The 56,462-nt window shown below is 61.7% G+C and carries 52 protein-coding genes and 1 other RNA gene (2 of these 53 cut by a window edge); 32 read left to right on the forward strand and 21 right to left on the reverse strand.

Going from position 1 to position 56,462, the window contains the following annotated elements; translation table 11 throughout:
- Positions 1 to 952, reverse strand: partial view of a COG3014 family protein gene (locus K5E37_RS16430; protein ID WP_085606055.1) — the 5' portion only. The gene continues 443 nt to the left of window position 1, outside the view; only the first 952 of its 1,395 coding nucleotides appear in the window; the start codon lies at positions 950 to 952; its stop codon lies beyond the left edge, outside the window.
- Positions 953 to 1,158: 206 nt separating this feature from the next.
- Positions 1,159 to 2,559 carry a COG3014 family protein gene (locus K5E37_RS16435; RefSeq protein ID WP_221534507.1) on the reverse strand — a complete coding sequence of 467 codons (1,401 nt, stop codon included), beginning with the start codon at positions 2,557 to 2,559 and terminating at the stop codon, positions 1,159 to 1,161.
- 198 nt (positions 2,560 to 2,757) lie between these two features.
- Between K5E37_RS16435 and K5E37_RS16440 the strand changes: the two genes are divergently transcribed.
- The 4 genes from K5E37_RS16440 to K5E37_RS16455 all read left to right on the forward strand — a co-directional run bounded on the left by K5E37_RS16440 (position 2,758) and on the right by K5E37_RS16455 (position 6,923).
- Positions 2,758 to 3,471: a cysteine hydrolase family protein gene (locus tag K5E37_RS16440; protein ID WP_256578427.1), complete on the forward strand. Its 714-nt coding sequence runs from the start codon at positions 2,758 to 2,760 to the stop codon at positions 3,469 to 3,471.
- 8 nt (positions 3,472 to 3,479) lie between these two features.
- Positions 3,480 to 4,379, forward strand: coding sequence for a LysR family transcriptional regulator (locus tag K5E37_RS16445; protein ID WP_085606051.1), 900 nt, complete (start codon positions 3,480 to 3,482; stop codon positions 4,377 to 4,379).
- 86 nt (positions 4,380 to 4,465) lie between these two features.
- Entirely contained in the window at positions 4,466 to 6,364 is a 1,899-nt protein-coding gene (locus K5E37_RS16450) for an FTR1 family protein (RefSeq protein WP_221534509.1), read from the forward strand.
- A 103-nt stretch (positions 6,365 to 6,467) separates the two neighbouring features.
- Positions 6,468 to 6,923, forward strand: a complete 456-nt coding sequence (locus tag K5E37_RS16455) for a YaiI/YqxD family protein (protein ID WP_064384054.1) — start codon at positions 6,468 to 6,470, stop codon at positions 6,921 to 6,923.
- 139 nt (positions 6,924 to 7,062) lie between these two features.
- Here K5E37_RS16455 and elbB read toward each other — a convergent pair whose 3' ends face one another.
- A complete protein-coding gene (gene elbB / locus K5E37_RS16460; protein ID WP_085606045.1) occupies positions 7,063 to 7,731 on the reverse strand; it encodes an isoprenoid biosynthesis glyoxalase ElbB in 669 nt (222 codons plus the stop codon).
- Between the two features lie 116 nt (positions 7,732 to 7,847).
- Here elbB and K5E37_RS16465 point away from each other — a divergent pair, with 116 nt between their 5' ends.
- Positions 7,848 to 9,083, forward strand: coding sequence for a sterol desaturase family protein (locus K5E37_RS16465; RefSeq protein WP_221534511.1), 1,236 nt, complete (start codon positions 7,848 to 7,850; stop codon positions 9,081 to 9,083).
- On the opposite strand, the gene K5E37_RS16470 is transcribed toward K5E37_RS16465, so the two are convergent.
- Positions 9,064 to 9,720, reverse strand: a complete 657-nt coding sequence (locus K5E37_RS16470; protein ID WP_085606041.1) for a DedA family protein — start codon at positions 9,718 to 9,720, stop codon at positions 9,064 to 9,066. The genes K5E37_RS16465 and K5E37_RS16470 overlap by 20 nt on opposite strands.
- A gap of 208 nt (positions 9,721 to 9,928) precedes the next feature.
- Here K5E37_RS16470 and hemB point away from each other — a divergent pair, with 208 nt between their 5' ends.
- Both hemB and ppk1 read left to right on the forward strand, forming a co-directional pair.
- Positions 9,929 to 10,942 carry a porphobilinogen synthase gene (gene hemB / locus K5E37_RS16475; protein WP_007951836.1) on the forward strand — a complete coding sequence of 338 codons (1,014 nt, stop codon included), beginning with the start codon at positions 9,929 to 9,931 and terminating at the stop codon, positions 10,940 to 10,942.
- 18 nt (positions 10,943 to 10,960) lie between these two features.
- Complete coding sequence (gene ppk1, locus K5E37_RS16480) at positions 10,961 to 13,186, forward strand: polyphosphate kinase 1 (protein WP_007951835.1); 2,226 nt, start codon at positions 10,961 to 10,963, stop codon at positions 13,184 to 13,186.
- Between the two features lie 66 nt (positions 13,187 to 13,252).
- On the opposite strand, the gene ppx is transcribed toward ppk1, so the two are convergent.
- The 5 genes from ppx to K5E37_RS16505 form a co-directional block, all read right to left on the reverse strand.
- Positions 13,253 to 14,755, reverse strand: coding sequence for an exopolyphosphatase (gene ppx / locus K5E37_RS16485; protein ID WP_085606039.1), 1,503 nt, complete (start codon positions 14,753 to 14,755; stop codon positions 13,253 to 13,255).
- Positions 14,756 to 14,963: 208 nt separating this feature from the next.
- Positions 14,964 to 15,701 carry an amino acid ABC transporter ATP-binding protein gene (locus K5E37_RS16490; RefSeq protein ID WP_221534513.1) on the reverse strand — a complete coding sequence of 246 codons (738 nt, stop codon included), beginning with the start codon at positions 15,699 to 15,701 and terminating at the stop codon, positions 14,964 to 14,966.
- Positions 15,688 to 16,338: an amino acid ABC transporter permease gene (locus K5E37_RS16495; protein WP_085606037.1), complete on the reverse strand. Its 651-nt coding sequence runs from the start codon at positions 16,336 to 16,338 to the stop codon at positions 15,688 to 15,690. The genes K5E37_RS16490 and K5E37_RS16495 overlap by 14 nt, the downstream gene beginning before the upstream one ends.
- On the reverse strand, positions 16,335 to 17,015 hold the full coding sequence (locus K5E37_RS16500; RefSeq protein ID WP_085606035.1) for an amino acid ABC transporter permease: 681 nt from the start codon (positions 17,013 to 17,015) through the stop codon (positions 16,335 to 16,337). The genes K5E37_RS16495 and K5E37_RS16500 overlap by 4 nt, the downstream gene beginning before the upstream one ends.
- A gap of 21 nt (positions 17,016 to 17,036) precedes the next feature.
- Positions 17,037 to 17,822, reverse strand: coding sequence for a transporter substrate-binding domain-containing protein (locus tag K5E37_RS16505; protein ID WP_085689913.1), 786 nt, complete (start codon positions 17,820 to 17,822; stop codon positions 17,037 to 17,039).
- Between the two features lie 256 nt (positions 17,823 to 18,078).
- Here K5E37_RS16505 and K5E37_RS16510 point away from each other — a divergent pair, with 256 nt between their 5' ends.
- From K5E37_RS16510 to K5E37_RS16540, 7 genes are all read left to right on the forward strand, one after another.
- On the forward strand, positions 18,079 to 18,786 hold the full coding sequence (locus tag K5E37_RS16510) for a FadR/GntR family transcriptional regulator (RefSeq protein WP_007951828.1): 708 nt from the start codon (positions 18,079 to 18,081) through the stop codon (positions 18,784 to 18,786).
- A gap of 120 nt (positions 18,787 to 18,906) precedes the next feature.
- A complete protein-coding gene (gene trxA / locus K5E37_RS16515; RefSeq protein WP_003206727.1) occupies positions 18,907 to 19,236 on the forward strand; it encodes a thioredoxin TrxA in 330 nt (109 codons plus the stop codon).
- A 249-nt stretch (positions 19,237 to 19,485) separates the two neighbouring features.
- Positions 19,486 to 20,745, forward strand: coding sequence for a transcription termination factor Rho (gene rho, locus K5E37_RS16520; RefSeq protein ID WP_007951825.1), 1,260 nt, complete (start codon positions 19,486 to 19,488; stop codon positions 20,743 to 20,745).
- Positions 20,746 to 20,918: 173 nt separating this feature from the next.
- Positions 20,919 to 22,916, forward strand: coding sequence for an acyltransferase family protein (locus K5E37_RS16525; RefSeq protein ID WP_221534516.1), 1,998 nt, complete (start codon positions 20,919 to 20,921; stop codon positions 22,914 to 22,916).
- Between the two features lie 69 nt (positions 22,917 to 22,985).
- Positions 22,986 to 24,452: a 4-hydroxy-3-polyprenylbenzoate decarboxylase gene (gene ubiD, locus K5E37_RS16530; protein WP_007951823.1), complete on the forward strand. Its 1,467-nt coding sequence runs from the start codon at positions 22,986 to 22,988 to the stop codon at positions 24,450 to 24,452.
- Positions 24,452 to 25,420 carry a CDP-6-deoxy-delta-3,4-glucoseen reductase gene (locus tag K5E37_RS16535; RefSeq protein WP_085606029.1) on the forward strand — a complete coding sequence of 323 codons (969 nt, stop codon included), beginning with the start codon at positions 24,452 to 24,454 and terminating at the stop codon, positions 25,418 to 25,420. Before ubiD ends, K5E37_RS16535 begins: the two co-directional genes overlap by 1 nt.
- A 197-nt stretch (positions 25,421 to 25,617) precedes the next feature.
- Entirely contained in the window at positions 25,618 to 26,286 is a 669-nt protein-coding gene (locus K5E37_RS16540) for a gamma-glutamylcyclotransferase (protein WP_085606027.1), read from the forward strand.
- On the opposite strand, the gene glpT is transcribed toward K5E37_RS16540, so the two are convergent.
- Entirely contained in the window at positions 26,262 to 27,611 is a 1,350-nt protein-coding gene (glpT, locus tag K5E37_RS16545) for a glycerol-3-phosphate transporter (protein WP_007951819.1), read from the reverse strand. The genes K5E37_RS16540 and glpT overlap by 25 nt on opposite strands.
- Positions 27,612 to 27,939: 328 nt before the next feature.
- On the opposite strand from glpT, the gene K5E37_RS16550 reads away from it, so the two are divergent.
- The gene (locus tag K5E37_RS16550) at positions 27,940 to 28,554 is read left to right on the forward strand and encodes an energy transducer TonB (RefSeq protein WP_221534518.1); all 615 of its coding nucleotides are present in this window, start codon (positions 27,940 to 27,942) and stop codon (positions 28,552 to 28,554) included.
- A 61-nt stretch (positions 28,555 to 28,615) separates the two neighbouring features.
- Here the strand turns inward: K5E37_RS16550 and K5E37_RS16555 are convergent, their stop codons facing one another.
- On the reverse strand, positions 28,616 to 29,593 hold the full coding sequence (locus K5E37_RS16555) for an NADPH:quinone oxidoreductase family protein (protein ID WP_221534520.1): 978 nt from the start codon (positions 29,591 to 29,593) through the stop codon (positions 28,616 to 28,618).
- Positions 29,594 to 29,743: 150 nt separating this feature from the next.
- On the opposite strand from K5E37_RS16555, the gene K5E37_RS16560 reads away from it, so the two are divergent.
- Positions 29,744 to 30,151, forward strand: a complete 408-nt coding sequence (locus K5E37_RS16560) for a flagellar basal body-associated protein FliL (protein WP_007951814.1) — start codon at positions 29,744 to 29,746, stop codon at positions 30,149 to 30,151.
- Between the two features lie 140 nt (positions 30,152 to 30,291).
- On the opposite strand, the gene K5E37_RS16565 is transcribed toward K5E37_RS16560, so the two are convergent.
- A complete protein-coding gene (locus tag K5E37_RS16565; RefSeq protein ID WP_103385895.1) occupies positions 30,292 to 30,744 on the reverse strand; it encodes an EVE domain-containing protein in 453 nt (150 codons plus the stop codon).
- A 197-nt stretch (positions 30,745 to 30,941) separates the two neighbouring features.
- Here K5E37_RS16565 and K5E37_RS16570 point away from each other — a divergent pair, with 197 nt between their 5' ends.
- Positions 30,942 to 31,097, forward strand: coding sequence for a hypothetical protein (locus K5E37_RS16570; RefSeq protein ID WP_007911192.1), 156 nt, complete (start codon positions 30,942 to 30,944; stop codon positions 31,095 to 31,097).
- Between the two features lie 35 nt (positions 31,098 to 31,132).
- Here K5E37_RS16570 and K5E37_RS16575 read toward each other — a convergent pair whose 3' ends face one another.
- From K5E37_RS16575 to K5E37_RS16590, 4 genes are all read right to left on the reverse strand, one after another.
- A complete protein-coding gene (locus tag K5E37_RS16575; protein WP_134022791.1) occupies positions 31,133 to 31,738 on the reverse strand; it encodes a 5-formyltetrahydrofolate cyclo-ligase in 606 nt (201 codons plus the stop codon).
- A gap of 80 nt (positions 31,739 to 31,818) precedes the next feature.
- Positions 31,819 to 31,997: non-coding RNA, 6S RNA (ssrS, locus tag K5E37_RS16580), on the reverse strand.
- A gap of 30 nt (positions 31,998 to 32,027) precedes the next feature.
- Positions 32,028 to 32,345, reverse strand: a complete 318-nt coding sequence (locus tag K5E37_RS16585) for a cell division protein ZapA (RefSeq protein ID WP_007951811.1) — start codon at positions 32,343 to 32,345, stop codon at positions 32,028 to 32,030.
- Entirely contained in the window at positions 32,342 to 32,551 is a 210-nt protein-coding gene (locus K5E37_RS16590; RefSeq protein WP_007940359.1) for a TIGR02449 family protein, read from the reverse strand. The genes K5E37_RS16585 and K5E37_RS16590 overlap by 4 nt, the downstream gene beginning before the upstream one ends.
- Positions 32,552 to 32,676: 125 nt before the next feature.
- Between K5E37_RS16590 and K5E37_RS16595 the strand changes: the two genes are divergently transcribed.
- From K5E37_RS16595 to gcvP, 10 genes are all read left to right on the forward strand, one after another.
- Positions 32,677 to 33,237 (forward strand): YecA family protein, encoded by a 561-nt coding sequence (locus K5E37_RS16595; protein ID WP_007951810.1) that lies wholly within the window; start codon positions 32,677 to 32,679, stop codon positions 33,235 to 33,237.
- 27 nt (positions 33,238 to 33,264) lie between these two features.
- Entirely contained in the window at positions 33,265 to 34,599 is a 1,335-nt protein-coding gene (gene pepP, locus K5E37_RS16600; RefSeq protein ID WP_007951809.1) for a Xaa-Pro aminopeptidase, read from the forward strand.
- The gene (gene ubiH, locus K5E37_RS16605) at positions 34,596 to 35,783 is read left to right on the forward strand and encodes a 2-octaprenyl-6-methoxyphenyl hydroxylase (RefSeq protein WP_221534522.1); all 1,188 of its coding nucleotides are present in this window, start codon (positions 34,596 to 34,598) and stop codon (positions 35,781 to 35,783) included. Before pepP ends, ubiH begins: the two co-directional genes overlap by 4 nt.
- Positions 35,776 to 36,261 carry a DUF4442 domain-containing protein gene (locus tag K5E37_RS16610; RefSeq protein ID WP_221534523.1) on the forward strand — a complete coding sequence of 162 codons (486 nt, stop codon included), beginning with the start codon at positions 35,776 to 35,778 and terminating at the stop codon, positions 36,259 to 36,261. Before ubiH ends, K5E37_RS16610 begins: the two co-directional genes overlap by 8 nt.
- Before the next feature lie 9 nt (positions 36,262 to 36,270).
- Positions 36,271 to 37,488, forward strand: coding sequence for a 2-octaprenyl-3-methyl-6-methoxy-1,4-benzoquinol hydroxylase (locus tag K5E37_RS16615; RefSeq protein ID WP_221534554.1), 1,218 nt, complete (start codon positions 36,271 to 36,273; stop codon positions 37,486 to 37,488).
- Between the two features lie 245 nt (positions 37,489 to 37,733).
- Entirely contained in the window at positions 37,734 to 38,738 is a 1,005-nt protein-coding gene (locus tag K5E37_RS16620; protein ID WP_221534524.1) for an extracellular solute-binding protein, read from the forward strand.
- Positions 38,739 to 38,985: 247 nt separating this feature from the next.
- Positions 38,986 to 40,602, forward strand: a complete 1,617-nt coding sequence (locus K5E37_RS16625; RefSeq protein ID WP_221534525.1) for an iron ABC transporter permease — start codon at positions 38,986 to 38,988, stop codon at positions 40,600 to 40,602.
- A gap of 157 nt (positions 40,603 to 40,759) precedes the next feature.
- Complete coding sequence (gene gcvT / locus K5E37_RS16630; RefSeq protein WP_221534526.1) at positions 40,760 to 41,842, forward strand: glycine cleavage system aminomethyltransferase GcvT; 1,083 nt, start codon at positions 40,760 to 40,762, stop codon at positions 41,840 to 41,842.
- A 49-nt stretch (positions 41,843 to 41,891) separates the two neighbouring features.
- Positions 41,892 to 42,275, forward strand: a complete 384-nt coding sequence (gcvH, locus tag K5E37_RS16635) for a glycine cleavage system protein GcvH (protein WP_085746742.1) — start codon at positions 41,892 to 41,894, stop codon at positions 42,273 to 42,275.
- Positions 42,276 to 42,409: 134 nt separating this feature from the next.
- Positions 42,410 to 45,283, forward strand: coding sequence for an aminomethyl-transferring glycine dehydrogenase (gene gcvP, locus K5E37_RS16640; protein WP_221534527.1), 2,874 nt, complete (start codon positions 42,410 to 42,412; stop codon positions 45,281 to 45,283).
- A 55-nt stretch (positions 45,284 to 45,338) separates the two neighbouring features.
- Here the strand turns inward: gcvP and K5E37_RS16645 are convergent, their stop codons facing one another.
- The 3 genes from K5E37_RS16645 to K5E37_RS16655 all read right to left on the reverse strand — a co-directional run bounded on the left by K5E37_RS16645 (position 45,339) and on the right by K5E37_RS16655 (position 47,939).
- Entirely contained in the window at positions 45,339 to 45,656 is a 318-nt protein-coding gene (locus K5E37_RS16645; RefSeq protein WP_007951791.1) for a DUF2388 domain-containing protein, read from the reverse strand.
- A 69-nt stretch (positions 45,657 to 45,725) separates the two neighbouring features.
- Complete coding sequence (locus K5E37_RS16650) at positions 45,726 to 47,510, reverse strand: GspE/PulE family protein (RefSeq protein WP_221534528.1); 1,785 nt, start codon at positions 47,508 to 47,510, stop codon at positions 45,726 to 45,728.
- A 90-nt stretch (positions 47,511 to 47,600) separates the two neighbouring features.
- Entirely contained in the window at positions 47,601 to 47,939 is a 339-nt protein-coding gene (locus K5E37_RS16655) for a hypothetical protein (RefSeq protein WP_221534529.1), read from the reverse strand.
- A 126-nt stretch (positions 47,940 to 48,065) separates the two neighbouring features.
- On the opposite strand from K5E37_RS16655, the gene K5E37_RS16660 reads away from it, so the two are divergent.
- The gene (locus K5E37_RS16660) at positions 48,066 to 48,536 is read left to right on the forward strand and encodes an Lrp/AsnC family transcriptional regulator (protein ID WP_007951785.1); all 471 of its coding nucleotides are present in this window, start codon (positions 48,066 to 48,068) and stop codon (positions 48,534 to 48,536) included.
- Between the two features lie 141 nt (positions 48,537 to 48,677).
- Here the strand turns inward: K5E37_RS16660 and K5E37_RS16665 are convergent, their stop codons facing one another.
- Positions 48,678 to 50,048 carry an inorganic triphosphatase gene (locus K5E37_RS16665; RefSeq protein ID WP_007951783.1) on the reverse strand — a complete coding sequence of 457 codons (1,371 nt, stop codon included), beginning with the start codon at positions 50,046 to 50,048 and terminating at the stop codon, positions 48,678 to 48,680.
- Positions 50,049 to 50,204: 156 nt separating this feature from the next.
- Here K5E37_RS16665 and argE point away from each other — a divergent pair, with 156 nt between their 5' ends.
- Together argE and argA are read left to right on the forward strand one after the other, a co-directional pair.
- Complete coding sequence (argE, locus tag K5E37_RS16670) at positions 50,205 to 51,353, forward strand: acetylornithine deacetylase (protein ID WP_221534530.1); 1,149 nt, start codon at positions 50,205 to 50,207, stop codon at positions 51,351 to 51,353.
- A 135-nt stretch (positions 51,354 to 51,488) separates the two neighbouring features.
- Positions 51,489 to 52,787 (forward strand): amino-acid N-acetyltransferase, encoded by a 1,299-nt coding sequence (argA, locus tag K5E37_RS16675; protein WP_007951778.1) that lies wholly within the window; start codon positions 51,489 to 51,491, stop codon positions 52,785 to 52,787.
- 82 nt (positions 52,788 to 52,869) lie between these two features.
- Here the strand turns inward: argA and tauA are convergent, their stop codons facing one another.
- Positions 52,870 to 53,859 carry a taurine ABC transporter substrate-binding protein gene (gene tauA / locus K5E37_RS16680; RefSeq protein ID WP_085605994.1) on the reverse strand — a complete coding sequence of 330 codons (990 nt, stop codon included), beginning with the start codon at positions 53,857 to 53,859 and terminating at the stop codon, positions 52,870 to 52,872.
- 365 nt (positions 53,860 to 54,224) lie between these two features.
- On the opposite strand from tauA, the gene K5E37_RS16685 reads away from it, so the two are divergent.
- Together K5E37_RS16685 and K5E37_RS16690 are read left to right on the forward strand one after the other, a co-directional pair.
- Entirely contained in the window at positions 54,225 to 55,568 is a 1,344-nt protein-coding gene (locus K5E37_RS16685) for an OprD family porin (RefSeq protein WP_221534532.1), read from the forward strand.
- Between the two features lie 307 nt (positions 55,569 to 55,875).
- Positions 55,876 to 56,462, forward strand: the 5' portion of a protein-coding gene (locus tag K5E37_RS16690; protein ID WP_007951774.1) for a peroxiredoxin. The gene runs 52 nt beyond the window's last position; 587 of the gene's 639 nt are visible here — the first part of the coding sequence; it begins with the start codon at positions 55,876 to 55,878; its stop codon lies beyond the right edge, outside the window.

Raw genomic sequence — 56,462 nt, forward strand, 5'->3', positions numbered from 1 at the left:
CATCGACACCGATCTGCGCGAATGTCGCGGTGGAGGTGTCAGGTTTGATGATCGGGAACGACAGCGGAGTGATTACTACGTTGTTGGAGATCGGCAGCGGCAGTGGCACGCGGATCGAATCGCGGGCCGGCGCCAGACCGCTTTGCACCACGATCAGGATGTCGCTGTCGTCGCTCTTGACCGGCTTGTCGAGGTTGACCAGCGCCTGCTCCAGCAGGGGAGTGTTCGGGCGCAGTTCGGCCGCCTTGCGATAGCCCGGCGCAGCGAGGTCTTTCTCGCCCAGGGCTTCATAGACGAAACCGGCCAGGTAATGGCTGAACGCACTCTGGTAGCTGTTTTTCAGGCCGACCACTTCCGGCGCGTCGAGGCTGGCGACCGGGTAGCCCTGCAAGTCCTTGTATTCGGTCTTGATGCCTTCTTTCTCGGCTTCCTCTTCGCTCTTGAGGTATTCCTTGTCGCGCAGGTCGGCGATCACGGCCTCACGTTCGTGAGTCTTCTTGATCGCGGTACGGGCGCCGTCAAAATCGTTGACCGCCAGCAGGTTCAGAGCCATCTGCGTGGTCAGCATGACTTTTTCATAGTCGTAGCCTTCGTAGCGGCGCACCTTGTCGTTGACCAGGAAACTGCCGAACTGGGCCAGGTACTTGTCGGTGTCGAGCTTGACCGAGTCTTCCCACTTGCCCACCACCTGGTCGGCGCTGGTCCAGGCATTCTGGCTGCCGGACAGATCGCCCTTGGCGCGCAGCAGCTCACCCTTCTCGAAGTAATAGAGCAGGTCCTTGTCCGGGCCGGTGTTGTTTTTTTCCAGCAGGGTCAGGGCGGCGTCGACGTTGCCGGTGGCCAGTTGCTGGTTGGTCTGGGCCAGTTCGGAATCGTAGTTGCGAAACGCCGAACAGCCGGACAGCAGGGTGACAGCGCTGAGCGCGATCAGAGTGGGAGCGCGGAATGCCATGGGGTACTTCTTCCATGAGTAGCGACAGCCTCGGGTGCGGGTCGGGCTGCTGGGACCGATCGGCAGTGGCGCTGGCCTCCTGCCAATTCCTCATAACAAGAGGAGCTTTAATGCCGCATCGCGATAGCGCGGGCGCGGCATTATAAGCGGGCGGTGCTGGCTATGTAATAGCTTTTTAATTGCACCGGTTAGTTAGGTGCCATTACTTATTTCAGGCCGGATACCACGCGGCTTTCCGGCGATGTGGAGGCCTGGAAAGCGCTGCCGTTGGCATAGATTCTGTCGCCCAGGGCGCGCAGGCCGATGATCTGACGATCCTGATCGATGCGGATTTTCAGCGGTGCGACACCGGGTGCGGTAGGCAGATTGATCATGTGCTCGCCTTTCTTCAGCCGCAGGCGCAGTACCTGGGTGAGGTTGGGCAGGGTGCGCCAGGTGCGGGTGTCTGCGTGCTCGAATCCATCGTAATGGGTCACATAGGACGCCTTGGCCGGGTTGCGCCGATTGTCGGTGCCCTGGACGTCTGCCGCCAGGAACGCGCGATACGTGGTGCGCTGGATGATCCCGGGCATGTCGTCCCGCAGAGTGCGCAAGGACATGTCGGTAATGTTGTTGACCGTGATCAGCTTCTTTTGACGACCGTCGAGGCTGATCTGATTGAAGGGTGGGGTGGACGTGTCGGGCACCATCACCGGAAACGACACATTGGCCACGATCACCTGACCGTCCTCAAGCTTCACCGGATACGGCACTCGCACCGAACTGCGAGCCGGCGCCAGCCCGCTTTGCACGATGATCAGCACATCGCTTTCGTCCGCCTTGAGCCCGGGGCTGTCGAGGTCATGCAATGCCTGTTGGAAGAACGGCATGTCAGGACGCAGTTCTATGGCCTGACGGTAACCGGGTGCGGCCAGATCCTTTTCACCCAGGGCTTCATAAGTGAAGCCGGCCAGATAGTGGCTGAACGCACTTTGATAGCCGTTCTTCAGCGCGATGACCGCCGGCGAGTCCAGCATGACCACCGGGTAACCTTGCAGATCCTTGTAATGAACGCGCGCGCCCTGGGCCTTGGCGGCATTTTCAATGCGCTCGTATTCCAGTTCTCGTTGCCGGGCGATCAGGGTTTCGCGCTCGTGGGTTTTCTTGATGTCCGCACGGGCACCGTCGAAATCATTCACGGCCAACTGGTTCAGGGCCATCTGCGTGGTCAGCATGACCTTTTCATAGTCGTAACCATCGTAGCGACGAATCTTGTCGTTGATGATGCTGCCCCATTGATTGCCCAGGGCGGACAGCAACTTGTCGCCGGTGGTTTCTATGGTGTCCTGACGCTGGATCACCATCTGTTCGGCGCTGCGCCAGGCGACCTGACTTTGCGGCAACTCCCCGGCAGCGCTGAGTACCGCGCCTTTCTCGAAGTAATACAGCAGGTCTTTTTCTTCATCCGGGTTATGCGCCTCGATCAGGGCCAGCGCACCGTTGGTGTCGCCCGCTTTCAACTGATCGGTGGTCTGTTGCAGTTCCAGATCGTAATTGCGGTAGGCCCCGCAACCGCTCAACTGCAAGACGATGCTGAACAACAGGGAAAACAGCAGGCAATGGCGCATGGCGAGGGGTTCTTCCTTGAACAGAAGGGCGACTGAAGTGGCGCATTATAGTGGGAGATGATGGCTAATTGCCGGGCAGATTTTTTCACATGGTCTGTGCAAAAGTTGCACAGATCATGTGCCAATACTGCCGTGGTGAGGCCGTTTGCGGATTCCTAGACTTGGCCGACTTACACGCCTCTCTACAGGAACCGCGCCATGACTCTCTCGCAAACGTATCGCTGCAGCTCAGTTTTCAGAATCCTGTTCGCCAGTCTTGGTCTCGCTGCGGTCAGCAGTGCGATGGCCAGTACTGCACCGGATGCTCATCCAACCATTCGTGCAATATCCGGCGCGGTGCCGATCGAGCGCCTCGACCCGAAGACCACCGCGCTGGTGGTGATTGATTTCCAGAACGAGTACTTCAGCGGGCGTCTGCCGATTCCCGACGGCATCGCGGCCATGAACAAGGCCCGTGAGCTGATCCGCTTTGCCGATCAGGCGAAGATGCCGGTGTTCCAGGTTCAGCACGTCGCGCCCGCCGGTTCGCCGGTGTTTGCGCAGGGTGGCGAGACCGTGAAGTTTCATCCGCTGATGCAGCCGAGGGCGCAGGATCACGTGCTGCAAAAGTCCACGGTCAGCGTGTTCGCCAGTACCGACCTTGATCGGCAGCTCAAGCAGGCCGGCATCAAAACCGTGATTTTCGCCGGGCTGATGACCCACGCCTGCGTTGCCGGCGGTGCCCGGGACGCTGCGCCGTTGGGCTATCAGGTCGTGGTAGCATCCGACGCTTCGGCGACCCGGGCGATCACCCGCGTCAACGGCGACACCGTCGACAAGGACAGCCTGCACCGCGCGGCGCTGGCCGAAATCGAAGACACCTTCGGTGACGTCATGACCACGCAGCAGATCGTTCGCCTGCCACTCGACTGAGGGCTTCGATGAATCAGCTGTTGGCCATGCGCGCGTTCCGTTGCATCGTCGAGTGTCGCGGCTTCACTGCCGCCGCCGAGCGGCTCGACACCACCCATTCGACGATCTCCCGCCAGCTCCAGCAACTGGAGGCGGAGCTCGGCACGCGCCTGATCAACCGCAACACCCGGCGCTTCAGCCTGACCACGGCGGGGCAGCAGTATTACGCCGCGTGCGTGGACATTCTCGACCGCCTCGATCAGGCCGCGCTGGCGGTCGGGCAGGCCCGTGAAACCCCCAGTGGACTGTTGCGCATCAGCGCGCCGGTGGTGATCGGCACGCTGGAGCTGGCGAGCTGGCTGCCGGCGTTTCAGCAGCGTTATCCCGAGGTTGAGGTCGATCTGTCCTGCGATGACCGTTTCGTCGACCTGATCGCCGAAGGCTTCGACGTGGCGCTGCGCATCTGCGGGCCGCTGGCGGATTCATCCCTGGTGGCGCGTCTGCTGACGGTGTCCGAGATGGTGCTGGTGGCCTCGCCGACCTACGTCGCGCGACACGGTCTGATCCGCCAGGTCAGTGAGCTGGCCGACCATCAATTGCTCGCGTTCGCCGGCGGTGGCGACTGGTCGTTGACCGATGCGCGCGGGCTGACGACAGCGGTGCGTGCCCAGGGGCGGTTCAAGGCGGACTCGATCAGCTCGCTGCATGCGGCGGCGCTGGCCGGTGTCGGCATTGCCGCGTTCACCCGGGCCACGGTGCAGGACGATCTGTTGCATGGCCGGCTGGTGCAAATCCTGCCCAACTACAGCCTCGGCCAGCGGCATTACTACGCGCTGTATCCCCACGCCCGGCATGTGGCGCTGAAGGTGCAGGTCTTCGTCGAATTCATGGCCGAACACTACCGCAAGGCGAGTGCACCCTTGCGCTAAAACCCGTCGGGCCGCCAAGAAAGCTTGAGGGAAACGCGCTCGACGTGAACAATATGTAACTTCGCATTTCCATTTGAGACTCATTCATGACTGCCGCGTCCCGATTTCTGGCCTGGCTGGTGTTCCCGTTGTGCGCCCTGAGCAGCTTCAATCTACTGGCCGACACCGTGGAAGGCGCGCCGCAAGCGCTGCACCTGCTCGATTACATCAGCGCCGATTACCCGCCAACGGTAGCGGCAGGCAAAGTCATCGACGACGGCGAGTACCGCGAGCAGCTGGAATTCACCCAGGTGCTGCAAGGGCTGATCGCCGGCCTGCCGGCCAAGCCTGAGAAAGCGGCGCTGGAGCAGGGCGTCACCGCCTTGCACGCCGCGATCACGGCGAAACAGGACGGCGCGGACGTCGCCCGTCAGGCCCGGCAATTGGGGGCAAAACTGGCGGTGGCTTATGAAGTCAGCCAGGCCCCGATTATCACGCCTGACCCGACCCGTGGTGCGCCGCTGTACGCGCAAAACTGCTCGGTGTGCCACGGCGATGCGGGTGCCGGCGACGGCCCGGCGGGTCTCGGCATGACGCCGGCGCCGGCCAATCTGCGCGACGCTGCGCGGATGGATCACCTGAGCCTGTACGCGATCTACAGCACTCTCGGTCAAGGCGTCGAAGGCACTGACATGCCAGCCTTCGCCGATCAGCTGGATAACCGTCAGCGCTGGGATCTGGCGACCTACATCGCGCAGTTCAGCGCCGATCCGGCCACGGCCAAATCCGACAAGACCTACAACATCGCCGACCTGGCCCGCCAGACCCCGGCCGAAGTGCAAGCTGCCGAAGGCGCTGAAGCCGCCGCGATCTTCCGTGTCCAGCGGGCGCAGCCGCCGCAGATCAAGCGCGGCCCGGCGCAGTTGCTCGACTACACTGCCGCAACTTTGGACAAGAGCCTGGCGGCGTACCGCGCCGGTGAGCACGATCAGGCCTATGACCTGTCGGTGGCGGCGTATCTGGAAGGCTTCGAACTGGTCGAAAGCTCGCTGGACAACGTCGACGCCAACGTGCGCAAGGACACCGAAAAATCCCTGATGGCTTATCGGCAATCGCTGCAGGATGGTTTGCCGGTGGAGCAGGCCGAGCAGCGTCTGGACGCGGCCAAGGCCAAACTCAAGGAATCCGCCGGCCTGTTGGGAAGCGATGGTCTGAGTTGGTCGCTGAGCTACATCTCCGGTTTGCTGATTCTGTTGCGCGAAGGTCTGGAAGCGATTCTGGTGCTGGCGGCGATCCTCGCGTTCCTGCGCAACACCGGCCAGCAATCGGCGGTGCGCAGCGTCAACGTCGGCTGGGGGCTGGCGCTGCTCGCCGGCCTCGGCACCTGGGCACTGGCGGCGTATGTGATCGATGTCAGCGGCTCCCAGCGTGAACTGTTGGAAGGCGCCACGGCGCTGTTCGCCAGCGTCATGGTGTTGTGGCTCGGCGTGTGGATGCACGACCGTCGGCACGCGGCGGCCTGGCAGGATTACATCAAGCAGAGCCTGGTGGGTGGAGGCGGGCGTTTCGGTTTCGCGATCCTGGCGTTCTTCTCGGTGTACCGCGAGCTGTTCGAAGTGATCCTGTTCTACGAAACCCTGTGGCTGCAGGCCGGTCCCGCCGGGCATAACGCGGTACTCGCTGGCGGCGCGACGGCGCTGGTGCTGCTGTTCGGTCTGGCGTGGGTGATCTTGCGCGGCTCGGCGAAACTGCCGCTGACGCTGTTCTTCAGCATCAACGCAGCGCTGCTCTGCGCGTTGTCGGTGGTATTCGCCGGCCACGGCGTGAAGGCGTTGCAGGAAGCCGGGATCTTCGGCACCCGCCCGGTGGCGTTCTTCGATTTCGACTGGCTGGGGATTCATGCCGATGCGTACTCGCTGACGGCGCAGGCCGTGGCGATTGCGGCGATTATCGTGCTGTATGGTCGTAGCTGGGTGGCTGAAAAACGTAGGGTGACTGCTGCTTAAAGGCATTCGCTGCGCTCATATTCGCGAGCAAGCTCGCTCCCACAGGGTTGGTGCGTAATCTGTGGGAGCGAGCTTGCTCGCGAATTTTTTGGAGGTAGAAAACATGCGCGTATGGATCGATGCCGACGCCTGCCCGAAGATGGCCAAGGAGCTGGTGGTCAAGTTCGCTCTCAAGCGCCGCTTCGAAGTGGTGCTGGTGGCGGGGCAGCCGCAGAGCAAACCGGCGCTGGCGATCGTCAAGCTGATCGTGGTGCCGAGCGGCCCGGATGCGGCGGATGATTATCTGGTGGAACACGCGGTGCCGGGCGAACTGGTGATCTGCAGCGACATCCCGCTGGCCGACCGGTTGGTGAAGAAGGGCGTTGCAGCGCTGGACCCGCGAGGCAAGGAGTTCGACGCGCAGAACATGGGTGAGCGGCTGGCGACTCGCAATCTGTTCACTGACCTGCGTGAACAGGGCCAGGTCAGCGGCGGTCCGGCACCGTTCGGTGACCGGGAGAAGCAGGCGTTCGCCAATGCGCTGGACCGGATCCTCACCAGGCTCACCCGCAAAACCTGAACATTGATCGTTCCCACGCTCTGCGTGGGAATGCCTCTCGGGACGCTCCGCGTCCCAGCCTCACCGCCGATGCAAGGCAGACGCGGAGCGTCCAAGGCTGCATTCCCACGCGGAGCGTGGGAACGATCACTATCGCCGGTCAGGCGTCGTTTTCGTGGGTCAGTTCCAACACCCGATCCACCAGCTTGTTGATCCCCGAAGCCGCCTCGCTGATCGTCTGCGCCAGCATGTACGCCGGGGTGGTCACCAGTTTGCGCGCCTTGTCTTCGATGATATCGGTCACCGCGCAGTCTTCGTGGGTGGCGCCCATCTTGTTCATGGCGGCGGCCGTGTCGGCGTCGTTGCCGATGGTGCAGGTCACGCCCGGGCCGTAGATCTTCGCGGCCAGCGCCGGCGAGATGCAGATCAGGCCAACAGGTTTGCCCGCTTCGGCAAAGGCTTCGGCCAGCGCCAGCACTTCCGGCTGCACGGTGCAGCCGGCGCCTTCGATGGCGAAGTTCGACAGGTTCTTCGCCGCACCAAAACCGCCGGGCACGATCAGCGCATCGAAGTCCTCGACATCGGCCTCACGCAGATCCTTGACGTTGCCCCGGGCGATGCGTGCCGATTCCACCAGCACGTTGCGCGATTCGGGCATTTCTTCGCCGGTCAGGTGGTTGATCACATGCAATTGCGCGATGTTCGGGGCGAAGCACTGCACCTGGGCGCCGCGCTGGTCGAGGCGCAACAGGGTGATGACGCTCTCGTGGATCTCGGCGCCGTCGTACACGCCGCAACCGGACAGGATCACTGCAACTTTTTTGCTCATGGGTTTCTCTCCAGATTCATGGCGCTAAATGTCCACTAATTTGTCGTTCGTTGCCATAGGGTCTAGCCGCGGCTACACCTAGGATCTGTCCACACGGATCTAGATCAGGGCGCGACATGAACTTCATTCTGTATGCGGTGCCGTTTTTCTTCGTATTGATGGCGGCGGAGCTCATCGCCGACCGCTGGCGTGGGGTGAGCAACTATCGCCTGGCCGATGCGGTGAACAGCATCAGCACCGGGGTGTTGTCGACCACCACCGGCCTGTTGACCAAGGGTGTGGGCCTGGTGACCTATGCGTTTGCCCTGGAGCATCTGGCGCTGCTCAGGTTGCCGGCGGACAGCGTCTGGGTCTGGGTGTTTGCCTTTGTCCTCTATGACTTCTGCTATTACTGGCTGCATCGCATGGGCCATGAACGCAACATCCTCTGGGCCGCGCATTCGGTGCATCACCAGAGCGAGGACTACAACCTTTCCACGGCCTTGCGCCAGACCAGTACCGGGTTTCTGCTGGGCTGGATTTTCTACCTGCCGATGGCGGTGCTCGGGGTGCCGCTGCTGGTGTTCGTCAGTGTCGCGGCGCTGAATCTGCTCTACCAGTTCTGGGTCCACACCCGGCACATTCCCAAGCTCGGCTGGTTCGAGTGGTGCTTCGTCACGCCGTCCAATCATCGGGCCCACCATGCACAGAACGCTCTCTACATGGATCGCAACTACGGCGGGGTGTTCATTATTTGGGACCGTCTGTTTGGCTCGTTTCAGGAAGAGGACGACAACGAGCCGGTGATTTTCGGCGTGACCACGCCGCTGGCGAGCTGGAATCCGTTGTGGGCCAACCTGCAGTTTTACGCGCAGCTATGGGATGACGCGCGCCGGGCCGAGCGCACGTGGGACAAGATCCGGATCTGGTTCATGCGCACCGGCTGGCGTCCGGCAGACGTCGCGGCGAAGTACCCGATGAGCAAGCCGGACCTGAGTCAGTTCCGCAAATTCGAGGTGCCGCTGGACAGTCGTCAGCAGTGGTACGTGGGTTTGCAGTTCGGCGTGTATGTGGCGCTTGGCAGTTATCTGCTGAATCTGGAACGCAGTCTGCCCACCGGCGCATTGCTGCTCGGCTGGGGCGCGATGGCGTTCGGTTTGTTCGTGTTGGGCGTGGCCCTGGAGAATCGCCCGTGGGCGGGGAGGCTGGAAGTGCTGCGGCTGGCATCGAACCTGCCGCTGGTGTGGCTGGCGCCGCTGGTCGGACTCTGGTCGGCCAGCCCGGGGATGTGGGTCGGCCTGCTCAGTTACAGCCTGCTCAGCGGCATCGGGCTGTATTGCTGCCGCCAGCGCCTTACTCGGCTGGCGTCTTAGGGTCGGCGGCCTTGGCCATTTCGGCTTTGTGCCGTTCGGCCTTGGCCAGTTGCTCGGCCTGCTCTTCCTCGTAGACCTTTTTCGCCAGCCGGGCATTCTTGAACCGGCGGCGCAGCCACAGGCCCAGGCCAAGCACCAGCAGCGCGCCCAGTACCCACAATTCATACTTCTTGATGCTGCCGAGCATGCCTTCGAGCACGGCGCCGAAATGGTAGGCGGCAGCGGCCAGGGCGGTGGCCCAGATCGCAGCGCCGATGCCGTTCAGCAGCAGATAACGTCCCGGCGGATAGCCCGACAGGCCGATCGCCACCGGCATCACCGTGCGCAGGCCGTACACAAAGCGGAAGCTCAGGACCCAGATGTCCGGGTGCTTGCGGATGTGTTCCAGCGCGCGGTCGCCCATCATCTGCCAGCGCGGTTTGCGCGCCAGCAACTTGCGCCCGTGCTTGCGGCCCAGGAAGTACCACAGCTGATCGCCGGCATAGCTGCCGAAGAACGCCACGACCACCACCAGTTTGATGTCCATGTATTCACGGAACGCGAGGAAGCCCGCGAGCACCAGGATGGTTTCGCCTTCGAAAAACGTGCCGAGAAACAGGGCAAAGTAGCCGAAGTCATGCAGAAATTGTTGGAGCATTGTCTGGGTGCTGGCGAAATGAACGCGCAGCCTAACCCTTCGGACACATTCAGGAAAGTGTCGAAATGTGTCTCGACGTGAACATTTCCTACACGGACAATGGAAAGCGACTACCTGTCGCAGGGGTGCACATAACTGTAATACGTTGGTCATAATGGCCATCTATAACTGTCACGCTCGCCCGTTTGCGCGGGCTCAGGAGTCTGCCGTGAGCTTTACCCCAGCCAACCGTCTTTTCCCTGCCACCCGCCTGCGTCGCAATCGCCGTGATGATTTTTCACGGAGGCTGGTGCGTGAGAATGTGTTGACGGTCGATGACCTGATCCTGCCGGTGTTCGTGCTCGACGGTGAAAACCGTCGCGAAGCCGTGGCCTCGATGCCGGGTGTCGAGCGCCTGACCATCGACCTGCTGCTTGAAGAAGCCGCCAAATGGGTCGAACTGGGAATCCCGGCGCTGGCGCTGTTCCCGGTTACCCCGCCCGAACTCAAATCCCTCGATGCCGCCGAAGCCTGGAATCCCGAAGGTATCGCCCAGCGCGCCACCCGTGCCCTGCGTGACCGATTCCCCGAGCTGGGCGTGATCACCGACGTCGCCCTCGACCCGTTCACCACCCACGGTCAGGACGGCATTCTCGATGAAGAAGGCTATGTGCAGAACGACATCACTGTCGATGCACTGGTCAAACAGGCGTTGTCTCACGCCGCTGCCGGCGCCCAGGTGGTTGCCCCGTCGGACATGATGGACGGCCGCATTCAGGCGATCCGCGAAGCGTTGGAGCTGGCCGGTCACGTCAACGTGCGGATCATGGCCTACTCGGCCAAGTACGCGAGCGCCTATTACGGCCCGTTCCGCGATGCCGTGGGTTCGGCCGCGAACCTGGGCAAGGCGAACAAGGCCTCCTATCAGATGGACCCGGCCAACAGCGACGAAGCGCTGCACGAAGTGGGCGCGGACTTGTCTGAAGGCGCGGACATGGTCATGGTCAAACCCGGCATGCCGTACCTGGACATTTTGTTCCGGGTAAAAGATGCCTTCAAAGTGCCGACCTTCGTCTATCAAGTTAGCGGCGAATACGCCATGCACATGGCGGCGATCCAGAATGGCTGGTTGAGCGAAGGCGTGATCCTCGAATCCCTGACCGCCTTTAAACGTGCCGGCGCCGATGGCATCCTGACTTACTTTGCTGTCCGTGCCGCTCAATTGTTACGAGAGCAGAAATAGCCCTCCCAGGAACATTCGATGAATACCGAAGGACTCACTGAAGTTGCCGTAAAAGAAGCTCAACCCGTGGTCGAGCAGATTACCGAAACCCCGCCGGAACTGGAGCCAGCGCCACCCGCGCCGGCAACCGAGCCTGCCGCGGCGGTTCCGGCGATCGCGATTCCCGGCCTGGATGACAGCAGCCTGTACATCCACCGTGAGTTGTCGCAACTGCAGTTCAACATCCGCGTGCTGGAACAGGCGCTGGACGAGTCCTATCCGTTGCTGGAGCGGCTGAAGTTCCTGCTGATCTTCTCCAGCAACCTCGACGAATTCTTCGAAATCCGCGTCGCCGGCCTCAAGAAACAAATCACCTTCGCCCGTGAACAGGCCGGCGCCGATGGCCTGCAACCGCATCAGGCCCTGGCCCGCATCAGCGAGCTGGTGCACGGTCATGTCGACCGCCAGTACGCGATCCTCAACGACATCCTGCTGCCGGAGCTGGAAAAGCATCAGGTGCGTTTCATCCGCCGGCGCAACTGGACGACCAAGCTCAAGACCTGGGTGCGCCGCTATTTCCGCGACGAGATCGCACCGATCATCACCCCGATCGGCCTCGACCCGACGCACCCGTTCCCGTTGCTGGTGAACAAGAGCCTGAACTTCATCGTCGAGCTCGAAGGCATCGACGCCTTCGGTCGCGACTCCGGTCTGGCGATCATCCCTGCGCCACGTCTGCTGCCGCGGATCATCAAGGTGCCGGAAGAAGTCGGCGGCCCTGGCGACAACTATGTGTTCCTGTCGTCGATGATCCACGCCCACGCCGATGACCTGTTCCAGGGCATGAAGGTTAAAGGCTGCTACCAGTTCCGTCTGACCCGAAACGCCGACCTTGCGCTCGACTCCGAAGACGTCGAAGACCTGGCCCGCGCCCTGCGTGGCGAGCTGTTCTCCCGTCGTTACGGTGACGCCGTGCGCCTGGAAGTCGCCGACACCTGCCCGAAACACCTGTCGGACTACCTGCTCAAGCAGTTCAACCTGAGCGAAACCGAGCTGTATCAGGTCAACGGTCCGGTGAACCTGACGCGTCTGTTCAGCATCACCGGTCTGGACAGCCATCCGGAGCTGCAATACACGCCGTTCACGCCGCAGATCCCGAAACTGCTGCAGAACAGCGAGAACATTTTCAGCGTGATCAGCAAGCAGGACATCCTGCTGCTGCACCCGTTCGAGTCGTTCACCCCGGTGGTCGACCTGCTGCGCCAGGCCGCCAAGGACCCGCACGTTCTGGCCGTGCGCCAGACCCTGTACCGCTCCGGCGCCAACTCGGAAATTGTCGATGCGCTGGTGGACGCCGCGCGTAACGGCAAGGAAGTGACGGCGGTCATCGAGCTGCGTGCGCGCTTCGACGAAGAATCCAACCTGCAACTGGCCAGCCGTCTGCAAGCGGCGGGTGCGGTGGTGATCTATGGCGTGGTGGGCTTCAAGACCCACGCCAAGATGATGCTGATCCTGCGTCGCGAGGCCGGCGAGATCGTGCGTTACGCGCACCTCGGCACCGGTAACTACCACGCCGGCAACGCCCGTCTGTACACCGACTACAGCCTGCTGACCTCCGACGACGCCTTGTGCGAAGACGTCGGCAAACTGTTCAGCCAGTTGATCGGCATGGGTAAAACGTTGCGCATGAAGAAGCTGCTGCATGCGCCGTTCACCCTGAAGAAGGGCATGCTCGACATGATCCTGCGCGAGACGCAATTCGCGCTCGACGGCAAGCCGGCGCACATCATCGCCAAGTTCAACTCGCTGACCGATCCGAAGATCATCCGCGCGCTGTACAAGGCCAGCCAGTCCGGCGTGCGCATCGATCTGGTGGTGCGCGGCATGTGCTGCCTGCGTCCGGGCATCGCCGGGGTTTCGCACAACATCCACGTGCGCTCGATCATCGGTCGCTTCCTTGAACACACCCGAGTGTTCTACTTCCTCAACGGTGGCGAGGAGCAGATGTTCCTGTCCAGCGCCGACTGGATGGAGCGCAACCTCGACAAGCGCGTCGAGACTTGCTTCCCGGTGGAAGGCAAGAAGCTGCTGACCCGGGTCAAGAAAGAGCTGGAGCTGTACCTGACCGACAACACCCACAGCTGGAGCCTGCAATCGGACGGCCGCTACATCCGCAACACGCCGACCGGCAACCAGAACCCGCGCAGTGCGCAGGCGACGTTGCTGGAGCGGTTGGGTAGCCCGATTTTGCCGGTCAGCAGCTGACCGCAGGTTTTAAAGCCATAAAAAAGGCGATCCATCCGGATCGCCTTTTTTGTGCCTGCCCGTTACTCAATGCACGGTCAGAACAATCCCCACCCGCGTCAGCCACTCGGCCTCAAGCCCGAAATCCGCCTGGGTCAGCTGGTTTTCATCCAGCCAGTTCTCCGGGAATTCCACGTCGAGGTTGCTGCCGTTGGCATGCAGTGCCACTTGCGGCATCGCCTGGGTGCCACGGATGTGGTGGAACAGGATGGCAAAGCGCAACAGCACGCACAGGCGGATCAGCTTGTCGCCGTCGTCGCCGAACTCGGCGAACTTGTCTTTGGGGATGTTGCGGCGGTGGCCGCGCACCAGCAGGGCGAGCATTTGCTGGTCTTCGCGGGAGAAGCCGGCGAGGTCCGAGTGCTCGATCAGGTAAGCGCCGTGCTTGTGGTAGTGATAGTGAGCGATGTCGAGCCCGACTTCGTGCACTTTCGCCGCCCAGCCCAGCAGTTCGCGCCAGATGCCGTCGTCCAGCTCCCAGTCCACGGCCACTTGATCAAACGCGTGCAAGGCTTTGCGCTCGACCCGTGCGGCCTGTTCCAGATCGACGTGGTAGCGCTCCATCAGCGAGGTCAGGGTGCGTTCGCGCACGTCTTCGTGGTGATGGCGGCCGAGCAGGTCGTAGAGCACGCCTTCACGCAGCGCGCCTTCGCAGTGATCCATGCGTTGCAGTTCGAGGGCGTCGAAGATCGCTTCGAGAATCGCCAGGCCCGCCGGGAAGATCGCCCGGCGATCCGGCTTGATGCCTTCGAAATCGATCTTGTCGACATCGCCCAGCTTGAACAGGCGGCGCTTGAGCCACGCCAGACCTTCGGCATTCACTTCGCCGGTGCCGTGGCCGCCGGCCTTCAGCGCCAGGCCGATGGCGCGGATGGTGCCCGAGGAGCCGATGGCTTCATCCCAGGTCAGGCGGTGCAGGGCGTGTTCGATACTCATGATTTCCAGCCGCGCCGCCGTGTACGCCTGGGCGTAGCGGGCCGGGGTGATCTTGCCGTCCTTGAAATAGCGCTGGGTGAAACTCACGCACCCCATTTGCAGGCTTTCGCGCAGCAACGGTTCGAAACGCTGGCCGATGATGAATTCGGTACTGCCGCCGCCGATGTCGGCGACCAGGCGTTTGCCCGGAGTGTCGGCGAGGGTGTGGGACACGCCGAGGTAGATCAGGCGGGCCTCTTCACGGCCGGAGATGACTTCCACCGGATGGCCGAGGATTTCTTCGGCGCGGCGGATGAATTCGCCACGGTTGCGCGCCTCGCGCAGGGCGTTGGTGCCGACGATCCGCACGGCGCCCAGCGGCATGCCGTTGATCAGTTGGGCAAAGCGCTTGAGGCAGTCGAGCCCGCGCTGCATGGATTCTTCGTTGAGCTGGCGCTCATCGTCGATGCCGGCGGCCAGCTGAACCTTTTCACCGAGCCGTTCGAGAATACGGATTTCGCCGTTCTGGGCCTTGGCCACGACCATATGGAAGCTGTTGGAGCCCAGGTCGATCGCGGCGATCAGGGACAGATTCTTGGCTTGGGATTGCGGCATGGTCAGGGGGTCTCGGTCGATAACCCCGACATCGTGCCACGATCAAACGCTGCCGCCAACGCGCATGGTTCAAACCCTTGATTCAGCGCATAAAGTCTCAAGACCGCGGCGCGGCCATTCGCGAGCAAGCTCGCTCCCACAGGGGTACGCGTTCCTTTGTGGGAGCGAGCTTGCTCGCGAATGCGTCCGTCAGGCCCCCGCAGAGCCCTCAGGCTGTCGCTTCAGCCGTGCCAATGAAATTCGCCAGCTCCGGCGTCTGCGGATCGGCAAACAGCACTTTCGGATCTCCCACCTCGTGCACCTTGCCCTGGTGCATGAACACCAGCTTGTCCCCGACCTCCCGGGCGAAGCGCATTTCGTGGGTGACCATGATCAGCGTCATGCCTTCTTTAGCGAGCTGGCGGACCACGCTGAGCACTTCATTGACCAGCTCCGGGTCCAGCGCCGAGGTGATCTCGTCGCACAGCAGCACCTTCGGCGACATTGCCAGCGCCCGGGCAATCGCCACGCGCTGTTGCTGGCCGCCCGAGAGGCGTTCCGGGAACGCATCGAACTTTTCACCCAGGCCGACGCGCTCCAGCATCTGCCGCGCCAGCTCTTGCGCCTTGGCCTTGGGCACTTTCTGCACCACTTGCGGCGCGAGCATCACGTTTTCGCCGACGGTCAGGTGCGGAAACAGGTTGAACTGCTGAAACACCATCCCGACTTTCTGCCGCAGGCTGCGCAGATCGGCGCGTGCGGCGTCGAGGTATTCGCCGTCGACTTCGATCACGCCGTCGTTGATCGACTCCAGGCCGTTGAGGGTGCGCAGCAGGGTGGATTTGCCCGAGCCGCTGCGGCCGATAATCGCCACCACCTGGCCTTCCTCGACGCTCAGGTCGATGCCTTTGAGCACGTGGTGATCGCCGTAGTATTTATGCAGGGCGGAAATTCTAAGCAGAGGCATGCAGTCTCCTTTCCAGGTAGCGCGCACTGAGGGACAGGGGGTAGCAGAGCAGGAAGTAGCCGGCGGCGACGAGGCCGTAGACCATGAACGGTTCGAAGGTGGCGTTGGCGAGCATGCCGCCGGTCTTGGTCAGCTCGGTGAAGCCGATGATCGAGGTCACGGCGGTGCCCTTGACCACTTGCACCGAGAAACCCACGGTCGGCGCCACGGCAATGCGCAGCGCTTGCGGCAGGATCACGTAGCGCAGTTGCTCCAGCGGATTCAACGCCAGGCTCGACGAAGCTTCCCACTGACCATTGGGAATCGCCTCCACACAGCCGCGCCAGATCTCCGCCAGATAGGCGCTGGTGAACAGCGTCAGGGCAATCGCCGCCGCCATCCACGGCGAAATCTCCACCCCGGCCAGCGCCACGCCGAAGAACACCAGAAACAGCTGCATCAACAGCGGGGTGCCCTGGAACAGTTCGATCCAGGTGCGGGCGATGCTGCTGGGCAGCGGGTTTTTCGAGATGCGCATGATCAGGATCAGCAACCCGACGATCCCGCCGCCGATGAACGCCACCAGCGACAGCGCCAGCGTCCATTGCAGGCCGGTCAGCAGGTTGCGCAGGATGTCCCAGAACGTGAAGTCGCTCATTGGCTGCTCCTTGCACTGCTTTTCGACAGGTAACGCCGGCCGAGCCAGTTCAACAGCTGACGGATCAGCAGCGCCATGCACAGATAAATGAGGGTGGTCAGGGCGTAGGTTTCAAAGGCGCGGAAGTTGCGTGACTGAATGAAGTTGGCGGCGAAGCTCAACTCTTCGGTGGCAATCTGCGAACACACTGCCGACCCGAGCATGACGATGATGATCTGGCTGCTAAGCGCCGGCCAGACCTTGCCCAGCGCAGGCAGCAGTACCACGTGGCGGAACGCTTCGAAACGGCTCATCGCCAATGCCGCCGCTGCTTCCAGCTGCCCGCGCGGAATCGCCTGGATGCCGGCGCGGATGATCTCGGTCGAGTACGCGCCGAGGTTGATCACCATCGCCAGCACCGCCGCTTGCCACTCGGAAATCTGTACACCGAGGGACGGCAGGCCGAAGAAGATGAAGAACAGTTGCACCAGGAATGGCGTGTTGCGGATCAACTCCACATAAACGCCGAAGATCGTCGAGAACGGGCGGATGTTCCACGCCCGCACCAGCGCCCCGACGATGCCCACGCCAACCCCGAGCAGCGCGCCGATGGCCGTCAGCTCGAGGGTGAACAGCGCCCCGCGCAGCAGCAGGTCGGTGTTTTCCACCACCGGCAAGAAATCGAACTGATAGGCCATGAAAGTCTCCCGCGTCGCCGGTCAGAGGTCGGCCGGCAGCGGCTCTTTGAGCCAGGTCTGCGCGTTCTTTTCCAGCGCGCCGTCAGCCTTGGCGGTGGCCAGGATCTCGTTGACCTTGCCCAGCAGCGCCGGCTCGTTCTTGTTCACGCCGACGTAGACCGGCGAGTCCTTGAGCTTCACTTTCAGCGCGGGGACGCGTTTCGGGTTCTTTTCACTGATCGCGACCATCACCACGTTGCCGCTGGCGATCAGGTCGACTTGCCCTGCGAGGTAGGCGGCGATGGTCGAGTTGTTGTCTTCGAAGCGTTTGATGGTCACGCCTTCGGGGGCGACCTTGGTCAGCTCGATGTCTTCGATGGCGCCACGGGTGACGCTGATGGTCTTGCCCTTGAGATCGTCGAGGGTGCTGACGGCTGCGTCCGGCGGGCCGAACACGGCGAGGTAGAACGGCGCGTAGGCGCGAGAAAAATCGATGACCTTCTCGCGCTCGGGGTTCTTGCCGAGGCTGGAAATCACCAGGTCGACCTTGCCGGTGGTGAGGAACGGGATGCGGTTGGTGCTGTTGACCGGGGTCAGTTCGAGTTTGACCTTGAGCTGCTCGGCCAGCAGTTTCGCGGTGTCGATATCGAGGCCGCGCGGCTTCATGTCCGGGCCGACCGAACCGAACGGCGGAAAGTCCTGGGGCACGGCGACTTTCAAGGTGCCGCGTTTGACCACGTCATCCAGACCGTCGGCATGGGCGGGGGCCTGGCTCAGCATCAGACCGGCAAACAGGGCGGCGAGGAGGGCGCTGTAACGCTTCGTCATGGACAATCTCCGGATCGGCGGGAAGTGAATTCTGCGATCGGACAGAGCATGGGTCGTGCCAAGACAGCGATTCGGCCCCGCAAAGCCACGGGTTTAGCGGGTTTGTTCGGTCTTACTGGTCTGAACAGTCAGGTCGGGTTTCGCACTGCGATAGCGCATCGATGCGCACCGTCGAACCCCGCTGGGGCACGACTTGCCTGATGCCTCGAATAGCTTTACAACTGGCCGCACCTTGGCCTGGTCCGTCTGGAAAACCATGAACTCGATCTCCCGCGCCGTACCCGAAGTGGCGCTGCAAGCGATCCGCAAACTGATTACCGAGCAGGGCTTCGGCCCCGGCGATGCGCTGCCTTCGCAACGGGATCTGGCGGTTCAGCTGGGCGTCAGTCGCGCGTCATTGCGTGAGGCGTTGTCGTCCTTGAGTGCGCTGGGCGTGGTCAGCATTCAGCCGGGTAAGGGCGTGTTCGTGCAGGCGCCGGTGGAATTGCCGCGCGGCGAGGGCGCTCCGGCCTGGCCGTTTGCCGCCCAGGCTTCGCCGCTGGAAATCTTTCAGTTGCGCTACGCGCTGGAAGGGTTCGCGGCCGGTCTGGCGGCGGTGACGCTGAGTACGTTTGATCTGGACGAACTGGAAGACAACGTCGCCGCCATGCGCGAGCAACTGCGCGCCGGCGATTTCGAGGCAGCGGCGAAACTGGATTTCGAATTCCACCGGCGAATCCTGCTGGCCAGCGGCAATCAGGCGATGCTGAGCATCCTCACCGCCAGCGCCGACATCTTTCTGGAGAGCCAGAAACTACCGTTCATCCGCGCGGAACGGGCCATGGAAACCTGGCAGGAACACCGCAAGATCCTCCGCGCCCTGGCCCGCCGGGCCTCTGCCGCCGCGCAGAAAGCCATGCAGGAGCACGTGCGCAACGCGGCCCTGCGCACCGGAATTTCCTTCATCGCCCCCGCCAGCGCGTGACTTGAGCTATACCCAAACTCATCGAGTGCCATAGCAAGACTCAATCATCTGCGGCTTCCTGAACAAGGGAAGGGCGGCTATGATGGGCCACGTTTTTTTGCTTACAACCTGGAGAATTCCATGAGCAGCGATCTGATCAAACACGTTAGCGACGCTAGCTTCGAAGCCGACGTACTCAAGGCCGAAGGCGCTGTCCTGGTCGACTACTGGGCTGAATGGTGCGGCCCTTGCAAAATGATCGCTCCGGTTCTGGACGAGATTGCAGAGACTTACAAAGGCAAGCTGACCGTTGCCAAACTGAACATCGACGAAAACCAGGAAACCCCTGCCAAGCACGGCGTACGTGGTATTCCGACCCTGATGCTGTTCAAGAACGGCAACGTGGAAGCGACCAAGGTCGGCGCTCTGTCGAAGTCGCAACTGGCTGCTTTCCTCGACGCCAACATCTAAGCGTCGCGGTAAAGATTGTCCTCAAAAAGCCCCGCAAATTGCGGGGCTTTTTGCGTATTCAGGGCTAGACGCTCCGAAACTCAGGTGATACATTCGGCCCCGCACTGGTTTCTCCACTGCCCCCTGCTAGCCGTCGCCGACGCACTCCATTTCGAATAAGTACGCGATCCTGTCGCCTTCTCCGCGGCGCGGCCTCATTAAGCCAAAAGCTTAATTTCCCCCCTCCATAAATGATTACGTCATTCCTATATGAATCTGACTGAACTCAAGCAAAAGCCGATTACCGAACTGCTCGAATTGGCCGAACAGATGGGCATAGAAAATATGGCCCGTTCGCGCAAGCAGGACGTGATTTTCTCCCTGCTGAAAAAGCACGCTAAAAGCGGTGAGGAAATCTCCGGTGATGGCGTGCTGGAGATTCTCCAGGACGGCTTCGGCTTCCTGCGCTCCGCTGACGCTTCCTACCTTGCCGGTCCTGACGACATCTACGTCTCGCCGAGCCAGATCCGCCGTTTCAACTTGCGCACCGGTGACACCATCGTTGGCAAGATCCGCCCTCCGAAGGAAGGCGAGCGTTATTTCGCCCTGCTCAAGGTCGACACGATCAACTTCGATCGCCCTGAGAACGCGAAGAACAAGATTCTCTTCGAGAACCTGACCCCGCTGTTCCCGAACGTGCGCATGAAGATGGAAGCCGGCAACGGTTCCACCGAAGACCTCACCGGTCGTGTGATCGACCTGTGCGCCCCGATCGGCAAAGGCCAGCGTGGTCTGATCGTTGCACCGCCGAAAGCCGGTAAAACGATCATGCTGCAGAACATTGCAGCGAACATCGCCCGTAACAATCCTGAAGTTCACCTGATCGTGCTGTTGATCGACGAACGTCCGGAAGAAGTGACCGAAATGCAGCGCACCGTGCGCGGCGAAGTGGTTGCCTCGACCTTCGACGAGCCGCCGACCCGTCACGTGCAAGTGGCTGAAATGGTGATCGAGAAGGCCAAGCGCCTGGTCGAACACAAGAAGGACGTGGTGATCCTGCTCGACTCCATCACCCGTCTGGCCCGTGCCTACAACACCGTGATCCCGAGCTCCGGCAAGGTGCTGACCGGTGGTGTCGATGCCCACGCCCTGGAGAAACCGAAGCGTTTCTTCGGCGCTGCGCGCAACATCGAAGAAGGCGGCTCGCTGACCATCATCGCCACCGCGCTGGTTGAAACCGGCTCGAAGATGGACGAAGTGATCTACGAAGAGTTCAAGGGCACCGGCAACATGGAGCTGCCACTGGACCGTCGTATCGCCGAGAAACGTGTGTTCCCGGCCATCAACATCAACAAGTCCGGTACCCGTCGCGAAGAGCTGTTGACCGCCGACGACGAACTGCAGCGTATGTGGATCCTGCGCAAGCTGCTGCACCCGATGGACGAAGTGGCGGCCATCGAGTTCCTGGTCGACAAGCTGAAAACGACCAAGACCAACGACGAATTCTTCCTGTCGATGAAGCGCAAGTAACATCGTCGGTTGATTCAGAAAATGGCGTCCCTCAGGGGGCGCCATTTTTTTTGCCTGTTTTCTGTCCGGGACGATGGGAGGTTTGCGATCTGGTAAGGTCATTGAGTTGGCAAAACAAAGAAGCAGCATTCAAGGCTGTACAAAAATAACCATCTGATTGGCATCAAGGATTTATGAGCACACTCGCTTATCGAAGGGATATCGACGGCTTGCGCGCAGTCGCTGTAATTGCCGTGGTGTTGTTCCATTTTGGCGTCCCCGGAATTACCGGCGGTTTTGTCGGCGTGGACGTGTTTTTCGTGATCTCCGGCTACCTCATCACCTCGATCATCTGGAACCAGCGCCAGGCGGGCAGGTTCAGCTTCGTCGAGTTCTGGTCGCGGCGAGCGCGGCGGATTCTGCCGGCGCTGTTTGCGATGATCATTGCGGTGCTGGCGGTGGGTTGGTTCCTGCTGGCGCCCAAGGACTACGAAGAACTCGGGCGCTCGGTGCGCTATCAGGTGATGTTCGTCTCGAACATTCTGTTCATGCGCCAGGACGGCTATTTCGATGTTGCCTCGGACCTCAAACCGCTGCTGCATACCTGGTCGCTGGCGGTGGAGGAGCAGTTCTACATCGTCTTTCCGCTGTTGCTGACCCTGATGTCGAGCCGCTTGAAACACTGGCGGCTTGCGCTGTTCGGCATCTTGCTCGTTTCGTTCGGGTTGAGTGTATGGGCGGTCCATCATCACCCGGAAAAAGCCTTCTTTCTGTTGCCGATGCGGGCGTGGGAGCTGTTGGCCGGTGCGATGCTGGCGATCGCGCCGAAGCATGCCTGGCGCCTCAAGCCGATGGCCGCACAACTGTTGAGCCTGCTCGGCATGGGCCTGATTCTGTTGGCGGTGTTCGGTTTCGACAAGCGTACGCCGTTCCCCGGTGCGGCCGCATTGCTGCCGGTGCTTGGCGTCGTGCTGCTGATCCTGGCCAACGGTCATCGCCAGACCTGGGTGGGTCAATTCTTGAGCAGCCGGGTCATGGTCGGCCTGGGTCTGATTTCCTATTCCTGGTACCTGTGGCACTGGCCGGTGTTCGTGTTTTCCAGCTACGCCAGCGTCGAGGAACCGAGCGCCTTCGACAGTGCCGGGCTGATCCTGCTGACCCTGGTGCTGGGTTATCTGTCGTGGAAATTCGTCGAGACGCCGTTTCGCGAGCGGCGTTTGCTGGCCGGGCGTCGGCAGATTCTCCTGGCGGGTGCCTGCGGCGTGCTGGTGCTCGGGCTGGCAGGGCAAACCCTGCGCTGGACCGATGGCCTGCCGTGGCGCCTGTCCGATCAGGCGCTGCAATACGCCAAGGGCCGCGAATGGCGGCCGGAACTGATGGCATGCCTGGCCGACGACAAGACGCCGGATGACAAACTGTTCTGCCGCTACGGCCAGCAGGACCGTCCGTCACGTGCGCTGGTCTGGGGTGACAGCCATGCCACCGCGCTGATTCCGGTGTTCGACGATGGCGCCAAAGCCCATGGCGTCAGCGTAATCCTCGCCAGTTCGGCCGGTTGCGTTCCGGTGGCGGGAATTGAGCATGACGCCCACTGCGTGCGGTTCAATCAGCGGGTCGAACAGGCACTCAAGCCGCAGAGAGTCAGCGATGTGGTGCTGGTCGCGCGCTGGAGCCTGTATCTCTATGGCGACACGAAAAGTGGCCTGGATCACGCATTGAAAGCAGCCGACGGACATTACGACCGGGTCATCGCCGAGCAGCGTCTGGCCGAAGGCCTTCGTGCACGGGTGGCGCAGTTGCGAGCCGGTGGGCATCGGGTCTGGCTGGTGAAAGAGGTGCCGTTGCAGGCTTTCAGTCCGCCGTACCGCCTGACGCGGCTGGCGATGCTGGATCGCCCGGTGGATGACGTCGGGCTGAATGTCGCCGAACACCACAAGCGCCAGGCGTTCATCAGTCAGCTGTTCGCCGATCTGGCAAAAGACCCGGCGGTGCGAGTCATCGATCCGGCGCCGAAGCTGTGCGATGAAAGCGGCCTGTGCCGTGCCGAGCTCGGTGGTTACTCGCTGTACACCGATGACAATCACCTGTCGGAAGTCGGCGCGCGCTTCGTGGCGCCGATCCTCGAACCGCTGTTTGTCGGGCTGCAGGCCAGGGCAAATCTCGGAAAAGGTCAGGCGAATGCAGCCAAGTAAGCAGTGACGGGCTGCCAGCGACCGGCATAGCAGGTAGGATGTACGCCTATTTTGAGGGTGCCATCGTCAATGAAATTCAAGGATCTTCGGGATTTCGTGCAGCAGCTTGAGCAGCGCGGAGAGTTGAAACGCATCCAGATTCCCGTCTCGCCGGTGCTGGAGATGACCGAGGTGTGCGACCGCACGCTGCGGGCCAAGGGCCCGGCGCTGCTGTTCGAGAAGCCGACCGGTTACGACATCCCGGTGCTCGGCAACCTGTTCGGCACTCCCGAGCGGGTGGCCATGGGCATGGGCGCCGAGTCGGTCAGCGAGCTGCGCGAAATCGGCAAGCTGCTGGCGTTCCTCAAGGAACCTGAGCCGCCGAAGGGCTTGAAGGACGCGTGGTCGAAGCTGCCGATCTTCCGCAAAATCATCGCGATGGCACCGAAAGTCGTTAAAGACGCGCCGTGCCAGGAAGTGGTCATCGAAGGCGATGACGTCGATCTGGCGATGCTGCCGGTACAGACCTGCTGGCCGGGCGACGTGGCGCCGCTGATCACCTGGGGCCTGACGGTCACCAAAGGCCCGAACAAGGATCGGCAGAATCTCGGCATCTACCGTCAGCAAGTGATCGGCCGCAACAAGGTCATCATGCGCTGGCTCAGCCACCGTGGCGGCGCGCTGGATTTCCGTGAGTGGTGCGAGAAGCATCCGGGGCAGCCGTTCCCGGTGTCCGTGGCCCTTGGCGCGGATCCGGCGACCATTCTCGGCGCCGTTACTCCGGTGCCGGACAGCCTCTCCGAATACGCCTTCGCCGGTCTGCTGCGCGACAGCCGCACGGAACTGGTGAAGTGCCGTGGCAACGACCTGCAAGTGCCGGCCACTGCCGAAATCATTCTTGAAGGCGTGATCCATCCGGGCGAGATGGCCGATGAAGGCCCGTACGGTGACCACACCGGTTACTACAACGAAGTCGACAGCTTCCCGGTGTTCACCGTCGAGCGTATTACCCACCGGATCAAGCCGATCTACCACAGCACCTACACCGGCCGTCCGCCGGATGAGCCGGCGATTCTCGGCGTGGCGCTGAACGAAGTGTTCGTGCCGATCCTGCAAAAGCAGTTTCCGGAGATCACCGACTTCTACCTGCCGCCGGAAGGCTGCTCGTACCGCATGGCCGTGGTGACGATGAAGAAGTCGTATCCGGGCCACGCCAAGCGCGTGATGTTGGGTGTCTGGTCGTTTTTGCGACAGTTCATGTACACCAAGTTCGTTATCGTCACCGACGACGACATCAACGCGCGTGACTGGAACGACGTGATCTGGGCCATCACCACGCGCATGGACCCCAAGCGCGACACGGTGATGATCGACAACACGCCGATCGACTACCTCGACTTCGCCTCGCCGGTGTCGGGGCTCGGCTCGAAGATGGGCCTGGACGCCACCCACAAGTGGCCGGGCGAAACCACTCGCGAGTGGGGCCGCGTCATCGTCAAGGATGACGCCGTCACCCAACGGATCGATGCCATCTGGAATCAGTTAGGAATAGATTGATGCGTGTAACCCTGCAGCCCTCCGGAGCGGTGCTCGAGATACAGCCCGGAGAGCGGATTCTCGATGGTGCGCGGCGCCTGGGCTACGAATGCCCGCAAAGCTGTCGCAACGGCAATTGCCATGTGTGTGCGGCGCTGCTGGTGGAAGGCCGGGTCGAACAGGCCGGCAAGGTGCACGACCACGGCGAGTTCTACACTTGCATAGCGGAGCCGCTGGAAGACTGCATCGTGCTGTGGGATGGCGTGCTCGCGCTGGGAGAACTGCCCGTGCGCAGCGTGTCGTGTCAGGTCATCGAATGCCGGGATGTCGGTGGCGATACCTTTCGTGTGCGCCTGCGGGCACCGGCCGGCAAGCCGCCGCGCTACCACGCTGGCCAATACTTGATGATCGAGCGCGAGAGCGGCGAGAAGTCGGCGTTCTCCATGGCCTCGGCGCCCCACGGCGGGCGCGATCTGGAAATCCATGTGCTGGCGCGCGAATCCAGTGCGCTGAGCCTGATCGATCAGCTCACGCGCAACCCGATGGTGCGGGTCGAGCTGCCGTTCGGCGACACCCATCTGGCGGAACTGCCGGACGGGCCGCTGGTGCTGATCGCCGCCGGCACCGGCATGGGCCAGATCCACAGCCTGATCGAACATTGCCGGGCCAATGGCTTCAAACATCCGGTGCACTTGTACTGGGGCGTGCGTCGTCCGGAAGATTTTTACGAAATCGAACATTGGGACGAATGGCTGAAGTTGCCCAATCTGTTCCTGCACAAGGTCGTCAGTGACCAGTGCGGCTGGGAAGGGCGCTGTGGCATGTTGCACGAAGCGGTCTGTGAGGATTTCCCCGATCTGAAACCGCTGCACGTCTATGCCAGCGGCTCGCCGGCCATGGTCTACGGCACGCTGGATGCGCTGGTGGAAGCGGGGATGGATGCCCATCAGATGCGTGCGGATGTGTTCGCTTACGCGCCTCGCTCGTAAGTTCGTTATAACTCTCTATATAGCCGATCGGTATTTATGTAATTGCATAAATGCCGGTAGGTTATATATCAATCAGGCAATCAATTAAGAACTGTGCCATGGCACTCAAATTGCCTTAAAACATATGTGCCTTATTGTTACAGCGGTGCGTTCTATTAAGTAATTCTTCACCCGCGGGGAGCTGAACGCTATTCGCCATGAGCGCCATTGAAAACGCTTTTCTGAACCTGGCTTACCCTCCGCGGCTCGATCTTGGGCCGCAGCTGACGCACGAACAACTTCTCGCTTCCATGCAATCGACCATGGCGCGCCACAAGGGCGGGCCGGTGTGGCTGTTCGCCTACGGCTCGCTGATCTGGCGGCCGGAATGCTCCGCCGTCGAGCGGATGCGCGGGCGAGTCCATGGCTACCATCGCGGTTTGTACCTGTGGTCCCACGAACATCGCGGCACGCCGGAAATGCCCGGTTTGGTCTTCGGTCTGGATCGCGGCGGCTCGTGCAGCGGCTTCGCCTACCGGTTGCCGGAAGACAATCTGGACAGCGCGCTGTATGCGTTGTGGAAACGCGAGATGCCGTTCCCGTCCTATCGGCCACACTGGCTCAACTGCCGACTCGAAGATGGCAGCCAGGTTCAGGCCTTGGGATTCGTATTGGAGCGACACCTGCCCAGCTATGCCGGCAACTTGCCGGATCATGTGCTGAGCCAGGTGTTCGAAAGCGCTTGCGGGCGTTACGGCACCACTCGCGATTATGTCGAGCAGACCGCTCACGCCCTGCGCAGCCACGCCATGCCAGACCGGAATCTGGAGGCGCGGCTCAAGCGCTGTAAGTCAAAGGCCGATCAGGCGACTGCTTCGCGGCTCTGACTGGCGACTTGCTTGTGCCACAGGGTCGGGGCCAGGAAGGCCATCGACAGCAGGCAAGCGCCCACCAGCAGCACGAAACCGCCATCCCAGCCGAAATGGTCCACGGTGTAGCCCATTGCTGCACTGGCCGCGACCGAACCACCCAGATAACCGAACAGACCGGTGAAGCCTGCGGCAGTGCCGGCGGCTTTCTTCGGTGCCAGTTCCAGGGCCTGCAGGCCGATCAGCATCACCGGGCCGTAGATCAGGAAGCCGATGGAGAACAGCGCGATCATGTCGACGGTCGGGTTGCCGGCCGGGTTCAGCCAGTACACCAGCGTCGCCACGGTCACCAGTGCCATGAACACCATGCCGGTCAGGCCACGGTTGCCACGGAAGATCTTGTCCGACATCCAGCCGCACAGCAGCGTGCCCGGAATCCCCGCCCACTCGTAGAAGAAATAGGCCCACGAGGTTTTATCCACGGTGAAACCCTTGGCTTCCTTCAGGTAGGTCGGCGCCCAGTCCAGCACGCCGTAGCGCAGCAGGTAGACGAAGACGTTGGCCATGGCGATGTACCAGAGCATTTTGTTGCGCAGCACGTATTTGACGAAGATTTCCTTGGCGCTGAATTCGTCTTCGTGGCTGGCGTCGTAGCCTTCCGGGTAGTCGTTCTTGTACTTCTCGATCGGCGGCAGGCCGACCGACTGCGGGGTGTCGCGCATGGTCACGAAAGCGAACACCGCTACCGCCAGAGCCACAGCGGCCGGGACGTAGAACGCTGCGTGCCAGTCGTTGAACAGGCCCATGCCGATCAGGAACAGCGGGCCGATCAGGCCGCCACCGACGTTATGCGCCACGTTCCACACCGACACCACGCCGCCACGTTCCTTCTGCGACCACCAGTGCACCATCGTGCGTCCGCTCGGCGGCCAACCCATGCCCTGGGCCCAACCGTTGATGAACAGCAGGATGAACATCATGGTCACGCTGGAGGTTGCCCAAGGCGCGAAACCGAAAATGAACATGACCCCGGCCGATACCAGCAGGCCGAATGGCAGGAAGTAACGCGGGTTGGAGCGGTCGGACACCAGGCCCATGAGGAACTTGGACAGACCGTAGGCGATGGCGATGGCCGACATCGCCAGGCCCAGATCGCCACGGCTGTAGCCTTCGTCGATCAGGTACGGCATGGCCAGCGAGAAGTTCTTGCGCAGCAGGTAGTAACCCGCGTAGCCAAAGAAGATGCCGGCGAAGATCTGCCAACGCAGGCGTCGGTAGGTGCTGTCGATTTTTTCTTCAGGCAATGGAGCCTGATGTGCGGCAGGACGAAAGAAAGCAAACATTCAAGAGCTCCAGATTTCTTGTTTTGACTGCGGATGCGAATGTTACAGTTTCGTTACCGAAAATAGCACCGCTTCCCATCGGCAAAACAGCGGAAATGTTGGAAGTCGCGCGTTCCTTTATGAACATGTCGCTCAGATATAAGTACGCGGCGCTGTGGGAAATGTTACTTCGACGTCTTCCTGCCGGGTTTCATGGCTTTGTAGGGCACAGATTTGGGAAATGTCCTGCGAACAATGCGGAAGGCGCGGCGTTCTGTTTCAGGCTGCCGGGCTCTACCCTTTTGACGGTGCCAATCGGGCACTCGTGCGGTGAAGGGGGGGAGGGCTCATGCGGTGGTGTGTGTTGCTGTTTTTGCTGATGGCATCGGGAGGTGCGTGGGCGTCAGAGGTGCTACTGATTCCGGAAAACAACCCGAGGCCGGTCTATCCGCTGGGGCTTTTCAGGTCTGGCGTGGTTGGTGAAGTGGGCGCCGAGTTCACTGTCCATGCTGACGGTTCAGTTGACCGGATCAGCTTCGCGCCAAACAGCCATCCGGAGTTGATCGAAGCGGTCAGGGCGGCTGTCGAGCAGTGGCGTTTCAAACCATGGATCGTCGAGGGCGACAAACCGGCAGAGAGGCGAGTCCTTGCGCCGATGGTATTCAGGCTGGATCTGGATCAACCCATCCACATCAACCAGCAACTGAAAGCCTTGAAGTGCCGAACCCTGAACGAATATCTCGGCGACATTGCGGAACAGTCGTGGATAGATACCAAGGTGTTCGTTCACACCAGGGCCTACCTTTCCAATGTTTTCCACAAAGCGCAGCTGCCGGACGAACAGCGCCTCGATATGATCGCCAGACTGAACAAGCGGATTCCGACGATTGTCCGGGGATGTCGCGACAGTCCGGTCCGGACTTACATGAGTCTGTTGCCGGAGGACATTCGCAGTTTGATGTAGGGCTGGAGTGCTCTGAAGGGCGACCCGGCAGTTGCCATCAATCCCGGGTCGCCCGATCAGCTCAGCGCACTTGCACCACGACTTTCCCGACAGCCTTTCGCTGCTCGAGATCATTGATCGCCTGTGCGGCATTGCCCAGCGGATAGACCTGCGACACCAGCGGTTTCAGCTTGCCCTCGGCAAACCAGCCGAACAGTTGCTGGAAGTTCGCCGCGTTGTCCTGCGGCTGGCGCTGGGCGAAGGAGCCCCAGAACACGCCGAGCACTGCCGCGCCCTTGAGCAGTGCGAGGTTGACCGGCAGTTCGGGAATGCGGCCGCTGGCGAAACCGACGACCAACAGGCGGCCGTTCCAGGCGATGGCGCGGATGGCCTGGTCGAACAAGTCGCCGCCGACCGGGTCGTAGATCACGTCGGCGCCCTGGCCGTCGGTCAGGCGCTTGATCTCGTCCTTGAGGCTGGTTTCGCTGTAGTTGATCAGTTCGTCGGCACCGGCCGCCTTGGCCACGGCGAGTTTTTCCGCGCTGCTGGCGGCGGCGATCACCCGGGCGCCCATGGCTTTGCCGATTTCCACAGCGGCCAGGCCGACGCCGCCGGAGGCGCCGAGTACCAGCAGGGTTTCACCCGGTTGCAGGTTGCCGCGCTGTTTGAGGGCGTGCATCGAAGTGCCGTAGGTCATGCTGAAGGCGGCGGCGGTGTTGAAATCCATCGACGGCGGGATCGGCAGCACGTTGTAGCCCGGCACCGCGACCTGCTCGGCGAAGCTGCCCCAGCCGGTCAGGGCCATGACCCGATCGCCGACCTTCAGGTGACTGACCTTTTCACCGACTTCGCTGACCACGCCGGAGGCTTCGCCACCTGGGGAGAACGGGAAGGGCGGCTTGAACTGGTACTTGCCCTCGATGATCAGCGTGTCCGGGAAGTTGACCCCGGCTGCGTGCACGTCCAGCAGGATTTCGTTCTTCTTGGCGACAGGACTGGCGACGTCTTCCAGCACCAGCGATTCGGCAGGGCCGAAGGCTTTGCACAGCACGGCTTTCATCAGGGCTATTCCTTTGGGAGTGATGGCCGATAAGTGTAGGTGTGGCAGTCAACGGGTCAACGAGCATGCCCGGCCCTGATAGTCCGCCATAAGCTTGTGCTTGCGCGGCGGGTCGTTATGCTAGGCCGCAAACCGGATAAGGAGCGAATTGTGAAAGCGTGGATCATGTTGTTGCTGGCCCTGTCTCTGCCTGTGGCAGCGCTGGCCGAAGAAGCCAAAGAAGGCGAGGCGCCGAAGGTCAACTACATCACCCTGAGCCCGCCGTTTGTGGGCAACTACGGACTCGATGGCACCCCGAAGCTCAAGGTCTACAAGGCCGACGTGGCACTGCGGGTGACCGGTGAAGAGGCGACCAAACTGGTCAAGGCCAACGAGCCGCTGATCCGCAATCAGCTGGTGGCGCTGTTCACTCAGCAGACGACTGATGCGATGGGCAGCATCGAGGGCAAGGAAAAGCTGCGTCAGGAAGCCTTGAAGCAGACTCAGCAAGTGATGAATGACGAGACCGGCAAACCGGTGGTTGAAGATCTGTTGTTCAACAACCTGATCATTCAGTAAGGCATTCGTTGTCCGGGCGGGCCTCATCGCGAGCAAGCTCGCTCCCACAGGATTCATGGTGATCACAATTTTGTGATTCACACAGATCCCTTGTGGGAGCGAGCTTGCTCGCGATGGCATTTTGTCAGGCGACAAATGACTCAGGGTTTGAGCGCGATCACTGCCGCCCACTGCTCGGCCGTCACCGGCATCACCGACAGTCGCGAACCCTTTTGCACCAGCGGCATCTCGGCCAGCGCGGTCTGCTGTTTCAGGTAATCCAGCTTCAAGACCCGGTTGAATGTCTCTACGTGGGCGACATCGATCGCGCTCCAGGCGTTTTTCTCCGGCGTGGCTTTCGGATCGAAGTAATGGCTTTCCGGTTCCAGTGCGGTGGGATCCGGGTACGCGGCTTCGATTATTTTGCCGATTCCGGCAATGCCCGGCTCCGGGCAGCTGGAGTGGTAGAAAAAGAACTCGTCCCCCACCGCCATGGCCCGCAGGAAATTACGTGCCTGATAGTTGCGAACCCCGTCCCAGCGCGCTTTGCCGAGCTTCTCCAGGCCCTTGATCGAGAGCTCGTCGGGCTCGGATTTCATCAGCCAGTAGGCCATGGTGTGTGCTCCTCAAGCGGTCATTGGGCAGGTTGTCCGGCAATTTTATGACAAACCGACGGTCGGTTGACGTCAGCATTTGCGCAGAGGTTCACGTTGTCGCAAAATGCCGGCCTTTAAAGCTTGACGCTGCTGCACGGCCTACGAATGGAAACCGCTGCTGTCATCGTGATGATGTGCCTTGAGGGGGGCAATCGATGAAACGCAAACCGGATTTGCTGTGGACTTTGGTAATTTTGTTCGGTCTGGGCGTCGTGACCACCGGTTATGCGCAAAGTCTGTGGGCCAACAAGGCCGATGCACCGATTGAAGTGGCGCAACAGGTACAACAGTCGACAGCCTTCAAGCGCTGACACTGCCTTTTCGACGCTGCTGATCTACGCGGCGTCTATCCTGCGAAATACCACGCCTTGTCTGTCACCGTTCCCTGCAACGGTACATCCCAGCTCGCTTGCGCGAGACGTTCGACTTTCTGACATTCATGGGCCAGGCCCAATAGCGTCGGCTTGCGCCAGTTCTGGCGTCGGGCCAGATACGCCAGGCTGCGGTCGTAGAATCCGCCGCCCATGCCCAGGCGCCCGCCGACATCGTCGAATCCCACCAAAGGCAACAACACCAGATCCAGTGCCCAGACCTTGCGCTGACGGGCCAGATTGGCGCGCGGCTCCAGAATGCGGAAGCGGTTGGGTTTGAGTTTTTCGCCGGGGCGGATTTGCTGGAAGACCATCTTGGTCCGTGGCCAGGCACTGAGTACCGGCAGGTAGGTTTTCTTGCCCCGACGCTGGGCGGCGCGCAGCAACAGGCGCGGGTCGATTTCACCGTCGGTGGGCAGGTACAGGGAAATGTGTTTCGCCCGGCGAAAGTGCGGGTCTTGTGCCAGTTGCTTGTACAGACCTTCGGCGGCCTCGCGTTGTTCGCTTCGCGTCAGCGAGCGGCGGGCCTTGCGCAGCAGGCGGCGCAGTTGGGGGCGGGGCAGCAACGCGGGTTCGGTCATGGTTCGGCTTCGGCAGGGTGGGACGAAAACGTACGCATAAAAAATCCGATGCCGGCATGCACCGGCATCGGATTCGAATCAGGCTCCCCGGATGAGCCGCTGTCGACTTAGCCCTTGAACCCGAGAGTTCAAGGTGGAGGATGCAGTAGGCTTTAAGGCTTTCCGTCTGGCGGACATGCACACCAGCCCAACGTGCAACCCCCAGGGTAGTGCAAATCGGCTCAGGGACATCGTCAACTGGCAAGCACCCCAGGGAGTGCGGCGAGTATAACTCAAGCAGCCTGGCGAATCAGCCCTTGCTGATGTCCGGATCGTCGGCCAGCACCAGATCGACACGATCGAGCAAGTCACGCACCTGTTCACGGGTCGAACCGCTGGCCTGGATGTCCGGACGCTCTTCTTTGTGCAAGAGGTCGTGGGTGATGTTCAGCGCGGCCATCACGGCGATGCGGTCGGCGCCGATGACTTTGCCGCTGCTGCGGATCTCGCGCATCTTGCCGTCCAGGTAGCGGGCGGCGCTGATCAGATTGCTGCGCTCTTCCTGGGGACAGATGATCGAATACTCTTTGTCGAGGATCTGCACGGTAACGCTATTGCTTGAACTCATGAGTCTTGCTCCAGGGCCTTGAGGCGCGAAATCATCGATTCGACCTTACGCCGGGCGATTTCGTTTTTTTCAATGAGGTGCGCGCGTTCCTCGCGCCAGGTCTTTTCCTGAGCAAGTAAGAGTGCATTTTGACTCTTTAGTTGCTCGACTCGGGTAATCAGCAGTTCGAGTCTGGCCATCAGCGCTTGCAGGTCGGTGTCTTCCATTGTGTCCACTGATTCGGTCTGATGGGTTTGGCTGGCGGACAGCCTTTAATGGTCTTGGCGAGTCTGTCGATGTAGGATACAAGGCCTTCATTCTAGACATAGCGCCGTCTGGCGCCTAGCTGCCCATGCCCATTCAGAATTCCCCGTACCAAGGCTTTGCCACCCTGCTGAACTCCAGCGGTCACTCCGTTTCGCCTGCCGAACTGCACGGCCTGTTGCTGGGCCGCAGTTGCGCCGGCGCCGGCTTCAATGCCGAAGAGTGGCTGATCGATGCCGCCGAGTTGCTCGAAAGCGAGCCGCAGGACAACGTCCGCAACGCGCTGATCGGTCTGCAGGAGATGGTCAAGAGCGAACTCACCGGTGATGACGTCACCGTGGTTCTGCTGCTGCCGAACGATGACGCGCCACTGGCCGAGCGCGCCGCCGCGCTGGGCGAATGGTGTCAGGGTTTCCTCACCGGTTTCGGCCTGAACTGCCGCGACAGCAGCATGCTGAGCACCGAAGCCACTGAAGTGTTGCAGGATTTGGCAGCGATCTCCCAGGTGCAAGACGCACTGGAAGAATCCGAAGACGGCGAAAGCGACTATATGGAAGTCATGGAGTACCTGCGTGTCGCTCCGCTGCTGCTGTTCTCCGAAACCAAAAAGGCCGACGTGCCGCCAGCGGCCAAGCCGTCGCTGCACTGATCGCGTGCCAGGGAAAGCCATCTGCCCATGATCCATATCCCGAAAGCGGAATACGCCCGGCGCCGCAAGGCGCTGATGGCGCAGATGGAACCCAACAGCATCGCGATCCTGCCTGCCGCCGCGGTCGCCATTCGCAACCGCGACGTCGAGCATGTCTATCGTCAGGACAGCGACTTCCAGTACCTCAGTGGTTTTCCCGAGCCACAGGCGGTCATCGTCCTGATGCCCGGGCGCGAACACGGCGAGTACGTACTGTTCTGCCGTGAACGCAATGCCGAACGCGAACTCTGGGACGGCCTGCGCGCCGGCCAGGAAGGTGCGATCCGCGATTTTGGCGCCGACGACGCCTTTCCCATCACCGACATCGACGACATCTTGCCGGGCCTGATCGAAGGCCGCGACCGGGTGTATTCGGCCATGGGCAGCAACCCGGAATTCGACCGCCACCTGATGGACTGGATCAACGTGATCCGCTCCAAGGCGCACCTCGGCGCCCAGCCGCCGAACGAATTCGTTGCCCTGGATCACCTGCTGCACGACATGCGCCTGTATAAATCGGCGGCAGAAGTGAAGGTGATGCGCGAAGCGGCGCGGATTTCCGCCCAGGCCCACATCCGGGCGATGCAGGCCAGCCGTGCCGGGCTGTACGAGTACAGCCTCGAAGCCGAGCTCGATTACGAGTTCCGCAAGGGCGGGGCGAAAATGCCGGCCTACGGTTCGATCGTCGCCGCCGGGCGCAACAGTTGCATCCTGCATTACCAGCAGAATGACGCGCTGCTCAAGGACGGCGATCTGGTGCTGATCGACGCCGGATGCGAGATCGACTGCTACGCCAGCGACATCACCCGCACCTGGCCGGTCAACGGCAAGTTCTCGGCCGAGCAGAAAGCGATCTACGAACTGGTGTTGGCCTCGCAGGAAGCCGCGTTCGCCGAAATCGCCCCGAACAAGCACTGGAACCAGGCGCACGAAGCCACGGTTCGGGTCATCACCGCCGGACTGGTGAAGCTGGGGCTGTTGCAGGGCGAAGTCGACGAGTTGATCGCCACCGAGGCCTACAAGGCGTTTTACATGCACCGCGCCGGCCACTGGCTCGGGATGGATGTGCATGACGTCGGCGAGTACAAGGTCGGCGGCGAATGGCGGGTGCTGGAAGTCGGCATGGCGCTGACCGTGGAGCCGGGCATCTACATCGCCCCGGACAATCAGAACGTAGCGAAGAAATGGCGCGGCATTGGCGTGCGCATCGAGGATGACGTGGTAGTGACCAAAAGCGGTTGTGAAATCCTGACGGGTGGCGTGCCGAAAACCGTCGCCGAGATCGAAGCCCTGATGGCGCAAGCACGGACCTGCGCGGCATGAGTCGGGTCAATCTGGCAATCATCGGTGGCGGTCTGGTCGGCGCCAGTCTGGCGTTAGCCTTGCAGGCCGGGGCCAAGGCCCGTGGCTGGAAGATCGTGCTGATCGAACCGTTCGCCCCCGGTGACACCTGGCAGCCGAGCTACGACGCGCGTTCCTCGGCACTGTCTTTCGGCTCACGGCAGATTTATCAGCGGCTGGGCGTGTGGCAGGAAATCTCCCGCCGCGCCGAGCCGATCAAGCAGATTCACGTGTCCGACCGTGGACGTTTTTCCACCGCTCGCCTGTCGGCGATGGAAGAGGGCGTCCCTGCGCTCGGCTATGTCGTGGAAAACGCCTGGCTCGGCCAGTGTCTGTGGCAGCACCTCGACAAAGACGTGATCAGCTGGCGCTGCCCGGCGGAAGTCACCCGCATGGAGCCGTTGCCGGACGGCTATCGCCTGACCCTCAACGACGAAACCACGGTCGAGTGCGATCTGGCGGTGCTCGCCGATGGCGGCCGTTCCGGTCTGCGCGAACAATTGGGCATCAACGTGCGCAAGCGCCCGTATAACCAGAGCGCGCTGATCGCCAACATCACCCCGAGCGAAGCGCACAACGGCATGGCCTTCGAGCGCTTCACCGACGAAGGCCCGATGGCGCTGTTGCCGCTGCCGGAAAACCGTTGCGCGCTGGTCTGGACCCGTCTGGGCATGGACGCGCAACGGTTGGCCGACCTGAGCGAGCGTGATTTCCTCAGCGAGCTGCAAGGCGTGTTCGGCTACCGTCTCGGCACTTTGAAACAGGTCGGCGCGCGGCATCTGTACCCGCTGTCGCTGGTGGAAGCCGAAGAGCAGGTGCGCTCGCATCTGGCCGTTCTCGGCAATGCCGCCCACAGCCTGCATCCAATTGCCGGGCAGGGTTTCAACCTGTCCCTGCGCGATGCCGATGCGTTGGCCGCCGCGCTGCTGGCCAGCGACAAACCGCTGGGGGATTTCGCCACGTTGCAGGTCTATCGCGAGCGTCAGCGTCTCGATCAGGACCTGACCGTGGGTTTCTCCGATCAGGTCACGCGCCTGTTCGGCAGCACCCAGCCGCTGGTGTCGCTGGGGCGCAACATCGGCCTGCTCGGCCTCGATCTGCTGCCGCCGGCCAAACGCTGGTTCGCCCGTCAGGCCATGGGGCTGGGGACGCGGTCGGATGCGTGAGTGGCTGATCAAACAGTTTGGCAAGGCGCGGCTGATGCGCTGGATCATGACGTTCTACCCGCCGTATTTCGGCGCGGGTGTCCGGGTGCAGCACATCAGCGATGACTTTCGCGACATCCGGGTCTCGATGGGCCTGGGCTGGTACAACCGCAATTACGTCGGCACCCAGTTCGGCGGCAGTCTGTATTCGATGGTCGATCCGTTCTTCATGTTGATGCTCATGGAGAACCTCGGCTCGCGGTACATCGTCTGGGACAAGGCCGCCGACATTGATTTCATATCGCCGGGTAAAGGCCCGGTGTTCGCCCGGTTCAACATCGACGACACCCTGCTCGACGAGATCCGTCGGCAGACCGCCAGTGGCGAGAAATACCTGCCGCAGTTGCAGGTCGACATTCATGACGGCGCCGGCAACCTGGTGGCGCGGGTCGGTAAAACCCTTTACGTGCGGCTCAAGCCGCCAGCGAGACAGGCTTAAAGCATGGAAATGCGCGCGGATGTGCTGATTGTCGGAGCCGGAATGGTCGGCAGTGCCCTGGCGCTGGCGTTGCAGGGCAGCGGGCTGGAAGTGCTGCTGCTCGACGGCAGCCCGTTGAGCGTCAAACCCTTCAATGGCGACGCGCCGTTCGAGCCACGGGTGAGCGCACTGTCGGCGGCCAGCCAGCGGATCCTCGACCGCCTCGGCGTGTGGGACGGCATCGTCAATCGACGCAGCAGCCCTTACACCGACATGCACGTCTGGGACGGCAGCGGCACCGGCCAGATTCACTTCTCGGCCAGCAGCGTGCACGCCGAGGTGCTCGGCCATATTGTCGAAAACCGCGTGGTCCAGGATGCCTTGCTCGACCGTCTGCACGATTGCGATATGGGCCTGTTGGCCAACGCGCGGCTGGAGCAGATGCGCCGTTCCGGTGATGACTGGCTGCTGACCCTGGCCGACGGCCGCACCTTGCGTGCGCCGTTGGTGATCGCGGCGGACGGCGCCAATTCTGCGGTGCGCCGTCTGACTGGCGTTGCCACTCGCGAGTGGGATTACCTGCATCACGCCATCGTCACCAGCGTGCGCAGCAGCAAGCCGCACCGCATGACCGCCTGGCAGCGTTTCACCGATCACGGGCCGCTAGCGTTTTTGCCGCTGGAGCGTGATGGCCAGCAGGACTGGTGCTCGATCGTCTGGTCGACCACGCCAAGCGAAGCCGAACGGCTGATGGCGCTGGATGAAGCGGACTTCTGCCGTGAACTCGAACGCGCTTTCGAAGGTTGCCTCGGCGACGTCATCAGTGCCGACCCGCGCCTGTGCGTGCCGCTGCGTCAACGTCACGCCAAACGCTACGTGGCCGAAGGCCTGGCACTGATCGGCGATGCCGCGCACACCATTCACCCGTTGGCGGGGCAGGGCGTGAATCTCGGCTTCCTCGATGCCGCCGTGCTGGCCGAAGTGTTGTTGCAGGCCAACGAACGCGGCGAACGCCTGGCGGACGTGAAAGTCCTGAGCCGCTACGAACGCCGGCGCATGCCGCACAATCTGGCGCTGATGGCCGCGATGGAAGGCTTCGAGCGGTTGTTCCAGGCCGATCCGTTGCCGCTGCGCTGGTTGCGTAATACCGGGCTGAAAATCGTCGAGCAGATGCCCGAGGCAAAGGCGTTGTTCGTGCGCGAAGCATTGGGTCTGACCGGGGACCTTCCCGTCCTGGCTAAACCATAATTCTCTGTTGAGACTGAAGGCCCCTTCGCGGGCAAGCCCGCTCCCACAGTGGACAGTGTGAAATTCCAATTTGAGTACACCCTGGAACCCTGTGGGAGCGGGCTTGCCCGCAAAGGCGCCAGTTCATTCGCCAAAAGTTTCGGGCTGTGCAACATCTGGTAACTCCTTGGGAAAGTGTTCGATTGAGCTCGTAAATGTGAGTCCTTATCATTTGGGCCACTTTTCCCGACCGAGAGACCGCTCCCATGTTGGCATCCAAGCGTGTTCTGACCGCACTGGCCCTGACCCTGATCGGCAGCACTGCCGCCCAGGCCGCCGACGAGGTGGTGGTCTACTCCTCGCGTATCGATGAGCTGATCAAGCCGGTGTTCGATGCCTACACCGCCAAGACCGGGGTGAAGATCAAGTTCATCACCGACAAGGAAGCGCCGCTGATGCAGCGGATCAAGGCCGAGGGCGAGAACGCCACCGCCGACCTGCTGCTGACCGTCGATGCCGGCAACCTCTGGCAGGCCGAGCAGATGGGCATTCTTCAGCCGTTCACCTCGAAAACCATCGACGCCAGCATTCCCCTGCAATATCGCTCGTCCAGCCACGCCTGGACCGGCCTGAGCCTGCGTGCGCGAACCATCGCCTATTCCACCGCACGGGTGAAACCGGGCGAGCTGACCACCTACGAAGCATTGGCCGACAAGAACTGGGAAGGCCGCCTGTGCCTGCGCACGGCGAAGAAGGTCTACAACCAGTCGCTGACCGCCACCATGATCGAAGTCCACGGCGCCGAGAAGACCGAGAAGATCCTCAAGGGCTGGGTCAACAACCTGTCCACCGACGTGTTCTCCGACGACGTCGCGGTGCTGGAAGCGATCAACGCCGGCCAGTGCGACGTCGGCATCGTCAACACCTACTACTACGGCCGCCTGCACAAGCAGAAGCCGGAGCTGCCGGTAAAACTGTTCTGGCCGAACCAGGCGGATCGTGGCGTGCACGTCAACCTGTCGGGCATCGGCCTGACCAAACATGCACCGCATCCGGAAGCCGCCAAGGCACTGGTAGAGTGGATGACCACGCCTGAAGCGCAGAAGATCTTTGCCGACGTGAACCAGGAGTTCCCGGCGAATCCGGCGGTGAAACCTTCGGAAGAAGTGGCGGCGTGGGGGCAGTTCGTGGCTGATACGCTGCCAGTTGAGGTGGCGGGCAAGCGACAGGCTGAAGCGATCCGGATGATGGATCGGGCGGGTTGGAACTGAGTATGTTGCCGGCTGCGGTGTTCGCTTGAGATCGCTGCCCTCACCCCAGCCCTCTCCCGGAGGGAGAGGGAGCCGATCTCCATAGTTTTTAAAACTGGAGTTCAACTCGATATTGCAAGTCGCCGAATGATGTCCAGGCAACACGGTCAGTCCCCTCTCCCTCCGGGAGAGGGCTAGGGTGAGGGCAGCAATCCCCACTTGAAACACTCAGCTCAACAACACCACAAAATCCCTCAGAGACCCAAAAGTGGCCCACCCCGCCCAACGCCGCTGGTACCCCATCGTCTTCGCCATCGCCGCGTTGGTGCTGCTCCCCCTCAGCGTGCTCCTGCTCTCATGGCAAACCATCGATCACCAGATCTGGTCGCACCTCTGGGAAACCCAGATGCCACGCCTGCTGGGCAACACCCTGACACTGGTCTTCGGCGTAGGCATCGGCGTAACCCTGCTGGGCGTAAGCCTCGCCTGGCTCACCAGCCTCTGCGAATTCCCCGGGCGACGCTGGCTCGACTGGGCGCTGATGCTGCCGTTCGCAATCCCGGCCTACGTGCTGGCGTTCGTCTTCGTCGGCCTGCTGGACTTCGCAGGCCCCGTGCAAACCCTGCTGCGCGAATGGTTCGGCACCGGCCTGCGCCTGCCGCGAGTGCGCTCCACCGGCGGGGTGATTCTGGTGCTGGTGCTGGTGTTTTATCCCTACGTCTACCTGCTGGCGCGCACCGCGTTCCTGGCGCAGGGCAAGGGATTGATGGAAGCCGCGCGAGTACTCGGCCAGTCACCCTGGCAGGCATTCTGGCGCGTGGCATTGCCGATGGCTCGGCCGGCCATCGGTGCCGGCGTGGCGCTGGCACTGATGGAAACCCTGGCGGATTTCGGCGCGGTGTCGGTGTTCAACTTCGACACCTTCACCACCGCGATCTACAAGACCTGGTATGGCTTCTTCAGCCTGCCCAGCGCCGCGCAACTCGCCAGCCTGTTGCTGCTGGTGGTGATGCTGGTGCTGTACGGCGAACGTCGCGCGCGCGGTGCCAATCGGGCAAGTAATGAACGGCCACGGGTCAAGGCGCTCTACCACCTGCGTGGGCCCAAGGCCTGGGCGGCGACCGGCTGGTGCGGTCTGGTGTTTGCCTGCGCGTTTGTCATTCCGGTGCTGCAACTGGTGGTGTGGTTCTGGCAGCGCGGGCGATTCGATCTGGATGAGCGCTACGCGGGATTGATTCTGCACACCTTGTATCTGGGCGGCATGGCGGCGTTGATCACGGTCAGCGTGGCGATGTTGCTGGCGTTCGCCCGGCGCCTGGCGCCCACCCGGACGATCAATTCCGCCGTCGGTCTGGCCAATCTCGGTTATGCCTTGCCGGGCTCGGTGCTGGCGGTGTCGATCATGCTCGCGTTCAGTTATCTGGACCGGGAGCTGGTGATTCCGCTGTCCGGCTGGCTCGGCGGTGCGGGCAAGCCGCTGTTGCTGGGCAGTCTGGCGGCGTTGCTGTTGGCGTATCTGGTGCGGTTCGTGGCGGTGGCCTATGGGCCGCTGGAAAGCAGTCTGACGCGTATACGGCCATCTTTGCCTGAAGCGGCACGTAGCCTGGGCGTCAGCGGGCCGCGACTGTTTTTCAAAGTGTATCTGCCGTTGTTGCTGCCCGGCACGCTCAGCGCCGCGTTGCTGGTGTTCGTCGATGTGCTCAAGGAAATGCCCGCGACCCTGCTGATGCGCCCGTTTGGCTGGGACACGCTGGCGGTGCGGATCTTCGAAATGACCAGCGAAGGTGAATGGGCGAGGGCGTCGTTGCCGGCGCTGACCCTGGTGCTGGTCGGCTTGTTGCCGGTCATCGGACTTATTCGCCGTTCGGCGCATCGAAACACTTAGTCGTCAGTCCTGAATCATGCGGCTACAATGCGCGGCATTCGGTGCGGTCCGTCTGACAGACCCTGTCGCTAAAATCGGCTGAAAGCCCTTTTTTACAGGGCTTTCCGATCCGTGCAGCAGCGCTCCGCACCTTCGCCACGCCCGGAAGGAGAAACCCATGGGACAGCGTACGCCTCTGTATGACCTGCATCTCGCCCTCGGCGCGAAGATGGTCGATTTTGGCGGTTGGGACATGCCCCTGCATTACGGCTCACAGGTCGAGGAACACCATCAGGTGCGCCGCGATTGCGGGGTGTTCGATGTTTCCCACATGACCGTGATCGATGTCACCGGCCCCCAGGCCAAGGCCTGGCTCCAGCATTTGCTGGCCAATGACGTCGAACGCCTGCACAGCCCCGGCCGTGCGTTGTACAGCACCATGCTCAACGAGCGCGGCGGCATCGTCGACGACATGATCGTCTACCGCCTCGAGGACGGTTATCGTCTGGTGGTCAACGCTTCCACCCGCGATCAGGATCTGGCCTGGATGCAGGCACAGCTGGGCAGTTTCGATGTGCAAATGCACGAACGCTCCGAGCTGGCGATGCTCGCCATTCAAGGCCCCCATGCCCGGCACAGGATTGCCGAGCTGGTGACCCAGTCCCGCGCCAACCTGATCCAGATGCTCAAGCCTTTCGAGGGCTACGTCGACGGCGACTGGTTCATTGCGCGCACCGGCTACACCGGTGAGGACGGTCTGGAAATCGCCCTGCCGGCCGATCAGGCTCCCGGATTTTTCAACGATCTGGTGGGCGCAGGTATTTCCCCCATCGGCCTTGGTGCCCGCGACACGTTGCGGGTCGAAGCCGGCATGAACCTTTACGGTCAGGACATCCACCAAGACGTTTCGCCACTGGCCTCGAACATGGCCTGGAGTATCGCCTGGGAACCGGCCACGCGCCGGTTCATCGGTCGCGACGCGCTGGAAGCGGAAAAAACCGCCGGCGTGCAGCACAAACTGGTCGGTCTGGTGCTTGAGGAACGCGGGGTTTTGCGGGCCCATCAGGTGGTTCGTATCGCTGATGTTGGCGAAGGGGAGATCACCAGTGGTAGTTTCTCTCCTACGCTTAGCAAGTCGATTGCCCTGGCGCGTGTACCGATGGCGACTGCCGACCGCGCCGAAGTGGAAATCCGTGGCAAGTGGTATCCGGTACGAGTGGTCAAACCGACCTTTGTCCGTCACGGCAAAACCTTGATCTAAACCTTTTCCGGCGGGCACGACCGCTGACAATTTCTTGAGGACACCGAGCATGAGCAACATCCCAGCTGAACTGCGTTTTGCCGAAAGTCATGAATGGGCGCGTCTGGAAGCCGACGGCACCGTCACCGTGGGCATCAGCGATCACGCCCAGGAAGCGTTGGGTGATGTGGTGTTTGTCGAGCTGGCAGAAGTGGGCAAGGTGTTCGCCGCCGGTGATGCTGCCGGTGTCGTCGAGTCGGTGAAGGCTGCTTCCGACATCTATTCCCCGGTCGGTGGCGAAGTGATTGCCGTCAACGAAGACCTGGCCAACGCGCCGGAAGAGCTGAACAACGATCCGTACGCCGCGTGGATCTTCAAGCTCAAGCCAAGCGACAAGGCCGAGCTGGACAAGCTGCTCGACGCTGCCGGCTACAAGGCTGCCATCGGCGAATAAGCTGCAGGCGAGACCCCAAAGCCCCGACCCGTCGGGGCTTTTTTCTGCCCGGGACTTTTGCCGTCGGGGTGGCTGCTATGCTGGTTTGACCGTGTTGCATTGACGCCGAGCCGCCAGCCAAGAGAGAGCCCGTCATGTCCCAGTTGCCATCCTTGAGCCAGTTACGCGATCCCCATGCCTTTCTGCGCCGCCACCTCGGCCCCGATGCCGCCGAGCAACAGGCGATGCTCGACAGCCTCGGCCTCGGCAGCCGGGTCGAACTGATCGAACAGACCGTGCCGCCGGGCATTCGCCTCAACCGCGAGCTGGACCTGCCGCCGGCGCTGGACGAACAGGCGGCGCTGGCAAAGTTGCGCGGTTATGCCGAGCAGAACCAGGTCTGGACCAGCCTGATCGGCATGGGCTACCACGGCACCCTGACCCCGACCGTCATCCTGCGCAACGTGCTGGAAAATCCCGGCTGGTACACCGCCTACACGCCTTATCAACCGGAAATCGCCCAGGGCCGGCTCGAAGCGTTGCTCAACTTTCAGCAACTGACCATCGACCTCACCGGCCTTGAACTGGCCAATGCTTCGCTGCTCGATGAAGCCACCGCTGCGGCGGAAGCCATGGCCCTGGCCAAGCGCGTGGCGAAGTCGAAAAGCAATCTGTTCTTCGTCGACGAAAACTGTCATCCACAAACCATTTCCGTGGTGCAGACCCGCGCCGAAGGCTTCGGCTTCGAGCTGATCGTCGACGCTGTGGATAACTTGAAGCAGCACCAGGTGTTCGGCGCACTGCTGCAATACCCCGACACCCACGGCGAAGTCCGCGACCTGCGTCCACTGATCGATCACCTGCACGCGCAGCAGGCGCTGGCCTGCGTGGCGGCCGATCTGCTCAGTCTGTTGCTGCTGACCCCGCCGGGCGAACTGGGTGCCGACGTGGTGTTCGGTTCATCCCAGCGCTTCGGTGTGCCGATGGGTTACGGCGGCCCGCACGCGGCGTTTTTCGCCAGTCGCGAGGAATACAAACGGGCGATTCCCGGCCGGATCATCGGTGTGTCGAAAGATGCCCGTGGCAACGTCGCGCTGCGTATGGCCCTGCAAACCCGCGAACAGCACATTCGCCGGGAGAAGGCCAATTCGAACATCTGCACCGCCCAGGTGCTGCTGGCCAACATCGCCAGTTTCTATGCGGTCTATCACGGCCCGGAAGGTCTGAAACGAATCGCCCAGCGTGTGCACCGGCTGACCTGCATTCTCGCCGCCGGGCTCGAACGCCATGGCATAAAACGGCTGAACGAACACTTCTTCGACACCCTCACGCTGGACGTGGGCGGCGCGCAAACCGCGATCATCGAAAGCGCCCAGGCCGCGCAGATCAACCTGCGAATTCTCGGTCGTGGCCAACTGGGTCTGAGCCTCGACGAGGCCTGTGATGAAAGCACCGTGGCCAGACTGTTCGATGTGCTGCTGGGCGCCGATCACGGTTTGAGCGTCGATGATTTGGACGCCGAAACGCTGACCTCCGGCATTCCCGACACGCTGCAACGCAGCACGCCTTACCTGCGTCACCCGGTGTTCAACGCCCACCACAGCGAAACCGAGATGTTGCGCTACCTCAAGCAGTTGGAGAACAAGGATCTGGCGCTCAACCAGTCGATGATCCCGCTGGGCTCCTGCACCATGAAACTCAACGCCACCAGCGAGATGATCCCGATCACCTGGCCGCAATTCGCGAATCTGCACCCGTTCGTGCCCCGGGAGCAGGCGGTCGGTTACACTCTGATGATCGAGGAGCTTGAGCGCTGGCTGTGCGCGATCACCGGGTTCGATGCGATCTGCATGCAACCCAACTCCGGCGCCCAGGGCGAGTACGCCGGGTTGCTGGCAATCCGCAAATATCACGAGAGCCGCCAGCAGGGCGGACGGGATATCTGCCTGATTCCTTCTTCGGCCCACGGCACCAACCCGGCCTCGGCGCAGATGGCCGGGATGCGCGTGGTGATTGTCGAGTGTGACGACGCCGGCAACGTCGATCTGGAGGACTTGAAAGCCAAGGCGTCCGAGGCCGGGGACAAGCTGTCGTGCCTGATGGCGACCTACCCGTCGACTCATGGCGTGTACGAGGAAGGCATCAGCGAAATCTGCGAAGTTATCCACAAGCACGGCGGCCAGGTGTACATGGACGGCGCCAACCTCAACGCTCAGGTCGGGCTGGCGCGGCCGGCGGACATCGGCGCCGACGTGTCACACATGAACCTGCACAAGACGTTCTGCATTCCCCACGGCGGAGGCGGGCCGGGCATGGGGCCGATTGGCGTGCGTGCGCATCTGGCGCCGTTCGTTGCCAACCATCCGGTGATTCCGATCGACGGGCCGCAACCGCAGAACGGAGCGGTCAGCGCCGCACCGTGGGGCAGCGCGAGCATTCTGCCGATCAGCTGGATGTACATCGCGATGATGGGGCCGCAACTGGCGGATGCCAGTGAGGTGGCGATCCTCGCGGCGAATTACCTGGCGCAGCATCTGTCCGGTGCTTTCCCCGTTCTGTACAGCGGTCGCAACGAGCGGGTCGCCCACGAATGCATTCTGGATCTGCGCCCGCTGAAAGCGCAGACCGGCATCAGCGAAGAAGACGTCGCCAAGCGCCTGATGGATTACGGCTTCCACGCGCCGACCATGTCGTTCCCGGTGCCGGGCACCTTGATGGTCGAGCCGACCGAGAGCGAGTCCAAGGCCGAACTGGATCGGTTCATCGGCGCGATGCTGAGCATCCGCGCAGAAATCACCGAGGTGCAGAACGGCAACTGGCCGGCCGAGGACAACCCGCTCAAACGGGCGCCGCATACCCTGGCCGATATCACCGGCGTGTGGGAGCGGCCGTACAGCATCGAGCAGGGCATCACGCCGGATGTGCACACGAAGGCGCACAAATATTGGCCGGCGGTGAACCGGGTCGATAACGTCTACGGTGACCGCAACCTGTTCTGCGCCTGCGTGCCGGTGGACGATTACCGCTGAACCGCGGGCAAAAAAATGCCGCTCGTGTGAGCGGCATTTTTGTCTGTCCGGAAGGTTATTCCGACGCCACGGCGTTCTTCGCCAGGATCGCGTTCGCCAGTTCCATGTCCGTTGCCTGCAGGCCAGGGTTGTCGGCGCGGACTTTCTGCATCGCGGCTTCCAGGTACGGGCCACGGATGCCGCCGTCGCTGGCGACGAAGCTGCCGGCGTCGTCCTGGGCGGCAACGATCAGTTTGTGATCCTTGAAGGTCAGGTAGGTCGAGCCGGTGGTGGCACCGGACGAAATGACGTTACGCCAAAAGCTGTCGGCCATTGCCGAACCGACGGGCAGAGACAGCAGGGCAAGGGTGGCGACAGCAAGTTTGAGACGCATGTTGGGTGACTCCACTGGTGTTGAATAACCGGTTGGATCGCCGTTTCCCCGATCCGGTTCCGTGAGCGGCTATTTCTGCTCGCTCTGTGGCGTCACCCGCAGCACTTCCTCAAGGGTTGTCAGCCCCGCAGCAACTTTCTGCGCGCCGGACAATCGCAGGCTGCGCATGCCTTCCTTGAATGCCTGACGACGGATCGCGGTGAGATCGGTGTCGGGGCTGATCAAGGCCTTGAGGCTGTCGCTCAGTTGCATGATTTCGTAGACCCCGGCGCGGCCGTGATAACCGGTGTCGCGGCACTCCAGGCAACCGATGGCCCGTTGCGCATTGCCCGGCAGCGGCGCCTGCCACGGTCGGGTCAGGGTTTGCCAGTCTTCTTCATCAAGTGTCAGCGGCGCCTTGCAGTGCGGGCACAGTGTTCGCACCAGTCGTTGCGCCATCACACCGAGCACGGTGGCCTTTATCAGGTAATGCGGCACGCCGAGTTCCAGCAGACGGCTGATGGCGCTCGGCGCATCGTTGGTGTGCAGGGTCGAGAGCACCAGGTGCCCGGTCAGCGCGGCCTGAATCGCCATTTCTGCGGTTTCCAGGTCGCGGATCTCGCCGATCATGATGATGTCCGGGTCTTGTCGCATCAGCGCTCGCACGCCGGCGGCGAACGTCAGGTCGATGTTGTGCTGGACCTGCATCTGGTTGAAGGCCGGCTCGACCATCTCGATCGGGTCTTCGATGGTGCAGAGGTTGACCTCGGGCGTCGCCAGCTTTTTCAGCGTGGTGTACAGCGTGGTGGTCTTGCCGGAACCGGTCGGCCCGGTGACCAGGATGATGCCGTTGGGCTGGCGGGTCATGTCCTGCCAGCGCCGCAGGTCGTCGGCGGAAAAACCCAACTGATCGAAATCCTTGAGCAGCACCTCCGGGTCGAAGATCCGCATCACCATTTTTTCGCCGAACGCAGTGGGCAGCGTCGACAGGCGCAACTCAACCTCTCCGCCGTCCGGGGTCTTGGTCTTGACCCGGCCGTCCTGGGGTTTGCGCTTCTCGGCGACGTTCATCCGGCCAAGGCTTTTCAGGCGACTGACAATGGCCATCGTCACCTGCGGCGGAAATTGATAGACGTTGTGCAGCACGCCGTCGATGCGAAAACGCACCGTGCCTTGCTCGCGCCGGGGTTCGATGTGGATATCGCTGGCCCGCTGCTGGAAGGCGTACTGGAACAGCCAGTCGACGATGTTGACGATGTGCGCGTCGTTGGCGTCCGGCTCCTGATCGCTGGCGCCGAGGTTGAGCAGTTGTTCGAAGTTGCCGAGGTTGCCGCTTTGCGCATCGGCATTGCTGGCGCCGCTGACCGATTTGGCGAGACGAAAGAATTCGACGCTGAAACGCTGAATGTCCGACGGGTTGGCCACCACCCGTTTGATCGGCAGTTTCAGGACGTGAGTCAGATCCGCCTCCCAGCCGCTGACATAGGGCTGGGCGCTGGCCACGGTCACCGCGTCTCGGTCGACCGATACCGCGAGGATCTTGTGGCGCTGGGCGAAGGCATAGGACATCAGCGGCGTGACGGCGGCGACGTTGATCTTCAGCGGATCGATCCGCAGGTACGGCTGGCCGGCCTGCTGCGCTAGCCAGAGGGTCAGGCTTTCCAGGTCGAGGTGTTTGCCCGGACGGCTGAGATCGTCCAGTTGCTGGCTGGCGATGAATTCCAGCGGATGCTTCTGGCCATGGGCGGCATGCCGACGCCGGGCATTCAGCGCCTGCTCGGCCGAGTCCTGGCAGATGAACCCCTGGGCGACCAGTTCACGCAGTACCTCATTGAGATCCAGCCAGCGGTCCTGAGTGGCGAGTTGAACGGACATGCGGGCTCCTTTTGAACGACAGTGCGCAAAGGATAGTCGTGGCCCCGCCGACCGTTGGGCCACTACCCGACGAAGACGTTTCGGTTCTTGTCAGCCGGCCGCCTGCGTCGGCGCATCCCACGCCTCGTCGGGGTTCTGCAGGTTCACCGAGCAGACGCTGATCAGGTTACGAAGTTTTTCCGCGATCACTTGGGCGCGGTGCCAGCTCAGGCGGCTCATGACGATGTCGATCGACAGCAGATCGTCCAGCCGCTGGACATTCACCTGTTCCGGGGTGAGGCACTGCAAGGCGAACAGGTTCAGCACCCGCACCAGCAAATCCGGCTCGGCCTCGGCCAGGATCTGGTACTGCGCAAGGCAATGGGCGTTGCTGGCGTTCCACACATCGGCACGGGGCGCAGGGGTGTTGACGGCTTCGAGGTGTGGCATGGCAGGTCTCCGGAATCAGTGGAGGAATTTTTACATCCGATGCCGGGCATTTCTTGTCTAAGATGAGCTCATCAGGCGGTTGATTGGGTGAATCAATTCGCTATTGGCTTCCTTTGAGGATTATTTATGCACAGCGAGCTGGACAGCTACGACCGGCGCATTCTCGCCCTGCTGCAAGAGGACGCTTCCTTGTCCAGCGCACAGATCGCCGAACAGGTTGGCCTGTCGCAGTCGCCGTGCTGGCGGCGGATTCAGCGGATGAAGGAGGAGGGGATCATTCGTGGCCAGGTGACTTTGCTCGATCGCAAGAAGATCGGCCTGAACACGCAGATCTTCGCCGAGATCAAACTCAACGCACACGGTCGTTCGAACTTCACTGAGTTCACCGAGGCGATTCGCGGTTTTCCCGAAGTGCTGGAGTGTTACGTGCTGATGGGGGCGGTGGATTTTCTGTTGCGGATTGTCGCGGCGGACATCGAGGCGTATGAGCGGTTCTTCTTCGAGAAGCTGTCGCTGGTGCCGGGGATTCAGGAAGTGAACTCGATTGTGGCGCTGTCGGAGATCAAGTCGACGACGAGCCTGCCGGTACTGCGCTGATTTGATGATCGTTCCCACGCTCCGCGGGGAATGCAGCCCGGGACGCTCCGCGTCCCAAAGCGGACGCAGAGCGTCCATTGAGGCATTCCCACGCAGACGGTTCGACGTGGGAACGATCACAGTCTGCTGGCGATGGCGGTGTTACATGCGCAGCAGCATTTTCCAGGCGCGATTCTGGTACACCGCAATCGCCTGATGCTTGCGCGCATCGAGCAATTCGTCGGTGATGGTCGGCTCGTTGGCCAGTTGCGCCAGTTTGTTCAGCTCGCCGTACAGGCGATCCATTTCCGGGATTTCCAGCACGTTGCGCGCGTGGTGCAGCCAGACCTGGATGCGTTCGATGCGTGGCAGTTGCTCGGCCAGATCTTCCGGCTGCTGCTGATAGCGCTGCAGTTGCAGCGAAGTGGCTTCTTCGCCCAGCAGGCGCGGCAGCCAGCTTTGCAACTGCGCGGCACCCTGGCGATTGCCACGGGTGTTGCGGTCAGCCGTCCAGGTGCGCGCCAGCAACCAGCGCGAAGCGTTCAGCGAGAACAGGCCCCAGCGCGGATCTTCCAGTTCTTCGAGGAACTGCTCCGGCGCGGCTTTACGCACGTCTTCGTCTTCGATGCCAACCTGGACCAGCGGACGCCAGTCTTCCAGCAGGGCATCGAGGGCAACGCGCAAGTCGTGGGTCGACGGACGCGGTGCGGCCTGGCCGAGGCTGCTCAGCAGGGCGCGCATTTCCGCGAGGTTCTCGACCCAGTCCTGCAGCAGGCGCCAGTGGCCGTTGAAGCGATACTGTTCGGCCAGACGTTGGCTGCTGCCGAGCAAGTGCCAGGCCAGGGCGGCGAAGGCGTCGTCCAGCGGGGTTTCAGCAGTGATGGCCGGCGCCGGCAGGCTCAGCGAGTAACTGTTGGCGTCGTACAGACGGTAGCCGCGCTCGGCCTTGCTGATGTCGCACGGCATCAGGGCCAGGGTTTCGGCCAGCTCGGCGGCCAGTTCCAGCAGCGCGGCAGGTTCGCCTTCGCGCAGTTCCAGTTCCAGCTCGCAGATTTCTTCTTTCTGCTTGCCGACCACCACGTGGCCCAGGTCCAGCGCGGCTTCGATGACCACTTTGGTCTTGCCACGGCCCCAGGCGATTTCGGCGCGCTCGCGGACGAAATCGGTGGTGAAGATCGGCTTCAGGGTTTTCTTGTCCAGCTCAGCGAGGGACTCGGGCCAGCATTCGCCGTCGAGTTTCTTCACGTCGAGCTTGGCTTTGGGCAGGTTCCAGTCGTACTCGTTACGCTCGGACAGACCGGCAACGCTCTGGCCACGGGTCTTGAGGGTCTGAATCACTTCTTCGCCGTCCTTGCGCAGGCGCAGGGCAACCTTGGCCCGGGCCAGGTCACGCTCGGGCGTGTCGAAGTACTGATTCATCAACTCACGGCGTTCCCAGCCACTTTTGTTGCGTTTTTTCAGGAGAGGGTGCTCGCGCAGGGCGGCGAGGGTTTCGCGGCTGACGCGGAGTTTGATTTCGGTTTCTTTCTGCATGGCCGGAAAATCCAGGATCGGGAGCGCAGCCGGGGGAATGTGTGGCTGCCAAGGCCGTGCAGTGTACAGGACTGAACCTTCCTACGCTTTGCGGCGGTTTATTCTCGGCGCCGGATGGTTCTATGATGAACCTCAATCCGGGAGTTGGAGTCAGCGATGCCTTTGCCGTCCATGCAAGACCAGTTCGCTGCACTGATCGCCGCGCCGTCGGTCAGTTGCACTCAGCCGCGGCTCGATCAGTCCAACCGGGCGGTGATCGATCTGCTCGCGGGCTGGCTCGGCGATCTGGGTTTCAGCTGCGACATCCAGCAGGTCAGCCCCGGCAAATTCAACCTGCTTGCCAGTTTTGGCAGCGGCCCCGGCGGGCTGGTGCTGGCCGGTCACAGCGACACGGTGCCATACGACGATGCGCTGTGGAAAACCGATCCGCTGAAACTCACCGAAATCGACGGCCGCTGGGTCGGTCTCGGCAGTTGCGACATGAAAGGCTTTTTCGCCCTGATCATCGAAGCCGTGCAGCCGCTGCTCGACCAACCGTTCAAGCAACCGCTGCTGATCCTCGCCACCTGCGATGAAGAAAGCTCGATGTCCGGTGCCCGGGCGCTGGCCGAAGCGGGGCGACCGCTGGGCCGGGCGGCGGTGATCGGTGAGCCGACCGGGCTCAAGCCGATCCGCATGCACAAGGGCATCATGATGGAACGCATCGATATCCTCGGACAGAGCGGCCATTCGTCGGATCCGCGCCTGGGACACAGCGCCCTCGAAGCGATGCACGATGCCATCGGCGAACTGCGCGGCCTGCGCCTGCTGTGGCAGCGTGAATTCAACAACCCGCAGTTCAGCGTGCCGCAGCCGACCATGAACTTCGGCTGCATCCACGGTGGCGACAACCCCAACCGCATCTGCGGCCAGTGTTCGCTGGAGTTCGACCTGCGGCCGCTGCCGGGGATGGACCCCAAGCTCTTGCGCAGCGAGATTCTGCGCAGGCTCAACCCGGTCGCCGAACGCCATCAGGTGAAGATCGATTATGCGCCGCTGTTTCCCGAAGTGCCGCCGTTCGAGCAGGCCGAGGACGCCGAGCTGGTGCGAATTGCCGAAAAACTCACCGGCCACACGGCCGAAGCGGTAGCGTTCGGCACCGAAGCGCCTTATCTTCAGCGCCTTGGCTGCGAAACCATCGTGCTCGGCCCCGGCGACATCGCCTGTGCGCACCAGCCGGACGAGTACCTCGAAATGTCACGTTTGCAGCCTACCGTGCATCTATTGCGGCAGTTGATCGAACATTACTGTCTCAAAGCTGTATAAATTGCCCAAACACCCACCCGTATTCATGAGGAGAGCGCGCGTGTCGCCAAGCCTGTTCCGACGATAACCATCAGCCCGCTGTGCGTTTTCCGTTTCGCCCCTTTTCCGGCTGCTATTTATTACAGGCCCAGGTTCATGCCCGAATACGTCAATTGGCTTCGCCACGCGTCTCCCTATATCAATGCTCACCGCGATTGCACCTTCGTCGTCATGCTTCCGGGCGACGGCGTGGAGCATCCGAATTTCGGCAACATCGTCCATGACATCGTGCTGCTGCACAGCCTCGGCGTGCGGCTGGTACTGGTTCATGGTTCCCGTCCGCAGATCGAAACCCGCCTCGCCGCCCGCGGCCTGACTCCGCATTACCACCACGGCATGCGCATCACCGATGCCGCGACGCTGGAGTGCGTGATCGACGCGGTCGGCCAACTGCGCATCGCTATCGAAGCGCGGCTGTCGATGGACATGGCCTCCTCGCCGATGCAGGGCTCGCGTCTGCGGGTGGCCAGCGGCAACCTTGTGACGGCGCGGCCGATCGGCGTGCTGGAAGGCGTCGACTACCACCACACCGGCGAAGTGCGCCGGGTCGACCGCAAAGGCATCAACCGCCTGCTCGACGAGCGCTCCATCGTGCTGCTGTCGCCGCTGGGTTATTCGCCGACCGGTGAGATCTTCAACCTGGCCTGCGAAGACGTCGCCACCCGCGCCGCCATCGATCTGGGCGCAGACAAGCTGCTGCTGTTCGGTGCCGACCTCGGTCTGATCGACGAAAACGGCAAACTGGTGCGCGAGCTGCGCCCGCAACAGGTGCCGGCGCATTTGCAGCGTCTGGGCAGCAATTATCAGGCGGAACTGCTGGATGCCGCCGCCGAAGCCTGCCGTGGCGGCGTGGCGCGCAGCCACATCGTCAGTTATGCCGAGGACGGCGCGCTGCTGACCGAACTGTTCACCCGTGACGGTGGCGGTACGCTGGTGGCCCAAGAGCAATTCGAACTGGTGCGCGAGGCGGCGATTGAAGACGTCGGTGGCTTGCTGGACCTGATCAGCCCGCTGGAAGAGCAGGGGATTCTGGTGCGCCGTTCCCGCGAAGTGCTGGAACGTGAAATCGAGCAGTTCAGCGTGGTCGAGCGTGAAGGGATGATCATCGCCTGTGCGGCGCTGTATCAGATTGCCGATTCGGATGCCGGCGAGCTGGCGTGCCTGGCGGTGAACCCCGAGTATCGCCATGGCGGTCGCGGCGACGAATTGCTCGAGCGCATCGAGACCCGTGCCCGGGCGCAGGGCCTGAAGACCCTGTTCGTCCTTACCACCCGTACCGCCCACTGGTTCCGTGAGCGCGGTTTCGAGCCGAGCAGCGTCGAGCGCCTGCCGGCGGCGCGGGCTTCTCTCTATAACTATCAGCGCAATTCGAAGATCTTCGAAAAGTCTCTGTGATGTAACGCCCTCATCGCGAGCAGGCTCGCTCCCCCAAAGGTTCACTGAGCCTGTGTGGGAGCGAGCTTGCTCGCGATAGCGTTTATTCGGTTACAAACTTCGCACTGACATAAGGCGAGTAGTCAGGCAAAACGCTTTCGACCTTGCCCTGTTCCTTCAAGAATTTCGCCGTCTCACCAATCGCCTTCGCCGTGCCGCCGTCCAGCAGCGCCGTGGTTTGTTGCGCCTTGGCGTCCGGGAAGGCCGAACCGGCAAGCAATTCCGGAACGTCGGCAGCATTGGCACCGGTCAGTTTGGCGATTTTCTGTACAGGCACCGAGTCGGCCGTCCAGCTGTCTTTATGGGCGGCGTAATCAGCGAACGAGTCCAGAGTCACCTTGGCGAATTTGGCCACGACTTCAGGATGCTTCTCGGCAAAGTCCTTGCGTGCGACCCAGACTTCGAAGGTCGGCGCGCCCCACTGGCCAACCTGCGCGGCATCGGTCAGGGTCTTGCCGGTCTTGCGGATTTCACCCAGCGCCGGCGACCAGACAAAAGCGCCGTCGATGTCGCCACGTTTCCAGGCGGCCGCGATTTCTGCGGGTTGCAGGTTCACCACTTTGACTTTCGAGGTGTCCAGGCCCCAGTGCTTGAGCGCACCGAGCAGGCTGTAGTGGGAGGTGGAAACGAACGGGGTGGCGATGGTCTTGCCGATCAGGTCTTCGGGCTTGTTGATACCGCTGCCGTTACGCACCACCAAGGCTTCGGCGGCATTGATCTGCGCCGAGACGATGAAGGCAACGATCGGCAGATTGCGCGAGGCGGCGGCCGCCAGCGGGCTGGAGCCGAGGTTGCCGATCTGCACATCGCCGGAGGCAATGGCTGTCACAACTTCCGGGCCACTGTTGAACCGGCGCCAGTCGATCTTCTCGCCGATGGTCTTCTCGTAGATGCCGTCGGCCTGGGGGACTTTGCTCGGGTCGATACCGGTCTGGTAGCCCACGGTGAGGTTGGCTGCATGGGCTGAAAAAGAAATCAGCGCCGACACACAAACTGTAACAAATTGACTAGATAGTGCGCGTTTGGCCATCATGGCGTCGCCTTTTTGATAGGGATTGACGAATCGGGGTTGCGTCAAAGCTAATCGATCTAAAAAAAGGCTAACAAATACCATTTAGTAATGAGCTTAGTCGCCGATACGCTGTATCCCGGTGCAGATGGCCATTACAGGGCCATATAGCTTAATGGTATGAAAAAGAATGAATAAATTCTTTTTGGGTTTATCAGGAAGTCTTTACCCTGCAGGGACCAAATAACTGCGATTAGACCTTGGTCGTAGACACACAAGGTTACGATTGACTTGTCAGTCACGGTCTGGCGCTAATCGCGCATCTTAGGATCCAGGGGCATCAGACCCCGGACCAGGAACACAAGAATTAGAAACGAGAGGAGCGAAACATGAACAAGTCCACCTTGGCCCTGGCCGTGGCCGTAGGGGTTTTGGCGCAGCAGGCAGGCGCCGCCGGTTTCATCGAAGACAGCAAGGCCACCTTGGGGCTGCGTAACTTCTACATCAACACTGACAACCGCGATGGCACTGGCCCAAACAAGAACGAAGAGTGGGGCCAAGGCTTCGATCTGCGTTTCATCTCCGGCTACACCCAAGGCACCGTAGGCTTCGGTATCGACGCCATCGGCCTGCTGGGCGTGCGTCTGGATTCGGGCGGCGGCACCAACGGCAACAGCGGCACCGCTTACGGCGGCACTGTGTTCCCGAGCGAGTCCAACGGTAAAGCCGTAGACAACTTCTCCAGCCTGGGTCTGACTGCCAAAGCCAAGATCTCCCAGACTGAACTGAAGCTGGGTACCCTGCAGCCGAAGAACCCGGTCATCGTGACCAACGACGGTCGTCTGCTGCCACAAACCTGGCAGGGCGGCCAGATCACTTCCGGCGAAATCAAGGACCTGACTCTGGTCGGTGGTCAGATCGAAGCCGTGAAAGGCCGTAACTCCAGCAACAACGAAAACCTGTCCATCAGCGGTGCAAACACCCGTGGTACTGGCTTCCGTGACAGCAACAAGTTCATCTACGCCGGTGGTGACTACAAGATCACCAAAGACCTGACTGCTCAGTACTACTACGGCAACCTGGAAGACTTCTACAAGCAGCACTTCCTGGGTCTGGTACACAACTGGGCCATCGGCCCGGGCGTATTGAAGTCTGACTTCCGTTACTTCAACAGCTCCGACGACGGCAAGAACGGCACTGATCCTGCGTACTTCAGCACCGGTAACTACACCGGCGTGCGCAACGGTCGTGGCGAAGTCGACAACAACCTGTACAGCGGCCTGTTCCTGTACACCGTTGAAGGTCACACCTTCGGTGGCGGTTACCAGGTTTCCAACGGCAGCTCCGACTTCCCTTGGCTGAACCAGGGCGACGGTTCGTCGAACTACACCATCACCGACATGCAGATCCAGAAGTTCGGCCGTGCCGGCGAGAAAACCTGGCAAGCTCGCTACTCGTATGACTTCGCCAAAGTCGGCGTACCTGGCCTGACCGCCGGTGTGGTTTACCTGAAAGGCGATTCGATCGACACCGTTGGCACCAACGGTCGCGAAAGCGCTTCGAACCGTTCCGAGTGGGAACGCGACTTCACCATCGGTTACGTCGTACCGGAAGGTCCGTTCAAGAACGTCGGCCTGATGTGGAAAAACGCTGTATGGCGCACCGACCTGCCGAACACCCGTTCGCAGGACGAAAACCGCCTGATCGTCAGCTACTCGATCCCGCTGCTGTAATAGCGCGCTCCTGCACTGATGTAAAAAACCGATGTAAAAAAGCCCCGTCCGGCATCGCGCCGGACGGGGCTTTTGCGTTTTCGGGTCCGGCTCACCCCCGTAAGCCTTTCCCGATGTTCCCCTCTTTACAGCAACTCAAGGCCTTCTCGAACCTTGAGGGCGATGTTCGTCGCGATGCTGCGGGACGTCCAGTGAACAGATGTTTAATATTCAATAAAGATATAAATATCTAGTTATTTATTCTTTTTCAGAAGATCGAATCCCGAGCTACAGTTGAGGTCTCCAACAACTCATCAGGAGCCGCACCATGAGCCTCAGACTTGGCGATATCGCCCCCGATTTCGAACAGGATTCCAGCGCCGGCAAGATTCGTTTCCACGAATGGCTGGGCGATAGCTGGGGCGTGCTGTTTTCCCACCCGGCGGACTTCACTCCGGTCTGCACCACCGAGCTGGGCTTCACTGCCAAGCTCAAGGACGAGTTCACCCAACGTGGCGTAAAAGCCATTGCACTGTCGGTCGACCCGGTGGACTCGCACCACAAGTGGATCGAGGATATCAACGAAACCCAGAACACCATCGTCAACTTCCCGATCCTGGCCGATGCCGATCGCAAGGTGTCCGATCTGTACGATCTGATCCACCCGAACGCCAACGACACCCTGACCGTGCGTTCGCTGTTCGTGATCGATCCGAACAAGAAGATCCGCCTGACCATCACCTACCCGGCGAGCACCGGGCGCAACTTCCACGAGATCCTGCGGGTGATCGATTCGCTGCAGCTCACCGACAACTACAAGGTGGCCACCCCGGCCAACTGGCAGGACGGTGAAGAGGTGGTGATCGTGCCGTCGCTCAAGGACGAAGACGAAATCAAGCAACGCTTTCCGAAGGG

This window comes from Pseudomonas sp. RIT778, assembly GCF_019718735.1.
GTDB classification, from domain to species: Bacteria; Pseudomonadota; Gammaproteobacteria; order Pseudomonadales; family Pseudomonadaceae; genus Aquipseudomonas; species Aquipseudomonas aphyarum.

Bases quoted from the DNA above. Each gene is read 5' to 3' on its own strand.
- ppx (WP_085606039.1), bottom strand. From the start codon at position 14,755: ATGCCGCAATCCCAAGCCAAGAATCTGTCCCTGATCGCCGCGATCGAC.
- K5E37_RS16565 (WP_103385895.1), bottom strand. From the start codon at position 30,744: ATGGCCTACTGGCTGATGAAATCCGAGCCCGACGAGCTCTCGATCAAG.
- K5E37_RS16555 (WP_221534520.1), bottom strand. From the start codon at position 29,593: ATGAAAGCCGTGCTGTGCAAAGCCTTCGGCCCTGCCGAATCGCTGGTG.
- K5E37_RS16550 (WP_221534518.1), top strand. From the start codon at position 27,940: ATGCGGTGGTGTGTGTTGCTGTTTTTGCTGATGGCATCGGGAGGTGCG.
- K5E37_RS16500 (WP_085606035.1), bottom strand. From the start codon at position 17,015: ATGGCCTATCAGTTCGATTTCTTGCCGGTGGTGGAAAACACCGACCTG.
- K5E37_RS16445 (WP_085606051.1), top strand. From the start codon at position 3,480: ATGAATCAGCTGTTGGCCATGCGCGCGTTCCGTTGCATCGTCGAGTGT.
- K5E37_RS16535 (WP_085606029.1), top strand. From the start codon at position 24,452: ATGCGTGTAACCCTGCAGCCCTCCGGAGCGGTGCTCGAGATACAGCCC.
- K5E37_RS16610 (WP_221534523.1), top strand. From the start codon at position 35,776: ATGCGTGAGTGGCTGATCAAACAGTTTGGCAAGGCGCGGCTGATGCGC.
- tauA (WP_085605994.1), bottom strand. From the start codon at position 53,859: ATGATGGCCAAACGCGCACTATCTAGTCAATTTGTTACAGTTTGTGTG.
- K5E37_RS16595 (WP_007951810.1), top strand. From the start codon at position 32,677: ATGCCCATTCAGAATTCCCCGTACCAAGGCTTTGCCACCCTGCTGAAC.
- gcvP (WP_221534527.1), top strand. From the start codon at position 42,410: ATGTCCCAGTTGCCATCCTTGAGCCAGTTACGCGATCCCCATGCCTTT.
- K5E37_RS16435 (WP_221534507.1), bottom strand. From the start codon at position 2,559: ATGCGCCATTGCCTGCTGTTTTCCCTGTTGTTCAGCATCGTCTTGCAG.
- K5E37_RS16585 (WP_007951811.1), bottom strand. From the start codon at position 32,345: ATGAGTTCAAGCAATAGCGTTACCGTGCAGATCCTCGACAAAGAGTAT.
- glpT (WP_007951819.1), bottom strand. From the start codon at position 27,611: ATGTTTGCTTTCTTTCGTCCTGCCGCACATCAGGCTCCATTGCCTGAA.
- K5E37_RS16615 (WP_221534554.1), top strand. From the start codon at position 36,271: ATGCGCGCGGATGTGCTGATTGTCGGAGCCGGAATGGTCGGCAGTGCC.
- K5E37_RS16450 (WP_221534509.1), top strand. From the start codon at position 4,466: ATGACTGCCGCGTCCCGATTTCTGGCCTGGCTGGTGTTCCCGTTGTGC.
- K5E37_RS16685 (WP_221534532.1), top strand. From the start codon at position 54,225: ATGAACAAGTCCACCTTGGCCCTGGCCGTGGCCGTAGGGGTTTTGGCG.
- gcvH (WP_085746742.1), top strand. From the start codon at position 41,892: ATGAGCAACATCCCAGCTGAACTGCGTTTTGCCGAAAGTCATGAATGG.
- ubiD (WP_007951823.1), top strand. From the start codon at position 22,986: ATGAAATTCAAGGATCTTCGGGATTTCGTGCAGCAGCTTGAGCAGCGC.
- K5E37_RS16440 (WP_256578427.1), top strand. From the start codon at position 2,758: ATGACTCTCTCGCAAACGTATCGCTGCAGCTCAGTTTTCAGAATCCTG.
- elbB (WP_085606045.1), bottom strand. From the start codon at position 7,731: ATGAGCAAAAAAGTTGCAGTGATCCTGTCCGGTTGCGGCGTGTACGAC.
- K5E37_RS16665 (WP_007951783.1), bottom strand. From the start codon at position 50,048: ATGCAGAAAGAAACCGAAATCAAACTCCGCGTCAGCCGCGAAACCCTC.
- K5E37_RS16455 (WP_064384054.1), top strand. From the start codon at position 6,468: ATGCGCGTATGGATCGATGCCGACGCCTGCCCGAAGATGGCCAAGGAG.
- ubiH (WP_221534522.1), top strand. From the start codon at position 34,596: ATGAGTCGGGTCAATCTGGCAATCATCGGTGGCGGTCTGGTCGGCGCC.
- K5E37_RS16540 (WP_085606027.1), top strand. From the start codon at position 25,618: ATGAGCGCCATTGAAAACGCTTTTCTGAACCTGGCTTACCCTCCGCGG.
- K5E37_RS16590 (WP_007940359.1), bottom strand. From the start codon at position 32,551: ATGGAAGACACCGACCTGCAAGCGCTGATGGCCAGACTCGAACTGCTG.
- pepP (WP_007951809.1), top strand. From the start codon at position 33,265: ATGATCCATATCCCGAAAGCGGAATACGCCCGGCGCCGCAAGGCGCTG.
- rho (WP_007951825.1), top strand. From the start codon at position 19,486: ATGAATCTGACTGAACTCAAGCAAAAGCCGATTACCGAACTGCTCGAA.
- trxA (WP_003206727.1), top strand. From the start codon at position 18,907: ATGAGCAGCGATCTGATCAAACACGTTAGCGACGCTAGCTTCGAAGCC.
- K5E37_RS16660 (WP_007951785.1), top strand. From the start codon at position 48,066: ATGCACAGCGAGCTGGACAGCTACGACCGGCGCATTCTCGCCCTGCTG.
- K5E37_RS16655 (WP_221534529.1), bottom strand. From the start codon at position 47,939: ATGCCACACCTCGAAGCCGTCAACACCCCTGCGCCCCGTGCCGATGTG.
- ppk1 (WP_007951835.1), top strand. From the start codon at position 10,961: ATGAATACCGAAGGACTCACTGAAGTTGCCGTAAAAGAAGCTCAACCC.
- argA (WP_007951778.1), top strand. From the start codon at position 51,489: ATGCCCGAATACGTCAATTGGCTTCGCCACGCGTCTCCCTATATCAAT.
- gcvT (WP_221534526.1), top strand. From the start codon at position 40,760: ATGGGACAGCGTACGCCTCTGTATGACCTGCATCTCGCCCTCGGCGCG.
- K5E37_RS16510 (WP_007951828.1), top strand. From the start codon at position 18,079: ATGAACTCGATCTCCCGCGCCGTACCCGAAGTGGCGCTGCAAGCGATC.
- K5E37_RS16465 (WP_221534511.1), top strand. From the start codon at position 7,848: ATGAACTTCATTCTGTATGCGGTGCCGTTTTTCTTCGTATTGATGGCG.
- K5E37_RS16470 (WP_085606041.1), bottom strand. From the start codon at position 9,720: ATGCTCCAACAATTTCTGCATGACTTCGGCTACTTTGCCCTGTTTCTC.
- K5E37_RS16570 (WP_007911192.1), top strand. From the start codon at position 30,942: ATGAAACGCAAACCGGATTTGCTGTGGACTTTGGTAATTTTGTTCGGT.
- K5E37_RS16575 (WP_134022791.1), bottom strand. From the start codon at position 31,738: ATGACCGAACCCGCGTTGCTGCCCCGCCCCCAACTGCGCCGCCTGCTG.
- K5E37_RS16490 (WP_221534513.1), bottom strand. From the start codon at position 15,701: ATGCCTCTGCTTAGAATTTCCGCCCTGCATAAATACTACGGCGATCAC.
- K5E37_RS16645 (WP_007951791.1), bottom strand. From the start codon at position 45,656: ATGCGTCTCAAACTTGCTGTCGCCACCCTTGCCCTGCTGTCTCTGCCC.
- K5E37_RS16525 (WP_221534516.1), top strand. From the start codon at position 20,919: ATGAGCACACTCGCTTATCGAAGGGATATCGACGGCTTGCGCGCAGTC.
- K5E37_RS16505 (WP_085689913.1), bottom strand. From the start codon at position 17,822: ATGACGAAGCGTTACAGCGCCCTCCTCGCCGCCCTGTTTGCCGGTCTG.
- K5E37_RS16650 (WP_221534528.1), bottom strand. From the start codon at position 47,510: ATGTCCGTTCAACTCGCCACTCAGGACCGCTGGCTGGATCTCAATGAG.
- argE (WP_221534530.1), top strand. From the start codon at position 50,205: ATGCCTTTGCCGTCCATGCAAGACCAGTTCGCTGCACTGATCGCCGCG.
- K5E37_RS16495 (WP_085606037.1), bottom strand. From the start codon at position 16,338: ATGAGCGACTTCACGTTCTGGGACATCCTGCGCAACCTGCTGACCGGC.
- K5E37_RS16620 (WP_221534524.1), top strand. From the start codon at position 37,734: ATGTTGGCATCCAAGCGTGTTCTGACCGCACTGGCCCTGACCCTGATC.